This window comes from Alkalibacterium olivapovliticus, assembly GCF_003003275.1.
Classification (GTDB): Bacteria; Bacillota; Bacilli; order Lactobacillales; family Carnobacteriaceae_A; genus Alkalibacterium; species Alkalibacterium olivapovliticum.
On sequence record NZ_PVTO01000019.1, the window covers coordinates 1 to 51277 of the forward strand.

General features: G+C 39.6%; 50 protein-coding genes, 1 tRNA gene and 2 pseudogenes. 40 read left to right on the forward strand and 13 right to left on the reverse strand.

The genetic code is table 11. The features are described 5' to 3' along the window. The first annotated feature begins 104 nt into the window (after window positions 1-104). The 6 genes from CLV38_RS09280 to CLV38_RS09305 all read left to right on the forward strand — a co-directional run bounded on the left by CLV38_RS09280 (window position 105) and on the right by CLV38_RS09305 (window position 9648). Complete coding sequence (locus CLV38_RS09280; protein ID WP_106194565.1) at window positions 105-1052, forward strand: carbohydrate ABC transporter permease; 948 nt, start codon at window positions 105-107, stop codon at window positions 1050-1052. A 20-nt stretch (window positions 1053-1072) separates the two neighbouring features. Then, entirely contained in the window at window positions 1073-2758 is a 1686-nt protein-coding gene (locus tag CLV38_RS09285; protein ID WP_106194568.1) for an ABC transporter substrate-binding protein, read from the forward strand. 91 nt (window positions 2759-2849) lie between these two features. Then, window positions 2850-3749 (forward strand): ROK family protein, encoded by a 900-nt coding sequence (locus CLV38_RS09290; RefSeq protein ID WP_106194571.1) that lies wholly within the window; start codon window positions 2850-2852, stop codon window positions 3747-3749. Window positions 3750-3760: 11 nt separating this feature from the next. After that, entirely contained in the window at window positions 3761-5230 is a 1470-nt protein-coding gene (locus CLV38_RS09295; RefSeq protein WP_106194574.1) for a glycoside hydrolase family 1 protein, read from the forward strand. A gap of 10 nt (window positions 5231-5240) precedes the next feature. Beyond that, window positions 5241-7550 carry an alpha-xylosidase gene (gene yicI, locus CLV38_RS09300; protein WP_106194710.1) on the forward strand — a complete coding sequence of 770 codons (2310 nt, stop codon included), beginning with the start codon at window positions 5241-5243 and terminating at the stop codon, window positions 7548-7550. 70 nt (window positions 7551-7620) lie between these two features. Then, window positions 7621-9648 carry a beta-galactosidase gene (locus tag CLV38_RS09305; RefSeq protein WP_106194577.1) on the forward strand — a complete coding sequence of 676 codons (2028 nt, stop codon included), beginning with the start codon at window positions 7621-7623 and terminating at the stop codon, window positions 9646-9648. A 59-nt stretch (window positions 9649-9707) separates the two neighbouring features. Here the strand turns inward: CLV38_RS09305 and CLV38_RS09310 are convergent, their stop codons facing one another. After that, complete coding sequence (locus tag CLV38_RS09310) at window positions 9708-10994, reverse strand: hydroxymethylglutaryl-CoA reductase, degradative (protein WP_106194580.1); 1287 nt, start codon at window positions 10992-10994, stop codon at window positions 9708-9710. Window positions 10995-11169: 175 nt separating this feature from the next. Between CLV38_RS09310 and CLV38_RS09315 the strand changes: the two genes are divergently transcribed. Beyond that, window positions 11170-12222 carry an IS30 family transposase gene (locus CLV38_RS09315; RefSeq protein WP_106194584.1) on the forward strand — a complete coding sequence of 351 codons (1053 nt, stop codon included), beginning with the start codon at window positions 11170-11172 and terminating at the stop codon, window positions 12220-12222. 175 nt (window positions 12223-12397) lie between these two features. Further along, window positions 12398-12470: transfer RNA gene (locus CLV38_RS09320), tRNA-Val, on the forward strand. 269 nt (window positions 12471-12739) lie between these two features. Here CLV38_RS09320 and CLV38_RS09325 read toward each other — a convergent pair. Both CLV38_RS09325 and CLV38_RS09330 read right to left on the reverse strand, forming a co-directional pair. After that, window positions 12740-13882, reverse strand: a complete 1143-nt coding sequence (locus CLV38_RS09325) for a tyrosine-type recombinase/integrase (protein ID WP_106194586.1) — start codon at window positions 13880-13882, stop codon at window positions 12740-12742. A gap of 47 nt (window positions 13883-13929) precedes the next feature. Beyond that, window positions 13930-14772, reverse strand: a complete 843-nt coding sequence (locus tag CLV38_RS09330; RefSeq protein WP_106194588.1) for a helix-turn-helix domain-containing protein — start codon at window positions 14770-14772, stop codon at window positions 13930-13932. 170 nt (window positions 14773-14942) lie between these two features. On the opposite strand from CLV38_RS09330, the gene CLV38_RS09335 reads away from it, so the two are divergent. From CLV38_RS09335 to CLV38_RS09400, 15 genes are all read left to right on the forward strand, one after another. After that, window positions 14943-15170 carry a helix-turn-helix transcriptional regulator gene (locus CLV38_RS09335; RefSeq protein WP_106194592.1) on the forward strand — a complete coding sequence of 76 codons (228 nt, stop codon included), beginning with the start codon at window positions 14943-14945 and terminating at the stop codon, window positions 15168-15170. Window positions 15171-15192: 22 nt separating this feature from the next. Next, entirely contained in the window at window positions 15193-15471 is a 279-nt protein-coding gene (locus CLV38_RS09340) for a helix-turn-helix domain-containing protein (protein WP_106194595.1), read from the forward strand. A gap of 169 nt (window positions 15472-15640) precedes the next feature. Continuing rightward, entirely contained in the window at window positions 15641-15940 is a 300-nt protein-coding gene (locus tag CLV38_RS09345) for a hypothetical protein (RefSeq protein WP_106194598.1), read from the forward strand. Window positions 15941-15994: 54 nt separating this feature from the next. Continuing rightward, window positions 15995-16153 (forward strand): hypothetical protein, encoded by a 159-nt coding sequence (locus tag CLV38_RS13750; RefSeq protein ID WP_170068865.1) that lies wholly within the window; start codon window positions 15995-15997, stop codon window positions 16151-16153. 115 nt (window positions 16154-16268) lie between these two features. Continuing rightward, window positions 16269-16538, forward strand: coding sequence for a hypothetical protein (locus tag CLV38_RS09350; protein ID WP_106194603.1), 270 nt, complete (start codon window positions 16269-16271; stop codon window positions 16536-16538). A gap of 10 nt (window positions 16539-16548) precedes the next feature. Then, entirely contained in the window at window positions 16549-17436 is an 888-nt protein-coding gene (locus tag CLV38_RS09355) for a primase alpha helix C-terminal domain-containing protein (protein ID WP_106194606.1), read from the forward strand. Window positions 17437-17440: 4 nt separating this feature from the next. Beyond that, entirely contained in the window at window positions 17441-19165 is a 1725-nt protein-coding gene (locus CLV38_RS09360) for a DNA primase family protein (RefSeq protein WP_106194609.1), read from the forward strand. Between the two features lie 281 nt (window positions 19166-19446). Next, window positions 19447-19716 carry a hypothetical protein gene (locus CLV38_RS09365; RefSeq protein ID WP_106194612.1) on the forward strand — a complete coding sequence of 90 codons (270 nt, stop codon included), beginning with the start codon at window positions 19447-19449 and terminating at the stop codon, window positions 19714-19716. Further along, complete coding sequence (locus tag CLV38_RS09370; protein ID WP_170068866.1) at window positions 19664-19909, forward strand: hypothetical protein; 246 nt, start codon at window positions 19664-19666, stop codon at window positions 19907-19909. The genes CLV38_RS09365 and CLV38_RS09370 overlap by 53 nt, the downstream gene beginning before the upstream one ends. Then, window positions 19899-20135 (forward strand): hypothetical protein, encoded by a 237-nt coding sequence (locus tag CLV38_RS09375; protein WP_106194617.1) that lies wholly within the window; start codon window positions 19899-19901, stop codon window positions 20133-20135. The genes CLV38_RS09370 and CLV38_RS09375 overlap by 11 nt, the downstream gene beginning before the upstream one ends. Next, window positions 20128-20352: a hypothetical protein gene (locus tag CLV38_RS09380; protein ID WP_106194620.1), complete on the forward strand. Its 225-nt coding sequence runs from the start codon at window positions 20128-20130 to the stop codon at window positions 20350-20352. The genes CLV38_RS09375 and CLV38_RS09380 overlap by 8 nt, the downstream gene beginning before the upstream one ends. Window positions 20353-20396: 44 nt before the next feature. Beyond that, window positions 20397-20759, forward strand: coding sequence for a phage replication protein (locus tag CLV38_RS09385; RefSeq protein ID WP_106194623.1), 363 nt, complete (start codon window positions 20397-20399; stop codon window positions 20757-20759). A gap of 213 nt (window positions 20760-20972) precedes the next feature. Continuing rightward, entirely contained in the window at window positions 20973-21233 is a 261-nt protein-coding gene (locus CLV38_RS09390) for a hypothetical protein (RefSeq protein WP_106194626.1), read from the forward strand. Continuing rightward, window positions 21233-21880 (forward strand): hypothetical protein, encoded by a 648-nt coding sequence (locus CLV38_RS09395; protein WP_106194629.1) that lies wholly within the window; start codon window positions 21233-21235, stop codon window positions 21878-21880. The genes CLV38_RS09390 and CLV38_RS09395 overlap by 1 nt, the downstream gene beginning before the upstream one ends. A 120-nt stretch (window positions 21881-22000) precedes the next feature. Continuing rightward, on the forward strand, window positions 22001-22594 hold the full coding sequence (locus CLV38_RS09400; RefSeq protein ID WP_106194632.1) for a hypothetical protein: 594 nt from the start codon (window positions 22001-22003) through the stop codon (window positions 22592-22594). Window positions 22595-23147: 553 nt separating this feature from the next. Here the strand turns inward: CLV38_RS09400 and CLV38_RS09405 are convergent. Next, a complete protein-coding gene (locus CLV38_RS09405) occupies window positions 23148-23684 on the reverse strand; it encodes a DUF2812 domain-containing protein (protein ID WP_106194635.1) in 537 nt (178 codons plus the stop codon). Between the two features lie 2 nt (window positions 23685-23686). Then, a complete protein-coding gene (locus CLV38_RS09410; RefSeq protein ID WP_211295459.1) occupies window positions 23687-24004 on the reverse strand; it encodes a PadR family transcriptional regulator in 318 nt (105 codons plus the stop codon). 451 nt (window positions 24005-24455) lie between these two features. Here CLV38_RS09410 and CLV38_RS09415 point away from each other — a divergent pair, with 451 nt between their 5' ends. From CLV38_RS09415 to CLV38_RS09440, 6 genes are all read left to right on the forward strand, one after another. After that, window positions 24456-24761 carry a bacteriocin immunity family protein gene (locus CLV38_RS09415; protein WP_170068867.1) on the forward strand — a complete coding sequence of 102 codons (306 nt, stop codon included), beginning with the start codon at window positions 24456-24458 and terminating at the stop codon, window positions 24759-24761. A 93-nt stretch (window positions 24762-24854) separates the two neighbouring features. Further along, window positions 24855-25403: an immunoglobulin-like domain-containing protein gene (locus tag CLV38_RS09420; protein WP_106194641.1), complete on the forward strand. Its 549-nt coding sequence runs from the start codon at window positions 24855-24857 to the stop codon at window positions 25401-25403. A 294-nt stretch (window positions 25404-25697) separates the two neighbouring features. Next, complete coding sequence (locus CLV38_RS09425; RefSeq protein WP_342751973.1) at window positions 25698-26579, forward strand: aldo/keto reductase; 882 nt, start codon at window positions 25698-25700, stop codon at window positions 26577-26579. A 401-nt stretch (window positions 26580-26980) separates the two neighbouring features. Next, the gene (locus CLV38_RS09430; protein ID WP_106194644.1) at window positions 26981-28729 is read left to right on the forward strand and encodes a sensor histidine kinase; all 1749 of its coding nucleotides are present in this window, start codon (window positions 26981-26983) and stop codon (window positions 28727-28729) included. Beyond that, on the forward strand, window positions 28726-29445 hold the full coding sequence (locus tag CLV38_RS09435) for a LytR/AlgR family response regulator transcription factor (protein ID WP_106194647.1): 720 nt from the start codon (window positions 28726-28728) through the stop codon (window positions 29443-29445). Before CLV38_RS09430 ends, CLV38_RS09435 begins: the two co-directional genes overlap by 4 nt. A 134-nt stretch (window positions 29446-29579) precedes the next feature. Then, on the forward strand, window positions 29580-31064 hold the full coding sequence (locus CLV38_RS09440; RefSeq protein ID WP_106194650.1) for a carbon starvation CstA family protein: 1485 nt from the start codon (window positions 29580-29582) through the stop codon (window positions 31062-31064). Window positions 31065-31148: 84 nt separating this feature from the next. On the opposite strand, the gene CLV38_RS09445 is transcribed toward CLV38_RS09440, so the two are convergent. Next, entirely contained in the window at window positions 31149-32753 is a 1605-nt protein-coding gene (locus CLV38_RS09445) for a glutathione ABC transporter substrate-binding protein (RefSeq protein WP_106194653.1), read from the reverse strand. A gap of 449 nt (window positions 32754-33202) precedes the next feature. Between CLV38_RS09445 and nikC the strand changes: the two genes are divergently transcribed. The 4 genes and pseudogenes from nikC to CLV38_RS14270 all read left to right on the forward strand — a co-directional run bounded on the left by nikC (window position 33203) and on the right by CLV38_RS14270 (window position 36864). After that, the gene (gene nikC, locus CLV38_RS09450; protein ID WP_106194656.1) at window positions 33203-34105 is read left to right on the forward strand and encodes a nickel transporter permease; all 903 of its coding nucleotides are present in this window, start codon (window positions 33203-33205) and stop codon (window positions 34103-34105) included. 16 nt (window positions 34106-34121) lie between these two features. Next, entirely contained in the window at window positions 34122-35042 is a 921-nt protein-coding gene (locus tag CLV38_RS09455; RefSeq protein WP_106194659.1) for an ABC transporter permease, read from the forward strand. A gap of 72 nt (window positions 35043-35114) precedes the next feature. Continuing rightward, window positions 35115-35915 (forward strand): annotated as a pseudogene (locus CLV38_RS14265) (ABC transporter ATP-binding protein); the annotation flags it as partial. A 33-nt stretch (window positions 35916-35948) separates the two neighbouring features. Next, window positions 35949-36864 (forward strand): annotated as a pseudogene (locus CLV38_RS14270) (ABC transporter ATP-binding protein). A gap of 129 nt (window positions 36865-36993) precedes the next feature. Here the strand turns inward: CLV38_RS14270 and CLV38_RS09465 are convergent. Together CLV38_RS09465 and CLV38_RS09470 are read right to left on the reverse strand one after the other, a co-directional pair. After that, on the reverse strand, window positions 36994-37758 hold the full coding sequence (locus CLV38_RS09465) for a helix-turn-helix transcriptional regulator (protein WP_106194665.1): 765 nt from the start codon (window positions 37756-37758) through the stop codon (window positions 36994-36996). Between the two features lie 259 nt (window positions 37759-38017). Beyond that, entirely contained in the window at window positions 38018-39142 is a 1125-nt protein-coding gene (locus tag CLV38_RS09470) for an Ldh family oxidoreductase (RefSeq protein ID WP_106194668.1), read from the reverse strand. 459 nt (window positions 39143-39601) lie between these two features. Here CLV38_RS09470 and CLV38_RS09475 point away from each other — a divergent pair, with 459 nt between their 5' ends. Next, the gene (locus CLV38_RS09475; protein ID WP_106194670.1) at window positions 39602-40123 is read left to right on the forward strand and encodes an AAA family ATPase; all 522 of its coding nucleotides are present in this window, start codon (window positions 39602-39604) and stop codon (window positions 40121-40123) included. 123 nt (window positions 40124-40246) lie between these two features. On the opposite strand, the gene CLV38_RS09480 is transcribed toward CLV38_RS09475, so the two are convergent. Next, window positions 40247-40591, reverse strand: a complete 345-nt coding sequence (locus CLV38_RS09480; RefSeq protein ID WP_106194673.1) for a DUF898 family protein — start codon at window positions 40589-40591, stop codon at window positions 40247-40249. Between the two features lie 140 nt (window positions 40592-40731). Here CLV38_RS09480 and CLV38_RS09485 point away from each other — a divergent pair, with 140 nt between their 5' ends. Both CLV38_RS09485 and CLV38_RS09490 read left to right on the forward strand, forming a co-directional pair. Beyond that, on the forward strand, window positions 40732-41445 hold the full coding sequence (locus CLV38_RS09485; RefSeq protein WP_106194676.1) for a LytR/AlgR family response regulator transcription factor: 714 nt from the start codon (window positions 40732-40734) through the stop codon (window positions 41443-41445). A 4-nt stretch (window positions 41446-41449) separates the two neighbouring features. Beyond that, window positions 41450-42175, forward strand: a complete 726-nt coding sequence (locus tag CLV38_RS09490; RefSeq protein WP_106194679.1) for a sensor histidine kinase — start codon at window positions 41450-41452, stop codon at window positions 42173-42175. A 12-nt stretch (window positions 42176-42187) separates the two neighbouring features. Here the strand turns inward: CLV38_RS09490 and CLV38_RS09495 are convergent, their stop codons facing one another. After that, a complete protein-coding gene (locus CLV38_RS09495) occupies window positions 42188-42541 on the reverse strand; it encodes a type II toxin-antitoxin system PemK/MazF family toxin (RefSeq protein ID WP_106194682.1) in 354 nt (117 codons plus the stop codon). 15 nt (window positions 42542-42556) lie between these two features. After that, entirely contained in the window at window positions 42557-42847 is a 291-nt protein-coding gene (locus CLV38_RS09500; RefSeq protein WP_106194685.1) for an AbrB/MazE/SpoVT family DNA-binding domain-containing protein, read from the reverse strand. 168 nt (window positions 42848-43015) lie between these two features. Here CLV38_RS09500 and CLV38_RS09505 point away from each other — a divergent pair, with 168 nt between their 5' ends. Both CLV38_RS09505 and CLV38_RS09510 read left to right on the forward strand, forming a co-directional pair. Beyond that, window positions 43016-44845, forward strand: coding sequence for an ABC transporter ATP-binding protein (locus CLV38_RS09505; protein ID WP_106194688.1), 1830 nt, complete (start codon window positions 43016-43018; stop codon window positions 44843-44845). Continuing rightward, on the forward strand, window positions 44832-46712 hold the full coding sequence (locus CLV38_RS09510) for an ABC transporter ATP-binding protein (protein ID WP_170068868.1): 1881 nt from the start codon (window positions 44832-44834) through the stop codon (window positions 46710-46712). Before CLV38_RS09505 ends, CLV38_RS09510 begins: the two co-directional genes overlap by 14 nt. A 69-nt stretch (window positions 46713-46781) precedes the next feature. Here CLV38_RS09510 and CLV38_RS09515 read toward each other — a convergent pair whose 3' ends face one another. Further along, the gene (locus CLV38_RS09515; RefSeq protein ID WP_106194697.1) at window positions 46782-48323 is read right to left on the reverse strand and encodes an FAD-dependent oxidoreductase; all 1542 of its coding nucleotides are present in this window, start codon (window positions 48321-48323) and stop codon (window positions 46782-46784) included. A gap of 261 nt (window positions 48324-48584) precedes the next feature. On the opposite strand from CLV38_RS09515, the gene CLV38_RS09520 reads away from it, so the two are divergent. Continuing rightward, complete coding sequence (locus CLV38_RS09520; RefSeq protein ID WP_106194700.1) at window positions 48585-49178, forward strand: SOS response-associated peptidase; 594 nt, start codon at window positions 48585-48587, stop codon at window positions 49176-49178. Window positions 49179-49401: 223 nt separating this feature from the next. On the opposite strand, the gene CLV38_RS09525 is transcribed toward CLV38_RS09520, so the two are convergent. Next, on the reverse strand, window positions 49402-49812 hold the full coding sequence (locus tag CLV38_RS09525) for a VOC family protein (protein ID WP_106194703.1): 411 nt from the start codon (window positions 49810-49812) through the stop codon (window positions 49402-49404). 190 nt (window positions 49813-50002) lie between these two features. Between CLV38_RS09525 and CLV38_RS09530 the strand changes: the two genes are divergently transcribed. Beyond that, window positions 50003-50989, forward strand: coding sequence for a ribose-phosphate diphosphokinase (locus CLV38_RS09530; protein WP_106194706.1), 987 nt, complete (start codon window positions 50003-50005; stop codon window positions 50987-50989). Window positions 50990-51277: the final 288 nt, after the last annotated feature.

Here is a 51277-nt window from a genome sequence, read left to right on the forward strand (position 1 = left end):
CGGTGGACCTATTCCATGGCCCTATTATTAGGGAATATCCCAGAATATCCAAGCAATACTAACTAAGATTAGTACCATAAACTTATAATACGAGGGGTTATACTATGGAAACAACAATAATCAACAGCCAAGGTAAAACAGTCAATTCTAAAATCAGAAAGAAATGGAGTGAGCGTCCAACAAAAACAGATGTCTTTATAGGATTATTCATGATGATCGTCATTGTCTTAACACTCTATCCCTTCCTGCATGTTCTGGCCATTTCGTTGAACAATGCAGTGGACACGGCTCGCGGAGGCTTAACCATTTTTCCTCGAGATTTTACTCTTCAGAACTATAGAGAAATATTCTCTGGGAATAACAACTGGATCATTGCCTTCAGAAATTCAGTCTTACGAACCGTTATTGGCACAATAACAGCTACTTTTTCATGTGCAGTACTGGCGTATATACTGAGCAGAAAAAACTATATCTTAAGAAGACCACTTGGGATTATTCTTGTTCTGACGATGTACGTGAGTGGTGGATTGGTGCCGACTTACTTGATTATCAGAAATGTAGGATTGATGAACTCGTTTATGGTCTATATCATTCCAGCTTTGCTGAATGCATTCAACGTGATTGTCATACGGTCATTCATTGACGGATTGCCTGAAGCGCTGGAAGAATCAGCTAAGATTGATGGGGCCAATGATATCACCATTTTCCTAAAAATTATTATGCCATTGTGTATGCCCGTACTGGCAACAGTTGCTCTGTTTACAGCGGTAGGGCAATGGAATAACTGGTTTGATACTTATCTATACGCAGGATCCAATGTCAATTTAACCACACTACAGTACGAACTGATGCAGATATTAGGCAATGCACAGTCTATGACATCTTCTCAAGTTCATCAATTGAACCAGGCTGAAGGAACGATCATCAGAACGACACCAGAATCAATTAAGATGGCCGCGACTATTATTGTTACCGTACCAATTGTTATAGTTTATCCGTTTTTACAAAAATACTTTGTATCAGGTTTAACTTTAGGAGCAGTAAAAAGCTAAAAAACAGGAGGAAAAAATAAATGTCTATCAAGAAATTAGTGGGACCAGTGGTATTAACAAGTGCTTTGATTTTATCAGCGTGTGGTAATGGAGATGGAGAGACAGCCTCAAATAATTCATCAGATAATAATGACGGATCAAATGATCCCGTTACATTAACTATGTTTCATGCAGATCTTCCTCAGAGTGACGGATTCGATAATGCCGTAGCACAAGAAATCACTGAAAGAACAGGTGTCCAATTGGATATATCATACCCAGTAGGCGGAGATGATCTTGAAGCGATTGCTTTAATGATAGGAAGCGGAGATTTTCCAGATCTTATATTTGGTAAAGGCGGAATCAATCAGCTGATCGATTCTGGTGCAGTTCAACCTTTGGATGATTTGATCGAAGAACGCGGGGACAATCTTAAAGCCATGTACGGAGACCAACTAGATCGTCTGCGTAATAACTTGGATGATCCTCAGATTTACCATGTCGGAACAGGTGGAGTCGAAAACCAGTATCTTGAGACAAGCGGTACAATGATGCTGCAATTAGGAGTTCTTAGAGATTTGGATTACCCGGAAATTAGCACCCTGGAAGAATATGAAGATGCACTCGTTCAGTTCCTGGAAGAGAATCCGACTAACGAAAACGGTGAAGAGTGGATTCCGATGAGTTTATCCGGAAGCGACTGGCGCTGGCTGATAACGGTAGGTAATCCAGCTGGTTTCGTTGCAGGATTCCAAGATGATGGTCAATGGCAAGTGGATGAAGAAACAGGTGAAACAACCTATAAATTCCAGAAAGAAGAATTCAGAGAGTACTTTAAATGGTTAAACGGTATGAATGCGAAAGGATTGCTGGATCCGGAATCATTCACACAAACACACGACACTTATATCTCAAAACTATCGACTGGAAGAGTTTTGGCTATTGCTGATCAGGACTGGAATATAGGTGCGGCAGAAGCGGCACTTCGTTCAGAAAATAATGAGTGGGGATTATGGGCACCATTACCCGTCACTTTAAATGATGACATAGTACCAATGAGTACTAGAGATTATGGATTTACTGGTACAACAGGCATCTCAATCAGTTCAGATTCTGACTATACTGAAGAGGCATTCGACTTCCTGGACTGGATGGCTTCAGAAGAAGCTCAAATACTGGCAAACTGGGGTGTTGAAGGCGTTAACTACGAAATAGTAGATGGAGAACGCGTTCAATTAGATGAAGACAGAGAAAATGCTCAAACGAATACAAATTATGCTTTTGATACTGGTGTTGGACAATACGCGTATCCCTTCCCACAATGGGGTAACGGTGCCGTTGATTCTAACGGTCAGAGCATCACGCGAACAACAGAAGAAGATATCCGCGAGAATTTTGTTGATGCAGAAATCGAAACATTAGATCAGTACGGGGCTAATTTATGGGTTGATTTATTCCCGGCTCCTGAAGATCTGGGCATTCCGAATCACGGTAGAGCCTATGAAATTCCTCTTCCAACAGACAGCCAGGTTAATATCGTTCAGCAGCGAGCAGATGATTACACTACTCAAAAAATAACTGAAGCAATTCTGGCGGATCCGGACAACTTCGATGCAATCTGGGATGAAATGCAGGATCAATTGATATCCTTCGGTGTTGAAGAAGCAAATGAAGAAATGACGGATTTAGTTAACAATAGAATTGAACTATGGGGAGAAGTCGAGTAAGAAAAATGACAGATGAAAAGTGTTCTTGCCTTTCGAGGAAGGGATACTTTTCATCTCTTCTTTTTGAAGAGAATCGAAGGAGCTAAATGATATGGCAATTGTTTGTTTTGATATAGGAGGAACAGATATAAAGTATGCTCTTATATCTGACGAAGGTGAAATACAATCGAGGGGTTCGACTCCCACTGTTCAAACATCAACTGAAGAATTTATCAGTGTTCTAGTCAAAAAAATCAGAAATTATGAGAACAGAACAGCTATTTCGGGCGTTGGCATTAGTATTCCTGGAATTGTTGACAATCGCTCTGGACAAACCATTACTGCAGGAGCTATCTGGCATTTGTACAATAAGAATATTAAAAAATTACTTTCTGAGCATTTCAGTTATCCTATTCACGTAGAAAATGACGCACGCTGTGCATTAGTTGCTGAGATGACGAGTGGGGCTGCTAAAGGGCTTCAGGATGTTGTCCTAATGACTATAGGAACGGGTATAGGAGGAGCGATTGCATTCAACGGCGAAATCATCTACGGAAAAGATTTTAAAACAGGTGAATTCGGCATGATGCGTTTAGATATCGGTCATCACCCAGATGGGACAATGCATGAGTTGGCTTCCACATCTGCTCTGATAAAAAGCTACAAAGAAAAGAAATTCCTGTTTCCTTCAACCCTAGTCGATGCGAAACTGATTATTGATGAAATCAGTTTTGAACGGGAAACAGCCGAGCTTGTTGATGAGTGGATAACATACTTAGCAGCGGGAGTATTCAATATCGCTGCATCATTCAATCCGCAAAAAATTGTTATTGGAGGAGGCATCAGCGCGAATCAGAAACTGCTTCCGATGCTGCTGAAAAAATTGGAGAGCAACCCGCACTGGAATGATTACAAAACAGCTATTGAGACAGCATTTTACAAAAACAATGCCGGATTGATAGGAGCCTATTCATTTTTCACAAGCAGTGAAATGAAAGAAATACAACTATAAAGGAGCCGATTATGTATCACGACAAACTAGAAGCATTTCCAGAAGATTTTCTATGGGGAGCGGCCTCCGCGGCTTATCAGATAGAGGGGGCATTTGACGCTGATGGAAAAGGGCCTTCAATTTGGGACGAATTTACTAAAATCCCCGGAAAGACGTTTGAAGGTACAAATGGAGATGTCGCTATTGATCATTACAACCGTTATAAAGAAGATATCCGACTGATGTCTGAAATGGGGTTAAAAGCTTACCGTTTCTCAGTTTCCTGGTCCCGTATACTTCCGGACGGTGAAGGGAAAGTAAATAAAGAAGGACTGGACTTTTATGAAAACCTTGTAGACGAACTGATTGCTTACAATATCGAACCCGTATTGACTTTATACCACTGGGACCTTCCACTCGCACTACAAGAAAAATACAAGGGATGGGAATCCAGGGAAGTGATTCAGGCATTCAAGCAGTACTGCCAAGTGTTGTATGGACGCTTAGGCAAGAAAGTAACCTATTGGGTCACATTTAATGAACAGAATGTCTTTACAAGCATGGGATACCGCTGGGCGTCTCATCCACCAAACGCCACAGATACTAAGCGTCTGTTTGAAGCCAACCATATTATCAATCTGGCAAATGCTGAAGCTATCAAGCTATTCAGAAAAATGGTCCCTAAGGGGAAAATTGGTCCTAGCTTCGGTTATGGGCCTGTGTATCCTCTATCAGCCAGCCCGGATGATGTATTAGCTTCTGAAAATGCGACTGACTTTAATAACAGCTGGTGGCTTGATGTGTATTGCAAAGGGAAATACCCTACCTTTACATTCAAACAACTTGAGCGAAAAGGTATTGCGCCGACCATCGAATCAGGCGACCTGGAGTTGCTGAAGCAGGCAAAACCTGATTTTCTTGGTATCAATTACTATCATGGTGGAACAGTTGCACAGAACAAAATAGAGAGTAAGTCGATCGAATCATTAAACGATAAAAATTTTTCAGCAACCGATCCTTACTTGATGCAGCCTAAAGAAGAACAGTCCCAAAGTCCGGAAGTTCCAATGTTTCAGTCAAGTGAGAACCCATACTTAAATAAAACAGAGTGGGGTTGGGAAATTGATCCTGTAGGCTTTCGAGTAGCGTTAAGAGAAGTATATGCAAGGTATGATTTGCCTTTATTTGTTACTGAAAATGGGCTGGGTGCAAAAGATATGGTCACTGATGAGGGCACAATTGAAGATGATTACCGCATTGATTACTTGAATCAGCATATCATGGAAATGAAAAAAGCAGTTACCGACGGCGTAGAACTGATTGGGTACTGTGCCTGGTCTTTTACAGATTTGTTGAGCTGGTTGAATGGCTATAAAAAACGCTATGGATTTGTATATGTAGACCGGACGGAGCAGGACGAGAAAGAAATGAGAAGGATACCGAAAAAAAGCTACCACTGGTACAAAGAGTTAATTGCTGATAATGGTGAAAATATTAATTAGAGGTGAAATGATGAAGTATTTAGACGGCGGATGGATGGTCAAAGAAGGATACGAAGTGGATTATCCAGCACATATTTATGCAACAAGACAGACGGACAACAAATTGACACTTTTTGCACCCTTCAGATACATCGGAGACAAAGGGGCAACACTGGACAGTGGGATGTTGACGATCGAACTGACATCACCCCATGAGAACATCATAGGAGTCAAAGTCTACCATCATAAAGGAACAATCAATAAGGGACCTGATTTTGAACTGTCTCATTCTAATCCGGATGTTTCAATAGAGGATGATGATGAGATAGCTGTATTTCAATCAGGTGACCTAAAAGCAATTATCAAAAAAACAGCACCTTACGAAATCACATTTGAGCGAAATGGCAAAGTTCTGACATCAAGTAAACCTAGAGGACAAGCTTATATTCGAGATAATACTTTGAATCAGGCATATATTAGTGAACAACTGTCTTTGGATGTCGATGAAAAGATCTACGGATTAGGTGAACGGTTCACAAATTTTGTCAAAAACGGACAGACAGTCGATATCTGGAATGCTGACGGAGGAACGGGTACTGAACAGGCCTACAAGAACATTCCATTCTACATGAGTAATCGTGAATATGGTGTATTTGTTAACACGCCTCAAAAAGTGAGTTATGAAATAGGCAGCGAGAAAGTGTCACGAGTACAGTTCAGTGTACCGGGTGAGGTTATGGAATACTATATTGTGGCGGGTGACTCAATGAAAAATGTACTCGAAAACTACACCACATTAACAGGAAAACCGACACTACCTCCAGCCTGGTCGTTTGGATTATGGATGAGCACATCCTTTCTGACGGATTATGATGAGGACACCGTCAATCACTTTGTTGATGGAATGATTGAGCGGGATATTCCTCTCGAAGTGTTCCATTTTGATTGTCTATGGATGGAAGAATATGAGTGGGTCAACTTCGAATGGGACAAGCGCATGTTCCCTGAACCAGAAAGAATGCTGACACGCTTAAAAGAAAAAGGGTTGAAGATCTGTGTCTGGATTAATCCGTATGTGGGTCAGAAATCACCTCTATTTGATATCGGCATGGAGAAAGGCTACTTTATCAAACGTCCAAATGGCGAGGTATGGCAATGGGATAAGTGGCAAGCGGGACTTGCTATTATTGACTTTACAAATCCTGAAGCAGTTGAGTGGTATCAGAATCATTTATCACGATTAATGGATATGGGAGTCGATTCATTTAAGACAGATTTTGGCGAACGGATTCCGGTTGATGCTGTCTATTATGACGGATCCGATCCTGAACGAATGCACAATTACTACTCACAGGTTTACAATCAGGTCGTCTTTGATTTATTGGAAGACAAACGCGGTAAACATGAAGCTGTTGTGTTTGCACGTTCTGCAACAGTCGGCGGACAGAAGTTCCCTGTGCATTGGGGTGGGGATAGTACCTCTGATTACCCTTCAATGGCAGAATCTTTAAGAGCTGGGCTCTCATTTGGAATGAGTGGATTCGGTTACTGGAGCCATGATATTGGTGGTTTTGAAGAAGGATCAACGTCAGACTTGTACAAACGGTGGACTCAATTTGGCCTGCTGTCATCACACAGTCGATATCACGGCAGTAAAGAATATAAAGTGCCATGGGTTTATGACGAAGAAGCCGTAGATGTTACCCGAAAATTTACGAAACTGAAATTAAGCTTGATGCCTTATTTGATGAATGAAGCAGTCAAAGCAACTAAAGGAATACCAATGATGCGGTCTATGGTTCTGGAATTTCCTGAAGATTTGTCGTGTCATACATTAGATAGACAATTCATGTTGGGTGAAAACCTGCTTGTCGCTCCGATCTTCAATGACAAAGGAGAGGTGGATTTCTATGTTCCTGAAGGGAAATGGACGAACTATTTGACAAATAAGTCTTATACGGGCGGACGCTGGTATCACGAAACGCATGACTATATGAGTTTACCATTATTGGTCAAACCAAATAGTTTAATCGTAGAAGGATCGGTCAATGACAAAGCAGAATATAACTACGGAGAAAAAGTGACAGTTCATCTCTTCGAACTGTCTGATGGTTCAACAGCAGAAACGTCAATCGTAGACACTAAAGGAAACAGCATTGGACACGTATTAGTCAGTCGACATAATAGTGACTATTCTATTACAGTTGAAAACTTGGAAAATGTACAGATTCTAATGCATAATGTGAAAGACCTGCAGCAAACTGAAGGTGGAGAGCTTGAATCTCATAATCAGGGAACGCTGATAAAACTGACTTCTGATCACGCAACAATCTCAGAATAAGAAAGAAAGGGAGACAATTAATTTTGTTTTCCTTTTTCATACATAGATAAAAGGAATGGTGGGAAAAATAATGAGTAAACCTAAATTCAGTAAGATGCTATATGGTGGAGACTATAATCCGGAGCAGTGGCCTCGGGAGATATGGGAAGAGGATATGCGATTATTTAACAAAGCGCATATCAATTCAGCAACCATCAATGTTTTCTCATGGGCAAAGCTGCAGCCGTCAGAAGAGGCATATGATTTCTCAGAACTGGATGCCATTATGGAGCGGTTAGCTAAAGAAGACATGGAAATCGTCTTAGCCACATCAACAGCAGCACTGCCGGCTTGGATGTGTCGTAAATATCCTGATGTAACGCGAGTAGACTTTGAAGGAAGAAAACATAAATTTGGCCATCGGCACAACCACTGTCCCAATAGCCCTAGTTTTAAGCGTTTCGCCTCAGAACTTGTTCATCGTCTCGCCGAAAGGTACGAAGGTCATCCGAATTTGAAAGTTTGGCATATCTCCAATGAGTACAGCGGAGACTGTTACTGCGAGAATTGTGAACAAGCTTTTCGTTTATGGGTAAAAGATAAGTACAAGACTATCGAAGCAGTGAATGAGGCCTGGAATATGACGTTTTGGGGCCATACTCTCTATGATTTCGATGATATAGTGGCACCAAATTATCTTGGGGATGGCATTCATGATACGGCTGCTGCTTTCGCAGGGTTGTCTGTCGATTATCATCGGTTTAATTCTGATAGCTTGCTGAACAACTTCAAAATGGAACGCGACATTATCCGCTTATACGATAAAGAAACACCGACGACTACCAATTTGATGGGGACGTATAAAGGCTTGGATTATTTCAAATGGGCTAAAGAAATGGATATTGTTTCCTGGGATAACTACCCTAGCTATAATACACCTATAAGTCATACTGCAATGAATCATGATTTAATGCGTGGACTTAAAGATGGACAAAGTTTTATGCTGATGGAACAGACACCAAGCCAACAGAACTGGCAGCCCTACAATGCTTTGAAGCGGCCCGGTAAAATGCGGGTGCAAAGTTACCAGTCAATCGCTCACGGAGCAGATACGATTCAGTTCTTTCAATTGAGACGGTCAAAAGGGGGCGTCGAGAAATTCCATGGCGCAGTCATAGAACATGTCGGTCACGAACACACACGTGTGTTTAAAGAAGTCACTGAACTGGGAAAAGAACTGGAAAGTCTAGAAGATAAACTGATTGGGACTAAAACCAATGCGCGAATTGGTATTATATTTGACTGGGATAATTATTGGGCACTGGAATATACAAGTGGTCCAACAGTAGATTTGAAATATGTGGATCAGATTCAACGCTATTACGATGCATGCTACGCAAGTCAGTTGCCTGTGGACATGATTAAAACAGATTCGAATTTCGAAAATTATGATATTATCATAGCCCCTGTACTGTATATGGTAAAGGAGGGCATCTCAGAAAAATTGGAAGCCTTTGTGAACAAGGGTGGACAGTTTATTACCACATTTATGAGTGGAATAGTAGACGAGAGCGATAATGTTCATCTGGGAGGTTATCCTGGTCCTCTTAAAAATCTATTAGGAATATGGGTTGAAGAAATTGATGCGCTGGCTCCGGGTAGTTGTAATACAATTAAAACAAATGGGTTGTTATTACAGGAAGAAGAATATAAATGCACGATGTTATGTGATATTATTCATACTGAAAAGGCAGAAGTAGTTGGAGAATATGTTTCGGATTTTTATAAAGGAAAACCAGTTATGACTAAAAATACCTTTGGTAAGGGAGAAGCATGGTATATCGGAACAGTCCCAGATCAAGCAGTGCTGAATGATTTAATAGACAAATTAGCAAAGTCAAAGGAGATAAAAGGATTTAGAAATTTGCCTTCTGGTATCGAGATAACTTCAAGAGAAAACAGTGATACAATCTTTTATTTTGTAATGAATCATACAAGTGATCCGGTCACACTAAATAATAAATTTGGAAATGCTAAAGATTTATTGTCAGGACAGGAATGGTCAGAATCAATTAATCTGAGTCCATACGATGTAAAGATTTATGAAGTAAGTAAATAAAAAGAAGCCCTTTGAATACGGACGGTTATAACCAGCTGTCCATAATCAAAGGGGTTTTTTTATATCTTTTCCAAAATCTCTTTAGCAGCAGCCAAGTTCATATGTGGGGCTTCTTTAAGCAAATCCGCGACTTGCTGAACCTGTTTGCCTTTCGCTCCTGCACTAATGGCCAGGGAGCGGGCATGGAGTCCCATATGGCCTTTTTGAATACCTTCAGTGACCAAAGCTCTGACAGCCGCAAAGTTCTGAGCCAGTCCGACGGATACAAGGATGCCTTCCAATTCTTTTGCTGAAGGCTGGCCCAAAATAGAATGGGCGAGTTTCGCACCAGGATGGATAGAAATAGCGCCACCGACTGTTCCAATGGGAAGCGGCAAGGTCAGTGAACCTACTAAGTCGCCATTCTCGTTTTTATCCCATGTGGTTAAGGAGCGGTATTGTCCAGTTCTGCTGGCATAGGCATGTGAGCTGGCTTCCACTGCACGCCAGTCATTACCAGTGGCTGCAACGACCGCGTCGACACCGTTCATGATGCCTTTATTATGCGTGACTGCACGGTACGGATCGATCGCCGCGACTTGAGTGGCTTCAATAATCCGGTCTCTGACTTCTTCACCGGAAAAGCGTCCTGTCTTCAGTGTATGAGAAGCAATCACACAGTGGGCAGTCGCCAGGCTTTCAGTCGCATAATTAGACAGGATACGAAGTAAGGCGGTTCCACCGGTCAGTTCTTCTATATAAGGGGCGATACCTTCCATCATCGTATTAATGATGTTGGCTCCCATAGCCTCTTTTGTATCCACGTGCAAGTGTACAGATAAGAAGGAAGGAAGACTCGGGTTGTCCAGCTCGCCCAGGATACGGACTTCCAGATCTTTAGCACCTCCGCCTCTTTTGAAAATAGAGGGATGTGCCTCATTGGCGCGATCCAGAATCGATCGTTTAGCCCGTTTAATGGTTTCTCTTGCGGCTAGTTTATCGGAAACATCTTTCAATGTAATCTGACCAATCATCTGGCGTTTAGGGATGTCCGTTGTAAACCCACCAGATGAGCCGATCAATTTGGCTGCGAAACTTGATGCCGCGATGACGGAAGGTTCTTCAATAGCCATCGGAATAACTTTTTCTTCCCCATTGATGATAAAATTCAGCGCTACACCAAAAGGCAGAGAATAGTTACCAAGGTAATTCTCGATCATGTTATCGCCTGTTTCAGCGTTCAAATCAAGCGACTCGTTCATTAAGACTGACTGTTCATCTCCAGAAATAACCCCAGCCTCAACCAATGCTGTGATCTTATCCTGATGATTTTTTTTGTAAAATTTAGTTAGCTTACTCGTATCCATTGTATCGATTCCTTCCCGAATTCTCTCTTATCCATTATGACCGATTTTAAGATAAAAGAAAAGCAAGGGGTGTGTTGTAAAATGAATTGCAACACTCAGTAATTTCTGAAAATACAAAAAGACATGAAGATTCGTTATACTTAAATCACCACAAAATAAGCAAAGGAGAATCTTCATGTCCACAGGTAATTATAACACAAATCAGACTCGATCATTTACTCATTTAGATTTTAAAGAAAGACAGCTGATAGAAAAATGGTTAAATGAAGATGTTAATAAAGCAGAGATAGGCAGACGCCTTGGGCGTAACCGTTCCACAATTCATAGAGAAATCAATCGAGGAAAAGTAGAACAAATAAAACAGATCAATGGCTATAATAAGAAAGTCACTGTGTACTATTCAGATTCCGGTCAATCTATTTATGAAAAACGACGAGCAAAGAGTGTCCGCAAAAAGATTGTTTCTTTCTCGAGCGCTTTCTTCTCTGCGCTGGAAGATGCCTTCACAAAAGGGTGGTTTAAAGGGAAACAGCGTCTCTACAACATAAAGACATTCATAGCTCTTTATAGAAAAAAGCATCCTGTAGAGAATATACCAACGTTTAAAACCGTCTATTCTTATATACGTCAAGGTCTTTTGTCTATCAAACCACATGACTTACCTGTCATGTATCGTCTGAAACCAAGAAAAAACCAACATAGTAACCCTAAGGGCAAAAACAAAAGAATCCTAGGTACCAGTATCACCGATCGTCCAGAGGACGTATTACCAAGAGAAACATTTGGACACTGGGAAGCTGATCTGGTTAAAGGGAAGAAAACGAAAAATGAACCGGCAATCATTACCTTGGTGGAGAGAAAAACACGCTATGCCATTACTAAGAAAATCAGCGACTATAAAAGTCAAACGGTTAAAAATGCCTTTGAAGAGATTCTAGCAGATAACCCTAACCTATTTGCTTCAATAACTTTTGATAATGGTTCTGAATTCTCCTTAATGTCTGAACTCAATACAGACGTATATTTTTGTCATGCCTACGCATCCTGGGAACGGGGCTCAAACGAAAACTTCAATAAACTGTTGAGGGAATTCATCCCTAAAGGAAAATCCATCCATCTTTTTTCAGAAATGGATATCGATCAAGCCGCTCAGGCAATCAATAAAAGGATTAGAGAAGTGATAGGGCTACGTTCATCAGAAGAGTATTTTCAACAATGCAGTATTTAAAATTTTTCTTCCCCTAGGGGAAGAAGTAAAGAGATTTAAGTTCATCGAATCATGTAACAGAAAGTGTTGCATTTAACTTTACAACTCAAGAAGAAAAGCAAGGACTGTTCCCACTTTGAAAAAGGTTTACAAGCGACCGTAAATCTTGTATACTCATATAGGAATAACCCATTACGGTTCCTTAGCTCAGTTGGGAGAGCACTACCTCGACAAGGTAGGGGTCGCTGGTTCGAGCCCAGTAGGGACCATACATTATATATGTTTGAGCCTTCAAAACGTTGGTATGATGGGAATCTTACAACGTTTCGAGGCTCTTTTTTTGAAAAATTAGTAAGAACTGTTGCATACAAACAAATGTTCGCTTAAAAAAACTAAACTTCCAGCTTCTTATCTTGCCTACATTTGCATACATAACCTTGAGAGTATCGTTCATTGGTACTCTCTTTTTTTGTGCCTCCATACAATGTTGTGAGGGCGATTCTACGGCTTTTTCAGATTGATACATGGATGATTATACTTAGAAGCCTACGTGTTGAGCGAATATATCAGCGGTTTTCTCTTTTGCTTCTTCAGTCACATGAGTATAGATATTCATAGTAACCTCATAAGAAGAATGGCCTAAACGCTCTTGAACATCTTTGATACCAGCTCCAGCTTCAAACAGTATAGAACAATGTGTGTGTCTTAATTCGTGTGGAGTGATTCGCTTCAAAGAGTGTTTCTCGATTATCTTATTCATGAATGAACCAACGCTGGAGTGTTGAATGTACTCATTATCAAAGGTGGTAAAGACAACTTGAGCTGGTGTATTCGTGTTCATACCTAGCTTTAAATAGTCTAAGCGTTGAGTTTTTCTCCAGTCCTTTATTGTATCAATGGTAATTGGATCTAAAGAAATGGTACGTTCTCCAGCAGTTGTTTTTGTACTTTGAACAATCAGCGTGTTGTCCTTGCCTCTAGCCAGCGTTTTATTGATGGTGACTGTATTGGCCTCAAAATTGAAGTCTTGCCATGTGAGAGCCAGTGCTTCACCTTTACGCATACCAGAGAAGGCCAGCAAGCGAAAGAATGGAAACCAGCGAGGGTTATTATCTTCTTTGACACATTCTAGGAATCGTTTCAATTCATCTTTTGAATAGAAATTGATTTCACGTTTATTGTCATTCTTCATTTTAGGAACATGAACACGTTCCATAGGATTGTTTCTGATTTTGTCTAAGGTGATTGCATAGTCAAAGATTCGCTTACAGTGGTTCTTCATGACTTTAGCTTTTGAGATACGTTCAGACCACTTGAATACAGCTTCCTGACAATGTGTAGGAGTAATGGCTTGTATTCTTAAATGGCCTAACTCCTTGAGAATGTGGTTATCGAATAGCTCTCTAGTTTTAACAGCGGTACTTTCTCGAACATCCTCTTTATAGATCACGTTGAACCATAACTCATAAATCTCTTCAAAGGTTTCATAAGTCGGCTTTTGATAGCCAGATTCTTCATGTAAGGCCTTTAACCTCATGGCCTCTTTACGAGCTTCACTTTTAGAAGTAAATCCACTTCTACCAACTCGAATTGACTTGCCAGCTTTATCTACACCTAAATAAGATTGAAATTTATAATAAGTGTTTCCATCTTTCTTTTTATAACTTTTAATTTGTAACATTGATATTCTCTCCCTTTAGCACACCGCTGGGCTGGGGTATGTAAGGGTTAAATATTAATTGATGTATCAGTTTTTTCAACTGGTTTATAATCGTCATTCATATCTACAAGTGTATTTCTAAGGTTATTATTCAATGAGATAACTTTTTCCAAACCTTTTTCATCAATGTTGAATAAGGATTTCTTGACGAGCGTTTCAAAGGTATTTATTTTTCGTTCATTAATATCAGTCATTTCACCGAAATATGAAATCAAATTATAGTTTTGATTGGTAGAGCGAGCTAACATATTTAATGCAGATTCTAACTGCATTTTTAAAACCTTCTTATTAACCTCAACCTGAACAGTAAAAAGGTATTCTCTTATAAAAGATTCAGGTATTTCTTTACCGTTGCTTATAGATTTAATTGATTGAATATCTTCAGCAGACTTTTTATCGATTGTAAGGTTCTGTTTAGTTACGTTCTTAGTGTCACTGAAGTTTTCCGAAATATACTCTTCAACACTATTTTTAATTCTAGAAACCTCTCTAACAGAATAAATTTCTTTAAAATGATGGAGGTATAGTCTGTAAAGGTACAGTCCATATTCTGATAGATAACTATATAAATCTTCTTTATCTGAATCTTCTTTAGACAAACTACTTTGATCATAACCAGCGGACTTCATCAGCATATCATAGAATGTTGATTCTTCATGTTTATCATTGCCAGATAATCCAATAGCGATATTCTTAATCAACTCGGGTTTAGGTGGATTTCTCTTTTCGTTCTCCAGTTGAGATAGGTATGAATTAGATGTGTTCGCTCTCTTAGCTAACTCTACCAGAGTGAGTTTTTTCATTTTCCTTAACTCTCTTAAAGTAACGGAGAATGGCTTGTTTTCTTCCACTAATCATTAACCTCCTTTTTATTCTTTAATTTCATATTACACCAATTAACTTATGATTACAACAAATGTTAATCAAAAGATTTACAAATAGTAAATAAATATCTTGCAAAAGTTAAACAAGTGTGCGATACTATGATTAGATAAAAAATAAATCATGAGGAGGTGTCAAGATGGCTACGTTGAAAATTAAAGATTCGAACCAGATTTACAGGGATTTATCTCTCAATGGTTATAGTTTGAAATCGTTGAGCAAGAAAGTAGATGTGACTGAACAATATCTTTCATCTGTTTTTAAAGGCAAAAGAAGTCCTTCCCCTTTGTTAGCAAAGAGAATATCTAGTGAATTGAATAAAGAAATAAGAGATTATTTTTTTGCTGAAGAATCTTGCAAAAGTTAAACATTAAAGGAGGTGAACTAATATGGCAAAACTAAGTTTAGATCTATCAAGCGACTTAGAGGAAGAGTTGAAAATCCTCTTTAAGCGTTCAGCACAAGAAGTTTTTCACGAGATGAGTAAGCAAGAATTGAACTCAAAATCATACTTTAACTTAACTGAAGCCACTCAATGGCTAGGAATCAGTTATAACACTTTGGGGATGTGGATTTCAGACTATGATTTACCAGTAGTAAGAATAGCTGGGAAGAAATTTATCTCTAAAGAGAGCTTAATATCTTTTATGCAAGACCACGAAAAATAAAAAAATACACCGCTGGGCAAAGCGTGTTTTTAAGGGTATAACTGCAACAAAATTGCTAATTTTTAAAGCAATTGAATAAGAAAGATTGATGTAAAGGGATTTCGTACAATATGTGTGGTGCTAGGCAAGTTAGACACATGACTATTTTTAGGGAACTGGAGGTATGCAATTGATAAAAGAACAGCTGATAGGATTGAAGAGAATCCATGAAGCAAAGAATCAGATGGCAAAGAATGAGATCCAACATGAATTATCTTCACTGCTGGTGTCACTCTCATATCTTGAAGCCACTAAGCGAGATTTTACAGATGATTGGATTGTGTTTGATGGAGAAGAATATGAACTCCAGTACAGATATGTAATTAACAGGATTCAGAAACTTCAGGAAAGAATTGAAAGGAGTGAATTGAATGTATGTAGTGATGATAGTAGCGGTTATGTTTTTCATTATCGGAATCATGGCCAGTGAGTATTTTAGAATTGCTTATCAGGAAGTATTGAATACTTTAAAGGAGATGGAATCATGAGAGATGAAGAAAAAGCACGTATCATACTTGAACACCTTGATGAGTACATTCAAGTAAATTGGAATTTCAAAGAGTACTATCTAAAGGGAATCCGTAAAGGCTTGAGGGAAATTGATGAAAGAGAGCAAAAAAATAAACTCTCCAGCGGAAACTGAAGAGCTAAAAGGAATACGTTTGAAACGTGAGATAGTACCTAGACACTACTATTTTACCATATTCAAGCGTACCTTACTAGTGGATTTACTACACACTGAAAGGGCGTTTTTTATTATGTTAAACAGAAAAGACAAAGAAATTGATGTATTAATGGAAGAGTTGACCGATTCAAGAGAGTTACTGGAACAAATTAATTATATGATTATGGACTACTTCCATGACATCCAGAAATGTAGAAAAAGCAAAATCAGTCCTGAACATATGGTACTCCATGAAGTTGAACGATTGGAGAAACGGTTCAATATTCTTTTAGATATGAATGAAACTCACATTAATAAGATTCAAGATTTAGCTGAACAGATTCAAGCAAAGTTACGAGAGTGAGGTGAAGCACGTGATCTATATTGCTAGAGGGTATACAGGGAATAAGATTCAATCCGTTCCAACTGAATTAAGTGATTTTGAGGCCATCCGTCAATCAAAGATTCAAGTTTTATCAGATGTGGAGAAGCTTCATCATTACAAGAGAACCACCGTCCATTATTTCGTTGCTGGTGAGTTTAAAGAGTTGGTACGGAATAATATGAACCTCAAGCATAAAACACTCATAACGCTTGATTTTGACGATACGAAAACTTCACGTGATGGTTTCATTGAACACCTCCAGCAGACTATTGGAGGAAACCGATTCTATACGTTTCCCTCCATCCGTAACGGTATCGAGGGTTTACGGTACAGAGTAGTGATTGAACCGTCCAGAGCGTTCAATATCAAAGAAAACAGCACTGTAATGGCCTATGTGAACCGTATAATCGGCCTTGAGGGTTATGATGAAACAGCTGATACCTTTAGCCAGTTGCAAGGATTAAAAGTCACGTTCGGTACTAAGGAAGCATATGAAGAAGAGTGTTATCTCAATCAAGGCGAACCACTGAATATTGATGAAGCGATTCAGCTTCAAGAAGCCTATGAGAAAGAGAATCCTCAAGCGATTAAGCGGAAGCAGAAACCATTTCAATTTCAGGTATCGAGAAAGAAAACCTATACAGCCAGTTTAATGGAACAGCTCCTTGAACCGATTGAATCAGGTGAACGCAATGTAAGAATGGCCTCTCTTGTTGGTAAGTTGTTTTCGCTGGGGATGAACGCTGAAGCAACGTATGAATGGATTCACCTTATCAATGACAACTTTGTCACTCCAGCACTAAGAGAAGATGAAGTGAATACAATATTTCGCAGTATTTTAAAAGCTGAACAAAACAAACTAGAGAAAGGAGGCTGATTACTTGCCTAAAAAAAGTATTCCAGATGATATTTCAAAAGATATTGAAGAGTTTACTCATGTGAGTGAAGTTGCCAGTCAAGAGCCTGAACCAAAGAACCTGAAAGAACTTGAATCCATACTACGCAATAGAGGTTTTAAAGAACGTGAAAAGAAAGAATATACTACAGGCAAAGGCGATAATATCAAGGTGAAAAAGCCACGTTTAACACCGTTGGAAGTTGCCAGCGTATTAAAAGAGTATATATCGTTTGTGGTAATAGATGATATTTCCAATCCAGTGAATCTATTCCTTTTAGATCAGGGAATCTATACAGATGAAGAAGCGTATTTCTTCAAGTTCATATCTTGTGTAGAGAACACATTAAGCGAATCTCAAGCGAGAACCGTTATCTTCCACCTGAAGAATGAGGCTCCAATCAAGAAGCGCTATACAGGTGATAATTACGCTTGTGTGGGAAATGGCCTATTCAATTTCAACACTAAAGAATTAGAACCATATAGGCCAGATGTTGTCTTTACTTCAAAAATAGCAACTGATTACAAAGAGTTCGATTCTGAACCATCAAGAGATGGCTGGACATTCAGTGCCATGTTGAAAGAGTGGGCAAATGGTGATGATGAGCTTGAATCAGTCTTATGGCAGATTATTAGAGCCAGCGTTCAATTGAAGAACAGAGAACAGTTCGTATTGTTTCGAGATAGTGGAACAGGGCGAACTGGTAAAGGAACAGCGCAAGAGTTCATATCGTCACTGGTGGGAAAGAGTAACGTACTCCCTCTTACAATGAAAGAACTGACAAAAGACCATCAAACAGAGGGTATTGAAAAAGCACAAGTCATTATAGGAGATGATAATGATGCTAAAGCGTTCCTTGATGAACCACGTGTGATAAAATCTCTTGCTACTGGTGATCCAATCAATATCAATCCTAAGAAGATGAAACGCTATTCCTTTCAAGGTACACCGTTAATCATCCAATCCATCAATGGACATTTAAAAACTTCAGATATGAGTAACGCTTTTAAAAGAAGAATGTTGATTGTGCCATTCATCCGAAGTTATAAAGGAAGCAAAGGGAATCCGAAAATTAAAAATGAGTATGCACATGATGAAGAGATTCTTCAGTACATTTTATATGAAGCGTTGCAGTTGGAAGATTTCACGTTATTCATCCAGCCTGAAATTAGTAAGAAGATTCTCCATGAGTTCACGCTTGAAAATGATGTAGTCGCTGATTTCTATGAGAATGTATTCAAACAGTTCCAAAGTGCGAGATTAAGAGTGGATTTCGTTTATAACTATTTCGTTAGGTGGGCTGGTAGCGTAGGCAAGCCATCAAAGGTATCTCAACGAATGTTTGTATCACGATTAAATGAATTCATTGCTGATAGTGATGAGTGGGAACACACAGGCCAGACTGCATTACAAGTGCTGGACTACTTCCTTGAAGAAGATAACCTCGTAGATGATAGGCCATTCCTTGATGAGTTGACCTATATTCAAGAGAGCTACAGGCGAAAACGAAAATCATGCTATGTGAATAAGAAGAGAGAACATGAGATAGAACTCAAGGCCATTGATGTGGAGATTCGCAAGCTGGAGGAAACTTCAGAGGCCATTGAGAATGGAAGAGGAAACATGAAGATGTTGGATCTCGATTCTCACAACAAACAGCTGAAAGAAATGAAGCAGTACAGAGATGACTTCATGCAGTCATACAGTTAACTAAAAACATAACTGCATGAGATAACTGCATAGGTTTAGCCTTGATATAGAGCGATTCTTCATAGTCTATGTAGTTATACAGTTATCTTTTTAGAAAATAAAGAAAGAAAATAAAAAAAGAATAGTATATATGTAATGTGTATATTGAAACAAATATGGCAAAAGTTAACTGCATAACTGTATTGGCCTCTTCAGGCTTGATATGACAACGTTTAGCTATGCAGTTATCTATAGCCATGCAGTTATCTTTAACTGTATTGGCCTATCAAAAGGAGGAAATTATGACATATCTCGACTGGTTAAGTAAACAAGATGGACATAATGCTTTAGTGGATCTAAAGAATGATATTACGCTGGATGGTGGTTTCCCTCAAGATAACAAGCTGGCAGATATGAGGCGGTATCTTGTAAGTAAGAAAGCTCCAATACGAGTATTCAAAGTGTTCTATTGGTCGTATGGCCTATATCTCAAGGAGATGAGAACGGAGGTTAAGCAACTTGAAGCGGAATTTTTACGAGAGATTGAAGAAGCTGGAGAAGAATACCTTTGATGGTAATACATTATGGTGTGTACGTGTTGAAGCTGGTGATAGGTGGACACCGTACGAGATTACAACAGATAAAGGAGTGGAACGCCAGCGACTGCAAGCAATGACTGGAGAAGCCTTCCTCGAATGGCAGAATAGATTAGGAAGAAGAGCTTTAGTGATACTGGATGATGTGGAGGTGGAGGATGAAGAATAGAGAACTGGTGAAGCGACTGAAACAGCTGGAGAAAGATTCTATCAAGCTGGAAGAGTTGCCAATAACTATTGAACTAGGTGCTGGAGATGAAGCGGACATATACATTGAAGAGAACGGTTCAAAGCGTTATCTATCTGAAGAAGAATATGCTGAACACTGTAAACGATTCGTCAAAAGTGGCAAGCGGAAGCATATTGAAGTTGAGATAGGTGAGTGGGATGAATAAAAAGGAATGGAAGAAGCGACTGAAGAAGCTGGAAGCTGAACGGTATAAAGAATTAGATACTCCAGTGGTATTCATTGACATCCTAGAAAATGGACAAAGAGAAATATATACGTTCATTAAAGGTGAAGAACGGTTATTGACTGAAGAAGAATGGCAGAATTGCAGTCCTGAAACAGTCACTATCATTGATGATATACCTGATACAGATTTTAGCTGATACGCATTGACTTAGAATAAAAAGCGTACACTGGAGGTGAAAAATTGGCAGATTTAAAAGGAAAACAGAATAAATTTTTAATAGCTATGCTGGAGAATCCTACAACAGATGAGGCCATTGAATCGGCAAACATCCATAGAGGAACAGCCTATAAATATTTACGTGATCCAGTATTCAAAGAAGCATTGAGAGAAGCCAGAAAAGAATTAGTCATGATGGTAACTCATAAGCTTTCAACAGCTGGAGAGAAAGCGGTTCTCACATTACTGGAAGTGATTGAAGATGAAGAAGCTCCAGCAACTAGTAGAGTGAGTGCTTCTCGTACCGTACTTGAATACTTGTACCGTAGTTATGAGAATGATGAACTACTGGAACGCATTGAGAAGCTGGAAGAAATGCAAAGCTAAAAAACGAACGATTTAATGTTTAATATATTTATTGTTCGTATAAATAAAGGTGCAAAAGCCATCCGTTTTATGTGTCTAGCTAACTTAGTACCATACATTACAATAGAAAATGGCTTGATACCAATAACGGTTAAGGTTTTTAAGTAGTAGAAATAGTGAAAATTAGCAAAACTGTTGCAGTAAACCAATATAAAAACAAAGGAGAAATGAATAATGACACATTACGAAAAAGCATTTAAAGAATTATATGAGGCAATTCAGGAATCAAGCGATCAGGCTTTAAGATTGAGAGCTATGACACTTAGAGAAGCGGTTCTAGATAGTGCAGAGGCTGAAAAGAATAAACCAGTTGAAGAATTAATTTCGGCTGGAGAGTTTAACAGCATGAGTTATAAAGACCGTGCAAAGCTGAAGAATGAGAAACCTGATGTATATAAGAAAGCTATTGCTGGAAAATTCAAGGAGGCGATTTAATGATAAAAGGTGCAGAGAATCTATTAACTATGGCAAGCGAACCAATCAAAGATATTCAAAATAGCATTGAAGAACTGGAATCTGAAAAACAGCGATTGACTGAACAATTAGATACCAGCGATAACCAGTTTAGCATGGAAGTAGTAAAGAAGAATAAGGCGATTGAATCTGATATTCACCAGATTGAGAACACTCTGAAACGTGCGAAACAGCGTAAGGAAGAGCTTCTTATTGGTAATGCTGATAATGTATATAATGAATCAAAGAAACTCCTCAAGGCTTTCAAAGATGACTTGAACGACCAGCACAAAGCAGACAATCAGAGAATCATTTCAATGATTGATGAGGTAAGAGCTATTTACCAATCGTTCAAAGAAGAAGATAAAAAACATAGTGCGGATGTAGCTGATTTCATTGATAAAATCTCTCCTTATCTAGATCCACGAAACAAAGCAGAGTTTGGAGCGATTGGAACTCAAGAGAACCAGCTGAACAGAATGAACGAAAGACAAAACATGAATACGTACCTCACATGGCTGGAGATAGTAAGAGAGGACTTCTTCAAAATAGGCGGATTGATTACGGATTTTAAAGAATCATCTTACAGTCAAAACGAAAGAGAAAAGTATTCCACCGATTCAGAATAAGTATAATAAGCTTCTCGAAACGAATAGCAAGAGCCTTGTCTTAATCGGCAAGGCTTTTTACCTTAGTGCAGTAAGTTCCTTAATGATTTAGGCAAAGAAATAAACTGGAGGGAGTAAGATATGACACGTAGAATACAAGAACGGTATCATAGGCTAGAGATAACGCAAGTAACTCCATATTTAAACCAAAGCAAAAAGAAACTAGCCATCACATATGGAGATGGTTTCAAAATACCAGTTCATTATGATGTAGAATCAATGAAACTTGTCTTGAATGGTATATCTATTCGCATTACAACTACTCCATGCAATTATGGAGGGGTTCGCTATTGGTTTATTTGTAACCATTGTAAGAAGCGTAAGGGCGTAATGTATATCATACCAACAAAGCATGGCAACGTATGGACGTGTAGAACGTGTGCGAACCTTGTTTATAAAAGCCAACAGTTGACTAAAACAGATTACTGGACATGGTTCATAAAAGCTGGGAAAGTAGCTCAAGAGATAGAACCTGATTATAACGTGATTGAAAAAAGACCAGCTTCACAGGGTTTATATTGGTATCATTTCCCAGATAAACCAAAACACATGAAGCACCGAAAGTATGAAAAACTAAGAGAACAGTTTATTAAGTATGCTGACAAAGGCAATAAGATAAACACCAATAGAATACAAAATAAGATAAACACTATAAGAAAAAAGCTGGAGAACTAATGGAGAAGCGTACAAGACAAAGTACAGATAATCATAGACTTATTAAGCTGAAACAGGCCGTATAGAGCCATGAGAGGCTTATTATTTATCAGTCTGTACTAGTAGTGTAGAGTTTAGTTGTAAAACGCCAGCATAAGCTTATATGAGCGATTTAAGAGCGTTTCAATTAAATAGAATATATCTATCTATAATGATACAAGAGCCTTTAAATGTGGTAGAATCGAACAAATAGGAAGAGGGTTCTGACTGATTGAGGAATTACTCCAGCTGGTACAATTGCAATAAAAAAGGCCACTCAAATGAGTAGCCACTCCCCAGCCTTTTGGTGCAAAACTGTTGCAGTAAAGTATAGTATATGATGATAATATTGATTAATTGTGATTGAGTGAAAAATGCTAGTTTTCCTTATCGTTGTAAGGTTTTTGAGCATAATTGAAACATAGTGAATAGTACTGATTGTGTCCAGTAGGGACCATACTATTTAATAAAGCCTTATCCTTTACGTGACCATTCGTGGTCTCCGAGAGGGTAAGGCTTTTTTGTTAGGTGAGACTTATTCTTTTAATTGGTTGATTTTTCGAGTGAGGTTCAGGACGAGTTTAACATATAGAAGAACGACAAACCCTATGGCAAAAGCCACAATAAAATTAGTAAAGACAAAATCACTTGCAGTAGCTAACAGAATTAGGGGGAGCATACCAAAAGTAATCAGGAGTCCGAAGATGCCCCATTTCAAACGGATTTTTTTAAAGAGCTCAATTTTAGATGTGTTATCGGTATAGATCTCCGTATTCTCACTCTCTTTGGCTTCTTTTCTGAAGTAACACCAGTAACCGTCTAAGATTGGATAAGTGAATACAGATTCCCATCCGCTGTCTTCAAACAACTGCAGGTAATCATCGAGGTCACCATCACTGGAATTGTGATAATCAATGCGGTACTGAAAGTCTTTTGAAGCACCTTGTTGAAAGTGGTATTTGAGGTTTTCGTAGTGAGTAAAGTACCAGCCCTTTGATGCCATTTCTATTAAGAATTGTTCTTCTTTTTCAAAGTTATCGACCGTAAAGAATTTGCTTACTTTCTTTTCCATTTTTACTCAGTCCTTTCTGAATTTTTGTATAGTTCTGCGATTCTCTCTTTTTCGATGTGTAAAAGCTGCATGCCTATGTCAGTTGTTCTGTAAATTTTGCGTTTTCCTTGCTGTTTGACTATCTCAATCAGTTCGTCATTCTTCATTTTTGATAACGTCCCGTATAGTGTTCCAGGGCCAAGCGAAATTCGGCCATCCGTGATGTCTTCGACGTGCTGCATTATACTATACCCATGTCTTTCAACTTGCAAAGACAGTAATATATAAAAAGCCGTCTCAGTCATAGGACAGTATATTTTTTTCAGTTCTGCGTTGATCATTATATCGCACCTCGATGTATTTATTTAAGCTTAGTATATCGTGGCTCGATATAAAAGTCAACATAAAAGAGTAGACCTCACAGTCAGCTGCTTTGTGCCTTAAATAACGAATAAAAAAGCGACAGTGACAACTAATTGAATTACAACCTATTAACTAGACACTCAAAAAAACGGTATTATTCAGTCCATAGAAGATGATCTCGATAAGCTACAGGGGCATCTTCTTTAATTTTTTCTGAAATCGATTATGATTATAAATGGAGAAAATTGTCGAATGAAACAATCTTTGAATAAAAAAGTGACTAATTGTCTTTGACTGTTAAACAAGTCTGTTCGATTACTAAATCAATACTAAAGAAGAAATCTGCATATGACGTTGTACCCTTTGTTTTGAACTTTATTTAGTTTTTGGGTAAGCTAATTGTAAGAATACGAAAGGGTTATGATTATTATGACTGATAAGGAAAAAGTTGAACAATTAATCGACAGAATGAGTGCCGCTTATTCTGATCCAGAAGTAAAAAAAGATGGCTATATGCACCAGTTATTGTTTGACTCCGCGCAGCAACTAACTAAAGGAATAAATCACCGGCCCATCTGTGTTCGTCTAAGCAAAGAAATTGGACGCTTTTCTCTAAGAAATAACTTGAAAACCCCTCAGTCTTTGAACGATTTATACGATCTAGTAACAGATCAGGATGTGGCTTACAGAGGATCAGTCGTTAATGCAATGACTTGGGTTAGATACAGGAAATGAACAAAAATAAGAGTGTTGGCAATAAGAACGTATACTATTGAGAAAATTCTATAGGTAGTGAATAGACTAGTGAGCATTAGGGGAGTGATAAAAATGAAAAAAATGCTGATGGTAGGCGTGGCTGTATTAACTTTAGCAGCCTGTGGGACAGAAGAAGAACAAGAGCAAGGACCAGAAGAACAAGAAGGACAAGAACAAGAGGGAGAACAAGTCATGCAAGAATTGAGAATAGAAACAGGTGAGCAGGAGACGGTCAGTGTAGAGGGTGGAGAAGTTCATCTATCGTTTTCGGAGGAAGAAGCTACTTTGACAGAAGGCGATTCGCTTGAAGTTGTTCTGGAAAATGATTCGGATTTAACATTAAGTATGGGAAGGCAATATTATGTTGAGTATTCTGAAAATGGGGATAACTGGACACAGATAACCATTCCATTGTTTTTCACAGATGATATAGTCATGATCGAGGCTTTTGATGAGCATGTATTTAGTATGCTGCTTATTCCTGAAGGAGACAGCGAAGATATGGTTAGACCAGAATACGAATCAGGCCGCTACCGTCTCCGAAAAGAATTTTCTATGGGTGAAAATACAACCATAAATGAAAATGAGATCTCAGTTGAATTTGATTTAGAAGTAGAGTGAAGAGGTAACCGTTATGAAATGAGAGGGCCTAAATCTTAAAGTTCAGATTGCCCCTTTTTTATAATGATAACGGATTCAACTTTGTTGTGATATAAACTGAATAGTGATAGGATTAGGTTGCTATGATGCATTACAAGCTATAAGGTTGTGGATTTTTAATAGGAGTTAAAAGACACGGGGAGGAAATACAGAATGGACTATACTTATCTAGGACGAACAGGATTAAAAGTGAGCAGGCTTTGTTTAGGGACGATGAATTTCGGATCGTACACTAGTGAATAAGATGCCTTTGCCATAATGGACAGAGCATTGGAAGCAGGAATCAACTTCTTTGATACCGCAAATGTTTATGGGGGTTCGGGACAAAGAGGACGTACTGAAGAAATTATCGGGCGCTGGTTTGCACAAGGTGGGGGACGACGAGAGAAGGTTGTTCTGGCAACCAAAGTATATGGTGGAATGGAAGATGAAACGGATGGACCAAACCAGGATAGAGGACTTTCTGCCTATAAAATTCGTCGACATCTGGAAGAGTCATTAAAGCGTCTGCAAACAGATCATGTCGAACTTTACCAGATGCATCATATTGAACGCCACGCACCGTGGGAAGAAATATGGGGTGTGTTTGAGTCATTAGTTAATCAGGGCAAAACATACTACATTGGATCCAGTAATTTTGCTGGTTATCATCTTGCTCTTGCACAAGCTAAAGCTGAGAAGCGACATTTCCTTGGACTAGTATCTGAACAGCACAAATACAATTTGCTCTGTAGACTACCAGAATTAGAAGTGCTTCCAGCTGCAGAAGATCTAGGGATTGGTGTGATTCCATGGAGTCCATTAGGCGGCGGTTTACTCAGTGGCAAAATTCTTGATCCAGAACCCGGCTCAAGAAGTGAACAGCGTGCAGATGACCTTTCTGATGAGGAACGTAGTCAGTTAGAAGCTTATTCCAAATTATGTAAAGACCTTGGAGAAACGGAACCGAATGTCGCTTTGGCATGGTTATTGGCTAATCCAGCAGTGACGGCCCCTATTATTGGTCCAAGAACTATGGACCAATTGGAACAGGCGCTTAAAGCGGTCGAAATCAATTTGTCAGAAGACGTTTTGAAAGAACTGGACAGAATTTTCCCTGGACCAGGCGGACATGCTCCAGAAGCGTATGCTTGGTAAGGAGTATCAAGCTAGCAGCTTGTCCTTTGTATTCGATCTAAAGTTTAATTAAGGGTTCTGTTACTTAAAATTCATTAAACCTTATCTGAAACACTGAATAAAGGATGCTTGTCTTCAAAGACAGCGTCCTTTATTTAATTTATTACCACTTAAATTAACCCCTCAGAGAGAGTCTCTAGTACTAGATCAATAGAAGTTACAGAAGAATATAAAAACCGATTGAGCAATGTAACAACGGTTAAAACGGATTTAATGTTAACTCCTTACATTTGATTAGGTGTTATATCTGGTACCTATTCAAAAAAGTGTCCTGCTCAAGTGTTTGCTAGGTTAAAAATAAGTGACTTAGAATTTTCGAACTATGTTAAACTGTAGTAAAAAAGAGTGGAAAGGAATTTGTTTTGGGCACATTATTTATATTGATGCTGGAGCGTGTGGGGCTGATTATCGTTCTAGCCTATTTGTTACTCAGTATTCCATATTTCAAAACACTTTTAATGAAGAGAGAACGCTGGCAGAGTAAGATTCAGTTGATAGTTATCTTTAGTGTGTTTGCTTTTATATCGAACTTTACAGGGGTCGAAATAAGTGGAGATCAGCAGATTGTCAATCAGCTTTTTACGGCACTTGATCCGACTTCTTCATTAGCTAACACGCGTGTATTGACTATTGGGGTTTCTGGACTGATTGGTGGGACACCGGTGGGATTTGTTGTAGGTATCGTATCTGGCCTGACTCGTTATGCTCAAGGAGGGAATGATCCCCATATCTACATTATCTCATCAACACTGATTGGGTTACTGTCTGGCCTATTTGGAAATACATTTATCAGACAAAACACCTTTCCTAAGTCGTCAGATGGAATATATATGGGGGTTATAACAGAAGTAGTTCAAATGGGGCTGATATTGATTTTCAGTTCCAGTCTGGCTCAGGCATGGAATTTGGTTCAACTCATTGCATTGCCTATGGTCTTGACCAATAGTATTGGTATGGCTCTGTTTCTGTCCATAATTCAGTCGTTCAATAAGCTGGAGCAGGAAACCCGTGCTGTTCAGACACATGCAGTTTTAGAACTAGCCGAATCGTCTCTTCCTTATTTCAGGGCTGGACTAACAGAAGAAGCATCAGGCAAAGCAGCTCATATCATTCAGGAAACAATGAAAGTATCAGCAGTTAGCATTACGGATACTGAGAGAATAGTGGCGCATGTCGGAGCCGCGAGTGATCATCATAAACCACCCCATATGATTTTGACCGATTTGTCCAAAGAAGTCATAGCGACAGGGAAGGTCAAAGAGGCACATTCAAAAAGAGAAATCGGCTGCCATGTCAAGGATTGTCCGCTGCAGGCTGCGATAGTTATTCCGCTCACTGTGAGAGATGAGGTACGGGGAACATTAAAATTCTATTTCACTGACCAGCAGAAGTTGACTTATGTTGAACGACAACTGGCTGAAGGGTTAGGTAAAATATTTTCAAGCCAACTGGAATTTGGAGAAGTTGATCTGCAAAAGAGGCTTCTGCAGGATGCAGAGATAAAGTCACTGCAGGCGCAAGTTAATCCGCATTTCTTTTTCAATGCACTGAATACGATATCTGCTTTAATAAGAATAGATAGTGAGAAAGCACGGGATTTACTGTTTCAGTTGAGCGCTTTTTTCCGTTCGAACCTTCAGGGTGCTCGACAAAACCTGATTTCCATTGATAAAGAACTGGAACAGGTTGATGCCTATTTGAGCCTGGAACAAGCTCGCTTTCCAGAACGATTTTCGATTGAAAAAAATATAGAGAAATCAGTGCGTAATTACCTAGTTCCCCCTTTTATGATTCAAATACTTGTAGAGAATGCATTAAAGCACGCGTTCAAAGGCAGAAAGTCAGACAATGCGGTTATCATTGAAATAGCTGAAGATGATGATTATATCGTCATCAGTGTATCGGATAATGGGATTGGGATAAGAGAAGATATTCTGGATGATCTGGGAATGGAGATTATTGACTCAACAGAAGGTACTGGATCAGCTGTGGAGAATCTAAATAAACGCCTGATCAGTCTGTTTGGCACTGAATCCAAATTAGATATTCAGTCAAATGTAAATGGGACGAGATTAAAAAGTCGCATTCCAAAGAGGAGGAGCAGTGAATGAACATACTGCTTGTAGAAGACGAATACCTTGCCAGAGCAGAATTAAGCCATCTGTTGAAAAAAGATTCACGTGTGGAGTCTGTACACGAAGCAGATTCCATCCAAGACGCGCTTAAAACACTTCTGACCTATTCTATTGATATAGCGTACCTTGATATTCATTTAACAGACGAAAGTGGTATGGATTTGGCGGACATGATTAAGACTATTCCTGATCCGCCGGTCATCATTTTCGCAACAGCTTATGACCAGTATGCTCTAGAAGCCTTTGAAAAAAATGCCAGAGACTATATCTTAAAACCGTTTGAAGAAAAACGGGTAAGCGAGTCGCTGCAAAAAGCAATTGACCAATTGGAAAACTCATCATCTGAAAAAAGGGAAGAACTGTCTTTGGAAACTGTTTCTGTGCAGACGGATGACAAAATATATGTCATTAAAATCACTTCCATTATCATGATTGAAGCGATGCAGGGCAAAGCAGTTCTGTATACAGATCAGCGGCAATATGAGAGTAAAAGTACGTTACAGTTCTGGGAGGAGAAGTTAGTAACCTACCCGTTTATGCGCGTTCACCGGTCGTATGTTATTAATCTGGAAAAAATAAGCGAAATTGAGCCATGGTTCAATCATACTTACCAAGTCACAATGGAAACGGGTCAAAAAGTCCCGGTCAGTCGTTCTTTTATCAAAGCGTTTCGAGAAAAAGTCGATTTGTAATGTTTTTCAAAGGCGAATAAGGGCAAGTTAGTCTCAAAATAGTGCATCTCATCTTTAATTTCACTTTAAACCGGTTTCTTCCAGTAAACTAAGCTTATAAAAATAACGCTTACACATTACTGGAGGAAGATAACATGATAACGTTAATAGGTGGGATAGCTATTTTGGTATTAGGCTATTTTACGTACGGAATCTTTATAGAAAAGAATTTTTCAATTGAACCTGATCGACCAACCCCAGCTGAAACGCTGAGAGATGGGTACGATTTTGTCCCTATGCCGAAATGGAAAAATGCTATTATTCAATTATTAAACATAGCCGGGACAGGGCCGATATTTGGGCCTATTATGGGAGCGCTTTATGGTCCGGTTGCTTATATCTGGATTATTCTTGGGGCTATTTTTGCTGGGGCCGTTCACGATTATATGATCGGCATGATTTCGTTGAGAAATGGTGGGGCTCATTTACCTGAACTGGCAAGCAAATACCTTGGAAAACCAGTTAAACACGTGGTCAACATTTTTACGATGCTGCTGTTGTTATTAGTAGGGACAGTATTCGTGACGTCACCGGCCAGTCTTATCTCAAACTTCACACCGAGCTGGATGACGATCGGGATGATTACAGGGATTATATTTGTGTACTATATCATTTCAACCGTTCTCCCGATCGATAAGGCTTTAGGAAAGGTCTATCCTATCTTTGGAGCCATCTTAATTATCAGTACAATCGCAATCGGGACCAGTTTACTAGCAGGCGGGCATGCTATTCCAAATCTGACAGCCAGTTCTTTATCAAATTGGCATCCAGATGGAACGCCTATTTTCCCGATTTTATTCTTCACGATTTCGTGTGGGGCTATATCAGGCTTTCATGCAACACAGTCGCCGATGGTCTCTCGTACCAGTACCAATGAAAGAGAAGGGCGTTTTACCTTTTACGGTATGATGATTGCTGAAGGTGTCATTGCTATGATCTGGGCTGCAGCAGCTATGTCGCTCTTTGATGGGCAGACACTAAGCGAAATGATTGCCAGTGGTACGCCAAGTGTTGTAGTGAATCAGGTTTCCGTTTTGCTTCTAGGTAATATACTGGGCACAATCGCTATTTTCGGGGTCATTGTGCTGCCTTTATCATCAGGGTTGTCAGCTTTCAGAAGTCTGCGAACAATTCTAGCTGATTACTTGCACATCAAACAAGATACATTGAAAAAAATACTGTTACTCACTATTCCTTTGTATGTTATTTCTTTTGGACTGACCCAAATCGACTTTAATCTACTGTGGCGATATTTTACATGGGCAAATCAAGTCACTGCTGTTATTTCTTTATTGGTCTCAACGCGTTACTTGTACTTGAAAGGGAAAAATTACTTTGTGACCCTTATTCCTGCTACCTTCATGTTGTATGCAGTCTTTGTTTATATCGTCAGTCAGCCAATAGGATTTGGTCTCGGAATTGGCAATCTGACTTATGTTCTGTCACTTTTAGGGACACTCCTGTTATTAGGGCTTTTTTGGAAATCCGGCAAGAAACAAAAGGATGATCTGCTGCCTGATTCCTATTTACTGAATGACCATTTAAATTACGCTCAAGCTGTCACGAACGTAACAAACTGATTAACACAAAAAGAGGCATCCGAAGTCATTTGAAACATGACCTCAGGTGCCTCTTTTTAATGTGTTAGTAATTCCGTGCGTTGATTATTGATTAACAGTTACATCTTTAAGCATCAAGATACCAGTTGGGTGGTGCCACAATCCTTCTACATCATCACTAACAGCCAGTAAATACTCCTGGTGGTGAATGTAAATCATTGGTGCTTCTTCAACTAGAATTTCTTGAGCGTTAGAGTATAATTCTAGACGTTCATCTTCATCAGCGCTTTGACGAGCTTCTTCTAATAATGAATCTAACTCATCTGTTGCGAAGAATGTTCTGTTTCCTGGTTCACCAAAGTTATCAGAGTGGAATAATGGATACATTCCGTAGTCTGCATCACCTGTAACAGTCGTCCAGCCTAAGATGAACATATCATGTTCTCCGGCTGCAGTGTTCTCAAGGTAAGCACCCCATTCAACGATTTCAATCTCTACATCTACGCCAATTTCTTCAAGTTGTGCTTGTACAGCAGTAGCTGTATCGATACGGTCCTGGTTGTCGTTAGTCCACAATGTTGTAGAGAACCCATCCGGGTAGCCAGCTTCAGCAAGCAATGCTTGAGCTTCTTCTACGTCGTACTCTAAACCAGAAATGTCTTCATCATAACCAAATACATCTGGGGCAAGAGAGCTGATAGCCGGGATTCCGATTCCATCATAGATTCCGTTAATGATGTCGTCTTTATTGACGGCCATTGAGATAGCTTGTCGAACTAATGTATTGTCGAAAGGTTCTTTTTCAGCATTGAATCCAATGTAAGAAAGAGAAACTGAAGGCTGGCTGTTTACGAACATACCATCTGTTCCTTCAACACGTGCTACATCTGAAGGGCTAAGTGGATCAGAAATGTGAATCGCACCTGTTTCTAAATCTGCAAAACGTGTATTTGAGTCAGGGATGACTCGGAATGTGATAGAGTCAAGTGCTGGTGCTCCATCCCAATAATCTTCATTAGAAGTTAAAACGATCTCGTCACCTGGAGTCCAGCTTTCGAAAGCGTATGGCCCAGTACCTACTGGGTTTTCGTTAATAACACTTCCTGGCTCTTCGCCATTTTCAAGAGCTGCGTAATCTTCTTCAATGACTTCAGCTGACATCAGTCCGCCACCATTGTGTGCCAAGTGTGCTGGAAGTGGTGAAAATGGATATTCAGTCACAAATTCAACTGTATACTCATCTATTACATTAATTTCCTCAACCATTTCATATAAGAATGAACGAGGTGAAGCAATATTCTCATCTAAAATACGTTCAAAGTTTGCCTGAACAACCTCTGCGTTAAACTCTGAACCGTCATGGAAGGTAACATCTTCACGCAAAGTAAACTGCCATGTCAGGTCATCTATCGGTTCCCATTCAGTTGCCAATCCAGGTTGGAGTTCCATATTCTCATCTTGAATCAGTAAAGCTTCATAGATGTTGTATGCCACATTACTGGAAGGAGTGTCATTTGAACCATGGGGGTCTAGTGATACTGCATCTGATAATTGACCGATGACTAAATCGCCACCCTCTTGAGCGGTACCATTGTCTTCGCCGTCGCCGCTTTCTATTGGATCGCTGTCATCTGTTCCACATGCTGCTAAAAGCAATGAAACAGCTGACAGTGATGTAATAAAAAGAGACAATTTGCCTTTTTTATTCATAAATCATTCACTCCTATTTTTTTGGTTTTGTTATTACTTTGAAATATAAGTAATACTATATAATAGATAGTAAAAAAAGGCAATACCATTTCTGAGAAAAAATTAATAATCTAATCTTTAAGCCATAAATTATAACTAACAGTATAAAGAGAGTAACGGTGTTTGCTAGGAACATTATGTAAATAGAAAAGCTCAGGTTAAAGTGTTCTAATGTAAATCAGTTCAAAAAAACCCATTTAAATGTAAGCGATTTACTTTGTTTAGAGCGTGATAATTATTGGTATACATATTATTAATACATTTATTATTACTTTTATTTATATTGCAAAGAAGACTGTAATATGCCAAAATAGTAAAAAATACTTTCATTGAATTCAAACTAAATTCTCATTGAATTATTGAAAGTGTATTTGGACCAAAAATATATTGAGTAGAAAGGATAAAGTATCATGCAAGAAGAAGTAAATTTAAATTCAGGAGATCCGACCGGAAAACAGCAATTCAACCCGAATGTTGTTCGTTTCCAAGATTTTATGAAGAAGTTTTACCGTAATAAATCTGCATTAATTGGTGGTATTTTAATTCTTGCTTTAATCATTGTTGCTTTAGTGGGACCTTATTTCACACCTTATGCCCCGAATACTCAAAACTACAGCAACCTTCTTGCCCCCCCTTCCGTTGAGCACTTGTTTGGAACAGATCATCATGGACGGGACATTTTCAGCAGAATCATTCATGGAATGAGTATAACCCTAAGAGTTGGATTTACATCAGTTTTCATTGGGATGACCGTTGGCGTTACCCTGGGTGTTATTTCGGGCTATTACGGCAAATGGGTCGATACCATTATCATGCGGTTTATGGATGTTTTACTGGCTTTTCCGGGAATTTTATTAGCTCTGGCGGTTGTGGCTGTTTTAGGTGGAAGCTTGAATAACGTTATTATTTCAGTCGCTATATTTTCAGTACCAGTATTTGCCCGAATTTCAAGAGGATCGACGCTTGAGGTTCGTGAGCTGGAATACGTGGAAGCAGTCAGGTCACTCGGCGCAAGCGATTTTCGTATTATTATTCGCCATGTCTTGCCTAATATAATGTCACCTATTATTGTTCAGGCGACCCTAAATATTGCAACGTCAGTCCTGACAGCAAGCGGACTATCCTTCTTGGGAATGGGTGCGCAGCCGCCTGATCCTGAATGGGGCGCAATGTTAAACGATGGACGTAATTATATGTGGAACGCTCCTCATATCACTATGATCCCCGGGATAGCAATCGTTATCGTTGTATTGTCGTTCAATGTTTTCGGCGACGGACTGCGTGATGCACTGGATCCGAAATCTAGAAATTAGGAAAGAGGGAAATGAAGTGTTAAAATTTTTAACTAAACGTCTTATTCAAACCATTCCTGTGTTGATTGGTGTTACGATATTAACTTTTAGTATGGTCCTTCTGATTCCTGGGGATCCTGCACAAATCATGGCTGGAGAAAGTGCTTCTCCAGAACAGTTAGAACTTGTCCGCGAACGATTGGGACTAAACGATCCAATACCCGTACAGTATTTGGACTACATTGGGGGAGTTGTAAGAGGAGATTTAGGCAATTCCATCCGAAGTGGCCGGGCTGTTTCGACGGAAGTATTTGGAAGGCTGGCCCCAACAGTGGAACTCGCCTTTTACAGTACACTGCTGTCTGTGTTTATCGGGATCATTGCTGGCGTCGTGTCAGCTGTCCGGAGGTATTCAATATCAGACACGCTCATTATGTTTGCGGCACTATTCGGACTGTCTATGCCTAATTTCTGGCTGGGATTGATGCTGATTCAGTGGTTCGTTATTGGAACAGGCTGGTTCCAGGCTTCTGGTTGGGGGACACCTCAGCAGATGATTCTGCCCGTTCTTACCCTGGGAACAGCCGGGTCCGCAATCATTGCCCGTATGACCAGGTCAAGCATGCTTGAAGTTATTGACCAGGATTATATTCAAACAGCCCGTGCTAAAGGGGTCAGCGAGAGAGTCGTCATTTACCGTCACGCTCTAAAAAATGCGATGGTTCCAGTTGTAACAGTCGTTGGACTGCAGTTTGGTTCATTACTTGGAGGGGCAGTTTTGACAGAAACGGTCTTCGCCATAAATGGACTAGGTCGTTTAATCATCAATGCCATCCGTGCGAGAGATTTTCCAATTGTTCAAGGGGGCGTATTAGTCTTCGCATTTTTATTCGTCTTCGTCAATATAATAGTCGATGTATTATATCGCTTCTTGAACAAACGTATTGATTTAAATTAATTTACCTTACTAATCAATAGAACAGGTAAAAGACTCGTGAGTATGAAATAAGTGATTTTGAAAGGATGGATTGTGTTGACAGAAAAGTTACTTCAAGTGGAAAATTTAAAAATATCTTTCTCCACTGGTGATTCCCTTCTGGAAGTCGTTTCTGACGTGTCATTTGACATTGGACATGGGAAAACCGTAGGGATCGTTGGTGAGTCCGGCAGTGGGAAAAGCGTGTCTGCCAGATCTATTATGAAATTATTGGAAAATAATGCAGTAGTGGATGAAGGCAGTCGAATCCGCTTTAATGGTGAAGAATTACTGGAAAAAACAGATAGAGAAATGAGAAAAATTCGAGGGAAAGATATTGGGATGATTTTTCAGGACCCCATGAGTTCTTTGAATCCAACAATGAAGATTGGGAAACAAATTTCAGAAACGATTCAGATACATGAAAAAGCATCAAAAAAAGAAGCAGCTGCCCGTGCGAAAGAAATCATGCATTTAGTCGGCATCCCTGACGTAGACGACCGGTTCAATCAATACCCTCATGAGTTTTCGGGGGGCATGAGGCAACGAATCATTATTGCTATTGCACTTGCCTGCAGTCCCAAATTGCTGATAGCGGATGAGCCGACAACGGCTTTGGATGTAACGATACAGGCACAAATATTAGAGCTTCTGAAAGATATCCAGAAGAAAACGGGGACGTCGATCTTGCTGATTACGCATGATTTCGGTGTTGTAGCCAATATGTGTGAGGATATCGTGGTTATGAATAAAGGGAGAGTTGTTGAAAAAGGATCCACTATGGAAATATTCAATTCCCCCAAAGAAGACTATACTAAACGACTGTTAGCGGCCATTCCTAACCTGCATGCTGAGAAAAGCCAGGAATCAAAAGAAAAATTGGCAGATATTTACTCAGGGACAAGAGAAAAACTACTTGAAGTGAATACCTTAGCTAAACATTTTCCACTCGGGAGAGGGACAACGCTTAAAGCAGTCAATGATATTTCTTTTGACATATACAGAGGAGAAACGTTAGGTCTTGTAGGCGAATCCGGATCAGGAAAATCGACTACTGGACGAACGATATTACGTCTTCAGGATGCAACAAGTGGGGAAACGGTATTTGAAGGCTCAGACATCAACAAATACAAGAAGAGACAAATGAAAGATATGAGAAAACGAGTTCAGTTTGTCTTTCAGGATCCTTATTCGTCACTCAACCCAAGACAAAAAGTAAAAGATATCATTGGAGAAGCGCTTGATATTCATAAGCTGTTTCCTAATAAGAAGAAAAGAAACGACCGAGTGAAAGAACTGCTGCACTTAGTCGGATTGGATGGCTCATTCAGCGAACGGTTCCCGCATGAGTTTTCAGGTGGACAGCGTCAGAGAATTGGTATTGCTAGAGCACTCGCTGTCGAGCCTGACTTTATTGTACTGGACGAACCGTTATCCGCTTTAGATGCTTCAGTTCAGGCGACGATTGTTGAGCTGCTGGAAGACTTGCAGCGCAAACTGAATTTGACGTATCTGTTTATTGCCCATGACTTAGCTACCGTCAAGAAATTATCTGATCGTGTCGCCGTTATGTATAAAGGAAATATTGTGGAACTGACAGATTCGGAAGAATTATTTAAAAATCCGATTCACAATTATACAAAAAAATTGCTGTCGGCCATCCCAGTACCGGATCCAAACTATGCAATTACCGCTGAAAAAGTATCACCTGATGAAACCTTGGACTTCTCAACTGAAGGCCAAGTGTTTACAGAAGTTAAGCCCAATCACTGGGTTATGCAGTAATCAAGAGACGACACACTAAAAGGTCCATCACCAGACAGTCAACGTTAACTGTGTGAAGATGGACCTTTTAGTGTGCTAAAGAGTATTATCTGCATATAACAATAAGCTCAAAGGTGTGTTAGGGGTCAGTCGTTATAAAGAACAGCTCTTATTCTTCGTAGTATTCCTCCTCATAGTATTCTGCCATCATGTGCAAGTCCTCGTGAATGTCCTGCTCCAAAACTTTACGGTACTCGATTCCGTTAGAATCGCGAATAATGGTGCTGCTTAATCGAGTCAACTCCATAAGAAAGCCTTGAGCAGAGACGACGTAATTATCACCATCAACCTCTACTTCTAAATTCTGGTATGAATTGACACCATCCGCTATACCCCTGGATAACCATTCTTCAAGCACCACCTCATGTTCGTCTGGTGAGACTTGCGGATCGACAAAACTAAGCTGATACCGATTGAAGGTGACGGCACTGTTCTGATCGAATGACAAGAAGGACTCGAGTCGTTCCCTGGTTGGATCAAAGTGGACTTCCCAGCTCGTATTGTAAATATCGCTGGGACTTAAACCTTCAGCGTTCGTCTGATTATTCTGATAATCTTGATAAATATATACCAGTCCCAAAACTGTAACCACTACCAGTAAGAAGCTGAGAAGAATATTGAAGACTTTTCTTCTTTCACTCTTTTTAACTTTTAGCGTAATGTCATCGACTAATTTCGAGTCTTCTTTAACCAGGTCATCCAAGGGGACATTATATAGCTCGCTGATAGAGAGTAGAACATTTAAGTCTGGATATGTACGGCCAACCTCCCAACTTGAAATGGTTTGACGTGAAACATGTAGAATGTCGGATAGCTCTTTTTGAGTTAAGTTTGCGTCGACTCTTTTTTCTTTTAATTTTTTACCGATTTCCATGTTCTTCCCCCTTTTTTATTCTATATTCAGTTTACCGATTAATTGTTCAGCAATCCAGCTAGGATATGTAGATTGATAAAAATTCCTTTAAAAATAGGGGGCTACAGTTTGTTGCCAGTGAAAAAACAGACGATTTTTAACCAAAGACAGCTCTATATTTGACTCATGTGGTCACGAGGGTGGGAGAAGGCAAATAAAAGAATGCACACAAAAAAGCCCAGTACATTCTGTGTTTTGCACAATGTACTGAGCTTAGATTTTACTCGAATGGGAAGTGATAGCTCTCAAGATTCAATTCATTTCTTATGTCGATCAGTTCTTTTTGAACGGCCTTGTTAATGGGAACGCCGCTGTCTTTTCGTTCAAGCCACACATCATATTCTTTTTCACCTGCTGTGTAAATCCGCTCTTGTCCGGGAGCTTTCTGAGAACTTCTCAGTTCTCTTACGATATCTCCAGCTGTTTTACGAAAAGCTTCAAGCCCCATAAAGGCTTCTGTATCGATGACGATAAAGAAATGCCCTAAGTGATGAGGCTGTTTATGTCCCTCATTGTCCAGTCCCGTTAAGGCTCTTAGGAAATTACCCTGCTGTAGAGCTGCAGATAAAATTTCAACTACAGTAGCGTAGCCGTATCCTTTGTATCCAGCGAGCTCTTCTCCGATTCCTCCTAAAGGGGCAAGTGCGGCTTTTCCGGCAGTCAGATCTTTCAGTATCTGTTGTGAATCTGTCTGAGCCTTTCCGTCTCGTCCGATGACCATTCCTTCTGGCGTGTCTTTCCCCAGTCTTGCGAAGTATTCGATTTTCCCGCGTTGAGTGATGGAGGTCGCACAATCCAGTACAAATGGAAAGGGCTCATCTGTGGGTAATCCGATGGTTAGGGGATTGGTTCCCAGCATGTTTTCCACCCCGAATGTCGGTGCAATGGAGGGTCTGGCATTTGTTCCGGTCATGCCGATACAGCCAGCTTCTGTTGCCATAGTTGTGTAGTAGCCTGCAATCCCGTAATGTGTGGAATTTCTGACCGCGACCATGCCCATTCCATATTTTTTCGCCTTATCGATGGCCATTTGCATCGATTTATAGCCCACAACCTGTCCCATACCATCATGTCCGTCGACCACAGCTGTCGTTGCCGTTTCCCTTATGATCTCAAATTCTGTAACGGGACTTTGCACTTTATCTTTGATTCGGTCCAGGTAAATCGGTTTTAGACGGTTAACCCCATGGGATTCGATTCCTCTCTTATCTGATTCCAGTAACACATCTGTGCAGATTTTAGCATCCTCTTCAGGGACCCCATAGCCCATAAACGCCTCCTGCACAAAATGGGTTAAGATATCCCAGTCTACGATGTTAGTATTGTGTTTCTTTGTATCGGTCATAAACGTGCTCCTTCCACTATTTTGTTGTGTAATTATATTGATTATTAGTATTAACAACTTTCATCTATGCATAACTATTTACTTTTTGTTTAAATATTCAAAAATGAACGACCTAACTATTTTCTGAATAGGTATAGTGTCAGTATAACACGTCTGACGAGAGTTGTAAGCGCTATTTTGAAAGGGTATAAACGGCTGATTTCTGAATTACAGGTGTCTTTCAATAAGTAAGTGAATAGAAGGTGATTTGACCTGTCACGGACTAGACAATTGATGAGCATAATCTGATGTTTAGTAACAGCCTAGTTTACTTTTTCTACTATATAAGAGGTAATTAGTGTCATGTAGGCTCTGCTTGCTGTAGATTCGATAGAGGATATTTGCTAAGATAATCTAACAGGAGAGAATGTAAAAGAAAATCAGGAAATCTCTTATTTGATTGGGATTAAGGAGGATATGATGAAACGAGTGACGATTGTGGGGCCATCAGGATCAGGAAAGTCCACTTTAGCGAGGGAACTGGGAAAGGTGTGTAGTCTTCCCGTTTTTCATATGGATCAATTGTTTTTCCGACCGGGATGGGTAGAGAAATCTAGACTAGAACTATCGGAAGCAGTAGAAACGATTCTGGCAGAAAATGAGGGATGGGTGATTGAAGGAAATTACAGTCAGACCTTACCATCACGACTGGCTCAAAGTACGCACGTCTTTTTTTTGGACTACCCCAGACCTTTATACGTTTACCGGGTTGTTAAACGTCTTTTGAGCACCTATGGGAAGGTTCGAGAGGATATGGCTCCAGGGTGCCCTGAAAGAATTGATATAGCTTTTTTAAAATATGTGTGGGCATTTAAGTCCAAGCGGCGTGATAAACTGATGCAGATCGTTCAGTCTAATGTGTCCGGGAATTGTGAACTGATCATCTTCACACAACCAAAAGAGTGCGAACAATACATAACAGACTTAAAGAGAAATCTATGAGTAGTCTCTTCAGTTACGAAGACTCCTTAGAGTGACTATGGACGTATTAATCACGGATAGCTTATTTTAAGGGTATGGCGAACACCCTCTGAGATAATAGTCTCAAAGGGTGTTTTGTATGTATCAGTTAATAAAATGAGTGTGACTGACTTTCCAGTCCTCCAATTTTATACGCAACCAGAAACTGTAAATGCCCAGAGTAATAATAGTCAGTGCCCACCATTTTATCCAATTTCCAAATAAACCTATGCCACTTCCCGAGAATTTCAACCGTCTGCCGTCAATAACGGTATGATTGATACGCCACCCGTAAACTAGGCATAAACTCCAAGGATAAAGAAATCCGAGAGACATAATCGTCGCCAAGGTGCCGATTATACTCCAGCCGATCAATTGCAGAAGTCCCCCATCAAAAAAGGACTGCCTGCCTCTTTTGTGTTCAGTCGCTGCCCGTGATACTGTTTCCATTAATAGACCTCCTTATTTAATAAATGTATTATAGCTAGTATAACTCAAAACAGGGTCGCACATAACAAGTAATATATAAAGTTATACTTACTCTAGAGCTGCTATCCTATTTAATATATACTGATAGTGAGGTGATTTTAATGAACTGGCGTGTAGCTCTTGTAGATGATGAAGCAATTCAACTGAAATTGTTAAAAAAGATGCTGGTGGCATACGGTGAAACAAATGAGGTATCTTTTGATTTCTCAACCTTTGAGTCTTCAGAAGCTTTTTTATTTCATTTTGAAGAGGATAAAGCATTCGATTTGTTGGTACTGGATATTGAAATGGGCAAAATGAATGGAATGGATTTAGCCCGGTATCTGCGTGATCAAAACCATGATATCAAATTACTTTTTGTCACAGGCTACACAGATTATATCGGTCAAGGCTATGAAGTAAGTGCACTTGATTATGTATTGAAACCCGTCAAAGAGGAAAAGCTATTTCAAGTTCTTGACCGTTTCCAGAAAACGACTCCTAGAGACGATATTTATGTGTTCGTGGAGACGTCAGAAGGAATGAGTCGAATCGATCAAAACAGCATTTTCTTTCTTGAAGCGAATAAACATCAAACCATTATATCTACAGTAGAAGGTAAATTCGAAGTGACCGAGAAGTTCAGTCACTTTGAAGAGAGCCTATCATCAGATCAGTTTATTAAAACTCACCGCTCCTATCTGGTCAATATTGCGAACATTAAGTCTATTAATAAGCAGGACGTAGTGATGGACGACCAGTCAACTGTTCCGATTTCCAGAAGAAAGGTTAAAGAAGTGAACCAGGCTTTTATTGAATACTATAAAAGGGGATAAACTAATGACTGTTTATTATTATGCAGCAGGCGGAATGGTCTTATTGATTTTAATAGCTGTCATCGTGCGTAAAATGCTACGAGATTACTATGAGAAAAAGGTATTTGAAGCCAACGAAACACTGGTCAACTTCCATGTTGAAGAGGTCGAAAGTATTTATAAACAGATGCGGGGATGGCGTCACGATTATAAAAATCATATTCAGGCAATGAAAGCCTACTTAGAGTTAGATCAATTAAACGAACTGGGAAGCTACCTTGATGAGCTGGACGAAGATCTGATATCAGTCGACACGATCATTAAATCAGGAAATGTCATGGTAGATGCTGTATTGAACAGTAAACTTACTTTGGCTCAGGCCAGAGTAATTACGCTACATGCAAAGGCCCATGTACCTGAAAATATAGCCGTTCAGGATGTAGACCTGGGCATCATATTGGGGAATCTGCTTAGCAATGCGATAGAAGGGTGTCAGTCTGTCGACGATCCTGAGAAACGATTTATAAGGGTTTATATCCATGATATGAAAGGTCAGTTGTACATTAATATCACGAATACTATGGAACGGAAAATCAAGAAAACAGGTAGTGAGATTCTAACCACAAAAATGGGGAAAGACCACGGTTTTGGATTGAAACGTGTCGATAAGACAGTTGAAAAATATGGTGGCTATATTAACCGTCAGTTTGAAGAAGGAGTGTTTGCAACGGAGATTACATTGCCGCTGTAGCACTCCATTACTTTATTCAATAATTGCCTGCAGAACATCCTGTACCTCTTCCAGCAAGTCAGAGGGCAGCTTTTCTTTGAACTGAATGCCTCTTGAGATGTAATCCATTGATTTTAACTGTTCACACATAACAGATCCGCTAGTATCCGTTCTTTCGTCCAGTCGCACATGTGTGGGGTAGTGACGACTAGCATTAGTTATAGGCAGAAAAAAGGCAAGAGACGATTTCTGGCTCAATAGTTTATTACTAATAACCAGTGCGGGTCTGTTGCCTTTTTGTTCATGTCCACGTTGGGGATTTAGATTTATGTACACTATGTCCCCTTGTTCAGGTATATAGTGTGAATGACGAGAAGACTGATTCATATATATTTGACCTCCTTAAAAGATTTCCGCTCCTTGAGAATCACCTGAGTCCCATTCTTCAGGTTTGTACTCACCCTCGTAATGGGCAAAGCGTTCTTCCAGTGTCTGATGGGTGTGTTGCTTCTCGAGAATGATTCGGTTGTTTTCAACATACATATTGAGTTCTTCTTCTACAATAAAACCAGCTTTATTTAACTCGTCCTTTGATAAACGGATGGCTTGACTGTTTCCCCACTTACTTATTTTAACCGTACTATCAGGCGATTTCTTATCTGCAGTGTAAAATGGCATGGATTCATTATTCACAAGGTGTACACCCTTTCTATTATTTGCTTTAAGTATATCCCGTGTATATCCAAAGTTCAAGGGTAAGCTAATGCATAAAAGACCGTCCGTGTGTTAAATGTGACCGTTCGTTAAAAATTTTACCATACGATTTGATTTGAGTTTATGATACAGATGAGGTGATGAAAGATGGAAAAAAAATCAGAACAAACCTATTCCACAGTTAATAATATGATATTTCTGTTTAAGGAAATCTGGCAGTATGATAAAAAACTGATCCTGCATGTTGTTCTGGCAGGGGCATCAGAGATGATTTTGCCACTGGCGACGCTGGGACTGACAGCACTCGTGATTGATGCAGTAGCAGAGACTGGAAGTGCTAGCCAACTGATGCCGGTGTTTGGAGCATTGCTATTATTAGTGTTAATTTTAACGATTGTTTCAAAAACAAGTATGAATACATTGAATTATCAGGGGAACGCTTTTCGAGTAGTGGTATTAAATAAACTGGCTATGCATTTGACCTCTGTCGATTTTGAGATGTTCGACGGCAATAAAGGACAGGAAAAAATAAACAAGGCTTTTGATACAGCCAACTCTCCTCAGCAGGTCTTTCAACATAGTCTTATTGTATTTGAATCAGCAGTCAAAAACAGTTTAGGTTTTCTCGTCTACAATTACTTACTTGCAGACATTCACTGGCTGTTCATCTTATTAATTGCCCTATCGTCCATACTTAACTTTAAATACAGTATGTATGTTAATAAGAAGGAAGATGAAAATAAGGAATTTGTTTCGCCCATCACGCGAAAGCTAAACTACTTAAAAGAACGAACAGGAGACTTTAAACAGGCTAAGGATATGCGACTCTATAAAATGGAAGACTGGTTCGGTTCATTGTTTAAAGAATTGAGTGCAACTAAATACAGCTATCTGGAAAAAATCCTTCGAAAAAAATTCGGAGGCAACATTCTAAATGGTCTATCTTCTATTCTCGTTGATTTAGTTGCTTATGTTTTTCTCATTCAACTGATCATACAAGGACAGATCAGTGTAGCCAGTTTTACTATTTATTTTGGAGCTATCGCCACCCTTTCTAACTGGATCAGTGGGTTGTTGAAGAATGCAGTAGACATCAATAAGATGGGGATGGAAATAGATGACTATAAAGCATTCATGGCAATCGAAAGTGAGATGAACCAGGGAGAGGGGATAAAAATAGATGGAGCAGATTTGGGGGCCGATCCTATTGAATTTAAAAACGTTTCCTATCTTTATCCGGATGCAGAACAGGAAACGATCAAGGACTTTAATGTCTCAATTAAACCTGGAGAAAAGATTGCCTTAGTGGGTATTAATGGTGCAGGGAAATCTACACTGATCAAACTATTGACTGGATTATATCGACCGACAGAAGGAGAAATACGGGTCAATGGACATTCAGTAGATGACTATAACATTGAGGACTATTTCGATTTATTTTCAGTCGTATTCCAAGATTATTATGAATTACCGGTCACCATCGATGAGATGGTCATACAAGGCCAAGATGAAGATACGCTGAAACTAAATAAAGTAAAAAAACGAAGTGGCTTAAACAGAATAATCGAAAACTTGCCTCAGAAAAGTCAGACTAAATTAGTCAAACGTGTGTATTCGGATGCTGTTGATTTATCCGGAGGCCAAAAACAGAAACTTCAGCTGGCAAAAGCTTTGTACAAAAATGGACCGATTCTGGTTTTAGATGAACCTACGGCAGCGCTTGATTCGATTGCAGAAAGTGAGATATATAAACAGTACGAAGAACTGTCGAAAGATAAAACGTCAATTTTTATTTCACATCGTCTGGCATCCACTCGTTTCTGTGACCGTATCCTTTTTGTTGAAGATGGACAAATTATCGAAGAGGGATCACATGCTCAGTTGATGAAAAAGAAGGGTCATTACTATAAGATGTTTGAAACGCAGAGTTACTACTATAAAAATGAAGGGGGTGAAGAAGATTATGCAGTCGTTTAAGGCGAACACTCAGTTGATCTGGAGAGGATATAAAGAAGCCTATTCTTTTGAACCCAAACTGATTATTTTTAGTATACTTCAAGGTATGTTCCAAGCCGTTATGCCTTTTGTCTCTCTATTTTTCACCTCGTGGATTTTAAATATACTATTCGTGAATCCCTCTTTTGAAGAACTAACACCAGTGATTGCAATGACGCTCATCGCTTCATTTGCGTCGGCGCTTTTAGCGAACGGACTTGACCACTACAGGATAGCTTTGATCTATCAAGCGAGAGATAAAAAAGATATGAAATTGAATAATAAAGTTATTTTTATGGATTATGAATTCATTGAAAAATCAGACGTGCATGAGATGAGAAACAATCTGGATATGGCCGAACTAACCGGAGGACAAGGTATTTTTTATATTTTCTCAGAGACTAAACGTCTGGTCAGTCAGCTGTTTACTTTGCTCATCTCAATAGGGTTTGTACTCAGTCTGTTTTTTGCAGAAGTACCAGAAGAGAGCCCGCTCTCCTACCTGAATAGTCCATGGTTTCTAATCGGTACAGTCATCGGCTATGTCTTATATTATATGTATGCATCCAAACTGTATAAAAGAGTGGTCAATGCCATGTATAGTATGCTGGAAAAAGGAGCACATACTAATAACATATACGGATTCATAATGGGACAATTAATGGATTATCAGTCAGGAAAAGAAATACGGTTATACAAGCAGCAGAAACTTTATGATAAAGTGTTTGATAACATGAGTCAGATGACCTATCAATCACTGACTGATATGCAGCATGAGGAAAATAAAGGGACCATTGTACTTCAGACTTTGATACATCTGGTCTTAGGGTTAGGTTTCCTCTATTCAGCCCTTAAAGCAATAGGAGGAGCGATTCTTCCAGGTTCTATCGTCATTTATACTGGAGCCATCTCAAATTTCGTTCAAACCTTTCCAGAACTCGTATCTGAAACGTCCAGACTATATAATAATCACAAATTTCTTGGTAAGTATTTTGAATTTCTTGAGCTGAAGAGTGTGAAACATGAAGGAACACTCCCAGTCGAAAAAAGAGTGGATAATGAGTATGAACTCGAAGTGCGAAATGTTTCCTTTAAATACCCTGGAACTGAGGACTATGTTTTGAAAAATATCAACCTTAAATTAACAATTGGAGAGAAGATGGCTATAGTCGGAATGAACGGAAGTGGGAAGACAACGTTCATTAAACTTCTAACAAGATTGTACGATCCGACTGAAGGCGAGATTTTACTGAATGGTATCGACATTCGAAAATACGATTATGACGAATACCTGCAGTTGTTTTCGGTGGTCTTCCAGGATTTCGGGTTGTTTTCCTTTGATTTAGGTCAGAATGTAGCAGCATCTACAGAATATAATGAAGAAAAGGTTATATCAGCCATTAAAGATGCCGGATTCTTCTCACGCTTTGAAAAATTGCCGAATGGGTTGAATACCTTTCTTTACCAGAACTTCGAAAAGGAAGGAGTCGAGATTTCCGGTGGTGAGGCACAGAAAATCGCAATGGCCAGAGCCATTTATAAGGATGCGCCCATCGTCGTCTTAGATGAACCTACCGCTGCGCTGGATCCGATTGCCGAGTTTGAGATTTACTCTCATTTTGATAAAATCGTTGGAGATAAGACTGCTTTATTCATTTCTCACCGTTTATCGAGCTGTCGATTCTGTGACGAGATAGTAGTGTTCGATGAAGGCCGAATCGTTCAGAGAGGAACTCATAATGACTTGGTCAAACGAAGAAATGAAAAATATTATGAATTATGGAATGCACAGGCTCAGTATTATGTTGAAGATAATGAGGGGCTAATCAAAGAAGTTGCCTTAACCTAGTTAAAACAGCACACAAAGAAGCAGTCAACTCTGATCCTATTGATCAAGGTCGACTGCTTTTTCTGTTAATTAATCCATCCTCTTCAAGGGCTTAACGGCCGGGCCATTCAGCACTTCGCCGGAATAGGAGAATCGGGATCCGTGACATGGGCAGTCCCATGAGCGTTCACCGTCATTCCACTCAAGACCGCAGCCCATATGTGTGCAAGTGGTCTTGATCAAATGCAGAGCCCCCTCCTTGTCGCGGTAACCTCCAAGTTTTTTGCCGTTAACAGATACGATTCCGCCTTCATCAGTTTTTAAGTCATCTGGTGTTTTGTCCGGTCGTTTAGCTTTTGTCCAGACTAAATCTTTGCCGACAGAGACGTTTTTCTTGGTGAATTGAGTGGCATCTTTGAGGCTGAATTTGCTTCGGGTCGGATTAAACAAGTTGGTATAGGCATTCGGTTTCTCCAGGACTAAATCTGAGAGGATCTTTCCTGCAGTTGCACCCATCGCCATTCCCCATTTATTGAAACCAGTCGCGACATACACATCTTTTGAGGTTCGTGTCATTTGTCCGATATATGGTAGTTTATCCAAGGTTGTCATATCCTGAGCCGACCAGTGATTGAGCACGCTTCTCAAACTGAAATACTCTTTTCCATAGGCTTTCAGGTTATCGTAATGTTCCTGTGTCGGCACGCTGCTTTTACCCGTCTGGTGACTTTCACCTCCAATCAAGAGTAACGGCTTGCCGCTCTCGTCTTTAACGGTTCTTAAGGAACGAGTAGGGGATTCCGCACTGATATACATCTGCTCAGGAATAGTGCCGTCAACTTCAGCGACGAGGGCATATGACCGCTTGATAGTCAGTTTTGAAAAATACAGTCCTTTAAAATCATTAAAAGGGTAGTGTGTAGTCACCATAACTTTTTGACAATCAATGACTGACCCATGTTCAGTCAGCACAGCCGTCTTCTGCTTCAGTAAACTCACAGCTCTTGTATCCTGATAAATTTTCCCACCAAGCCTGGTGATTTCTTCTGCCAGTTTTGACAGGAATTTTACAGGATGAAATTGGGCCTGTTCAACCATTGTCAAAGCCGCCTCTGTCGGGAAAGGCAGGTCAGAGACTTGTCCATTTGTAAGATACCCGTTGATGCTCAATGATTCATATGCACGTGCTTCTTTTTCAATCTGTTTCTTTCCTTTTTGAGAAGTAGCGTAAACAACGGCTTCTTTTTCTTCAAAGTCACAGTCAATAGACAAAGTCTCTGCCGTTTCTTTGACAAACTGGATGCCATCCATATTGGCGTCATAATAGAGTCGGGCCTTGTCTTCATTAAAGGTTTTGATCAGTTCGCTGTATAGGAGTGAGTGCTGCGCGGATAGTTTGGCTGTCGTATTACCTGTTACACCTGAAATGAGTTTTCCGGAGTCGATCAGTGTTACATCTTTACCAGCTTTAGCAAGGCGGTAGGCTGTGATGATCCCTACGATACCTCCGCCGATTACTGCGAATTCAGTTGTCACATTATCGTTTAAAGAAGGATACTCTGGGACCGGATGTTCAAGCCAGTAGGCGCTAGGGAACTGTGTCAGCGTGGAATCAGTGTGATCGATTGACATAAGATAACCACCTTTTTTTAAGATAAATACGAGTATGTTTTCTAAAGTATAGCACTCTCTTTTTCGAAAATAAAAGGATACCCTTATGTAGGTTGTTTTATTAGTGTATAAATATACAAAGAGGCTATAAGGTAAAGGGCTTATATAAATAGTATCTGTTAACTGTTCTAGACTATTTTTGATACACTATGGGTAATAAATTGAGGATGACCCCTTACAGCTTAAACGGGGACTGGAAATTATTTTGGAGGAGGAACTATCATGTGTGGACGTTACGGCTTAACGGTATCTGAACAAGAATTGATTGACCGGTATCAGCTTGATCCCGAGGACTATTCGTTAGATGCCTATGAAATCGAAGAAAAAGAGGAAATATTTCCGACGACCGAAAATATCGTGTTACTGCCGAATCATAAATTGTATCCTGTTAAATGGGGATTCACTCCCAGTTTTGCCAAGCGACCGCTGATTAATGCCCGAAGTGAAAGTATTCAAGAAAAAAAGACATTTAAAGAACCCTTCGCCACTAAAAGATGCATTGTGCCAGCCAGTTATTTTTTTGAATGGAAAAAGAATGAAGATCAGAAGAAAGAAAAGAAACTGATCAGAGTCAAGGATCTCCCTGTTTTTTCGATGGCTGGAGTATGTGAACGGTACACGGATGACAACGGTAAAAGCTACTTAACTTACGCCATACTGACAACGGAGGCAAATGATCAAATGAAGCCAATTCATGACCGGATGCCTGTTATTTTGGATCAAAAAGACGAAGCGATGTATTTGAAGCTGGATACTGATCTGACGAAAGTGCAGACATTACTCAAGCCAACTAAGCGTGAATTAGTGATTGAATAGGGATACGGATGATTTTAAATGGATCAAAAGCATAGTGTAACGATATTACGCTTATTAAGTGTAGATAGCTTATCTGGTTACAGAAGGGTATGAGCGGTCTAGTCAGTGAAATCAGAAAATGCCTGAGTAAGGGGTATTAGGGTATAAACCGCTTCATTTGATAGTATAGGTGTCAGCTCGGAGAATAGGCCTATGCTCATTCAAAACACCTTGATGTTTTAGTTTAAATCAGCTTCCTTTTGCCTTCTTTTAATGTCTCTGGCTGGTCGTTCCACTCCAGAAACTCCATCCGGTGACCAAAGAAGCTGTAAGTATAAAAACGGCGGGCTCCAGGCATGTTTGAATCCTCTTCATATGCAATGCCGTGTTCGTCCAGGCGATCCATCAGCTCTTGAATGTTCTCAATGTCAAAAGCTGGATGTCCTCTTTTTTCGGCATGATGATCTTCATCCAGACCGATGTGCATGATGTGTTTACCCATATCGAACCAGAGGCTGTCAAAGTGGCTGAGTGAATCGGGTTTTTCGACTTCCGGACAACCCAGAACCTCGGTAAAGAAGTAGCGGGTCTCTTTCTCAGTCCCAAGTGGGGCGGTCAGTTGAAAATGGTCGAATCCGTTGAATTTAAATGGCATCGTATACACTCCTCAATTAGTTTCTGATTCAAGTTTAGCATACAGGGAAGTGTTTTCTGAACAGGAGAGCATTCTGAAAAATGAAACACCAAACTAAGATTGGTATTATTTCCCTTTAACGCTTGCATTTTTTTAGGAGTGTGCTTAAATTAAGGTAACTGAACGGATCATTTATTATATGGAGGCTGCCATGAATAAAGAAAGCAACTCAACAGAACTTAAAATCTTCGCTTTAAATTCGAATCGTCCTTTAGCAGAAGCAATAGCTGAAGAAATAGGCATCGAATTAGGAGAAGCAGACATCACCCGGTTTGAAGACGGAGAGATTCGAATCAACATTGAAGAAAGTGTTCGAGGAGATGACGTCTACATCGTCCAGTCGACGAATGATCCAAGTAATGACTATATTATGGAAGTTCTCATTATGATTGATGCTTTAAAGCGGGCGAGTGCCCGAACAATTAATGTTGTAATGCCCTATTACGGCTACGCAAGACAGGACCGCAAACCGGGTCCGAGAGAAGCCATCACAGCTAAAGTAGTGGCTAACATGCTGACGATTGCTGGAGCAACACGAATCATATCAATGGACCTGCATGCACCTCAGATTCAGGGATTCTTCGACATTCCCGTTGATCATTTGTCAGCAACTGCCATACTGGTCAATTACTTTATCGACCACAACTTCGGCGGCGATGGAACGGTCATCGTCTCGCCTGATCATGCGGGTGTTTCACGCGCACGCGAAATGGCAGAACTGCTCGATTCCCCTCTGGCAATCATCGACAAACGCTCAGCTGGTCACGAAGTAGATGAAGAACTGAATCTTGTGGGAGATGTCAAAGGATGTACCTGTATTTTATATGATGATATTATCGATACAGCTAAAAAAGTAACGAGAGCCTGTAAACTGTTGAGAGAAGCAGGTGCAAAAGATGTGTACGTCTGTGTGACGCATCCTGTCCTTTCCGATAATGCAGTTGAGCGAATCAATCATTCCGGGATCAAAAAAGTTGTCGTGACCAATACCATCGATATCAAAGAAAAAGAGACGTGTTCATTTATAGAAGTAATCAGTATTGCACCGATTATTGGAGATGCCATTTTGCGCATTCAGGGGCATAAATCCATTAAACCCCTCTTTGATAAAGATTATGTAGACCGACTGACCCATTAAATAGAAAGAAAATTATAGTTCAAAAAAATGATATAGTATTAGATTAGTATTTTGTCTAGTGTAAAAACCAGTCGGAGAATTACTACTTTTGATTAAACGATTGTATAGCCTCATAATAATTTATTGACGTTAGTAGAATTCTTAGAGTTAGCACCGAGTGTATATAATTTTGACTATGCACATGTTACTATTTAACTTGAATAATTCATAGTACCTTGTCAGAACAGGCATTTATCCCGCTTTGATAAGGTTTATCACTCTATTCCTTCTTCACCCGTTGGGTGAAGA

What these genes read in the sequence shown, in the direction of transcription:
- CLV38_RS09280 (WP_106194565.1), top strand. Translation starts at nt 105, where the DNA reads ATGGAAACAACAATAATCAACAGCCAAGGTAAAACAGTCAATTCTAAA.
- CLV38_RS09285 (WP_106194568.1), top strand. Translation starts at nt 1,073, where the DNA reads ATGTCTATCAAGAAATTAGTGGGACCAGTGGTATTAACAAGTGCTTTG.
- CLV38_RS09290 (WP_106194571.1), top strand. Translation starts at nt 2,850, where the DNA reads ATGGCAATTGTTTGTTTTGATATAGGAGGAACAGATATAAAGTATGCT.
- CLV38_RS09295 (WP_106194574.1), top strand. Translation starts at nt 3,761, where the DNA reads ATGTATCACGACAAACTAGAAGCATTTCCAGAAGATTTTCTATGGGGA.
- yicI (WP_106194710.1), top strand. Translation starts at nt 5,241, where the DNA reads ATGAAGTATTTAGACGGCGGATGGATGGTCAAAGAAGGATACGAAGTG.
- CLV38_RS09305 (WP_106194577.1), top strand. Translation starts at nt 7,621, where the DNA reads ATGAGTAAACCTAAATTCAGTAAGATGCTATATGGTGGAGACTATAAT.
- CLV38_RS09310 (WP_106194580.1), bottom strand. Translation starts at nt 10,994, where the DNA reads ATGGATACGAGTAAGCTAACTAAATTTTACAAAAAAAATCATCAGGAT.
- CLV38_RS09315 (WP_106194584.1), top strand. Translation starts at nt 11,170, where the DNA reads ATGTCCACAGGTAATTATAACACAAATCAGACTCGATCATTTACTCAT.
- CLV38_RS09325 (WP_106194586.1), bottom strand. Translation starts at nt 13,882, where the DNA reads ATGTTACAAATTAAAAGTTATAAAAAGAAAGATGGAAACACTTATTAT.
- CLV38_RS09335 (WP_106194592.1), top strand. Translation starts at nt 14,943, where the DNA reads ATGGCTACGTTGAAAATTAAAGATTCGAACCAGATTTACAGGGATTTA.
- CLV38_RS09340 (WP_106194595.1), top strand. Translation starts at nt 15,193, where the DNA reads ATGGCAAAACTAAGTTTAGATCTATCAAGCGACTTAGAGGAAGAGTTG.
- CLV38_RS13750 (WP_170068865.1), top strand. Translation starts at nt 15,995, where the DNA reads ATGAGAGATGAAGAAAAAGCACGTATCATACTTGAACACCTTGATGAG.
- CLV38_RS09350 (WP_106194603.1), top strand. Translation starts at nt 16,269, where the DNA reads ATGTTAAACAGAAAAGACAAAGAAATTGATGTATTAATGGAAGAGTTG.
- CLV38_RS09365 (WP_106194612.1), top strand. Translation starts at nt 19,447, where the DNA reads ATGACATATCTCGACTGGTTAAGTAAACAAGATGGACATAATGCTTTA.
- CLV38_RS09375 (WP_106194617.1), top strand. Translation starts at nt 19,899, where the DNA reads ATGAAGAATAGAGAACTGGTGAAGCGACTGAAACAGCTGGAGAAAGAT.
- CLV38_RS09380 (WP_106194620.1), top strand. Translation starts at nt 20,128, where the DNA reads ATGAATAAAAAGGAATGGAAGAAGCGACTGAAGAAGCTGGAAGCTGAA.
- CLV38_RS09390 (WP_106194626.1), top strand. Translation starts at nt 20,973, where the DNA reads ATGACACATTACGAAAAAGCATTTAAAGAATTATATGAGGCAATTCAG.
- CLV38_RS09395 (WP_106194629.1), top strand. Translation starts at nt 21,233, where the DNA reads ATGATAAAAGGTGCAGAGAATCTATTAACTATGGCAAGCGAACCAATC.
- CLV38_RS09400 (WP_106194632.1), top strand. Translation starts at nt 22,001, where the DNA reads ATGACACGTAGAATACAAGAACGGTATCATAGGCTAGAGATAACGCAA.
- CLV38_RS09405 (WP_106194635.1), bottom strand. Translation starts at nt 23,684, where the DNA reads ATGGAAAAGAAAGTAAGCAAATTCTTTACGGTCGATAACTTTGAAAAA.
- CLV38_RS09410 (WP_211295459.1), bottom strand. Translation starts at nt 24,004, where the DNA reads ATGATCAACGCAGAACTGAAAAAAATATACTGTCCTATGACTGAGACG.
- CLV38_RS09415 (WP_170068867.1), top strand. Translation starts at nt 24,456, where the DNA reads ATGACTGATAAGGAAAAAGTTGAACAATTAATCGACAGAATGAGTGCC.
- CLV38_RS09420 (WP_106194641.1), top strand. Translation starts at nt 24,855, where the DNA reads ATGAAAAAAATGCTGATGGTAGGCGTGGCTGTATTAACTTTAGCAGCC.
- CLV38_RS09435 (WP_106194647.1), top strand. Translation starts at nt 28,726, where the DNA reads ATGAACATACTGCTTGTAGAAGACGAATACCTTGCCAGAGCAGAATTA.
- CLV38_RS09440 (WP_106194650.1), top strand. Translation starts at nt 29,580, where the DNA reads ATGATAACGTTAATAGGTGGGATAGCTATTTTGGTATTAGGCTATTTT.
- CLV38_RS09445 (WP_106194653.1), bottom strand. Translation starts at nt 32,753, where the DNA reads ATGAATAAAAAAGGCAAATTGTCTCTTTTTATTACATCACTGTCAGCT.
- nikC (WP_106194656.1), top strand. Translation starts at nt 33,203, where the DNA reads ATGCAAGAAGAAGTAAATTTAAATTCAGGAGATCCGACCGGAAAACAG.
- CLV38_RS09465 (WP_106194665.1), bottom strand. Translation starts at nt 37,758, where the DNA reads ATGGAAATCGGTAAAAAATTAAAAGAAAAAAGAGTCGACGCAAACTTA.
- CLV38_RS09470 (WP_106194668.1), bottom strand. Translation starts at nt 39,142, where the DNA reads ATGACCGATACAAAGAAACACAATACTAACATCGTAGACTGGGATATC.
- CLV38_RS09475 (WP_106194670.1), top strand. Translation starts at nt 39,602, where the DNA reads ATGAAACGAGTGACGATTGTGGGGCCATCAGGATCAGGAAAGTCCACT.
- CLV38_RS09480 (WP_106194673.1), bottom strand. Translation starts at nt 40,591, where the DNA reads ATGGAAACAGTATCACGGGCAGCGACTGAACACAAAAGAGGCAGGCAG.
- CLV38_RS09485 (WP_106194676.1), top strand. Translation starts at nt 40,732, where the DNA reads ATGAACTGGCGTGTAGCTCTTGTAGATGATGAAGCAATTCAACTGAAA.
- CLV38_RS09490 (WP_106194679.1), top strand. Translation starts at nt 41,450, where the DNA reads ATGACTGTTTATTATTATGCAGCAGGCGGAATGGTCTTATTGATTTTA.
- CLV38_RS09495 (WP_106194682.1), bottom strand. Translation starts at nt 42,541, where the DNA reads ATGAATCAGTCTTCTCGTCATTCACACTATATACCTGAACAAGGGGAC.
- CLV38_RS09505 (WP_106194688.1), top strand. Translation starts at nt 43,016, where the DNA reads ATGGAAAAAAAATCAGAACAAACCTATTCCACAGTTAATAATATGATA.
- CLV38_RS09510 (WP_170068868.1), top strand. Translation starts at nt 44,832, where the DNA reads ATGCAGTCGTTTAAGGCGAACACTCAGTTGATCTGGAGAGGATATAAA.
- CLV38_RS09515 (WP_106194697.1), bottom strand. Translation starts at nt 48,323, where the DNA reads ATGTCAATCGATCACACTGATTCCACGCTGACACAGTTCCCTAGCGCC.
- CLV38_RS09520 (WP_106194700.1), top strand. Translation starts at nt 48,585, where the DNA reads ATGTGTGGACGTTACGGCTTAACGGTATCTGAACAAGAATTGATTGAC.
- CLV38_RS09525 (WP_106194703.1), bottom strand. Translation starts at nt 49,812, where the DNA reads ATGCCATTTAAATTCAACGGATTCGACCATTTTCAACTGACCGCCCCA.
- CLV38_RS09530 (WP_106194706.1), top strand. Translation starts at nt 50,003, where the DNA reads ATGAATAAAGAAAGCAACTCAACAGAACTTAAAATCTTCGCTTTAAAT.